Origin of the sequence: Brevibacterium sp. p3-SID960, from assembly GCF_025144725.1 — a bacterium.
Classification (GTDB): Bacteria; Actinomycetota; Actinomycetes; order Actinomycetales; family Brevibacteriaceae; genus Brevibacterium.
The window spans coordinates 1-56,761 of sequence record NZ_JALXKS010000015.1; the positions used below are offsets into that span (position 1 = coordinate 1).

Sequence of the window (56,761 nt, forward strand, 5' to 3'; positions counted from 1 at the left end):
CAGAACCGGCCTCGGCGCCCCCGTGGCGGCTCCGTCGGGGGGGGGGGGGGGGGGGGCCCCCCCCCCCCCCCCCCCCGCCGCTCCCTGTCCCACGACCCTCCCGGGAAGCCCGAAATGATCAGATATCTCATCCGTCGGTTCCTGTCAGCCGCTCTCGTCATGCTCGTCGTGACGTTCCTCATGTACGTGCTGATCGATCTCGCGATCGACCCGCTGGAAGATCTGCGGACCTCGACGTCACCGAACGCGGCCCAGCTGATGGAGAACCGCATCCGCAATCTCCAGCTCGACGTCCCCTCACCCATCCGCTACTTCTGGTGGCTCACCGGAGTCGGCGGCTGCCTCATCGGCCAGTGCGACCTCGGCTCATCCTGGCTGACCGGCCAGGCCGTGACGAGCATGCTGCAGGGCGCGATTCTGAACTCCGTCAAGCTCGTCTTCGTCGCCACCTTCGTCTCGATCATCCTCGGCGTCACTGTCGGCCTCGTCTCGGCCATCCGCCAGTACACCGGCTTCGACTACGCCATCACCTTCATCACCTTCCTGCTGTACTCGCTGCCCGTCTTCTGGGTGGCCGTGCTCCTCAAGCAGTACGGCGCGATCGAATTCAACAACTTCCTGCGCGACCCCGAGGTCAACTGGCTGGCGCTGGTCGTCATCTCGCTGATCGCAGGCGCCTTCTGGATGGGCGCGATGGGCGGCAGCGGACGGCGCCGCTACATCAACCTCGCCGCGGGCACGATCGTCACGTTCACGCTGCTTGCGTTCCTCTTCGGCTCCAACTGGCTGCTGCAGCCCGGCATCGGACTCATCGGCGTGACCGTGACGTCGCTTGCCGCTGCGGTGCTCGTGACCCACCTGTCGACCGGCCTGCACAACAAGCGCGCTTTCTACGCCGCCCTCACGACAGCCGTGCTCGGCGGAGTGTTCTACTACGCGATGCAGTGGTTCTTCTACTTCGTACCGGCGAACTGGTTCATCATCCTCGGCCTGTTCGTCGTCGCGATCCTCGTCGGCGTCGGTGTCGGCTTCGCCTTCGGCGGACCCGACAAGGGCGCTTCGGCCCGCACCGCAGCAATCGTCGCGATCATCGCCTCACTGCTCGTCTTCGTCGACCGCAATATGCAGGTGTGGTCGAACTACTCGAACCTGCCGCAGATCCGCGGCAGGCCGATCGCCACGATCGGTGCGTCCAGCCCTGGGCTGCAGGGCGACTTCTGGATCCAGACCGTCGACAGCTTCACACATTTGCTGCTGCCCTCGATCGCCCTCGTGCTCATCTCCTTCGCCACCTACACCCGCTACTCGCGCGGATCGATGCTCGAAGTGATGAACCAGGACTACATCCGCACCGCACGCGCCAAGGGCCTGACCGAGCGCACCGTCATCATGCGCCACGCACTGCGCAATGCGCTGCTGCCGTTGGCCTCAATCGTGCCGGTCGACATCATCACGCTCATCGGCGGTGCTGTGCTGACCGAGACGATCTTCGGCTGGGCCGGCATGGGCAGAATGTTCGTCGACTCGCTCGGCAAGGCCGATATCGATCCCGTGATGGCCTACATCCTCATCACCGGAATACTCGCAGTCGTGGCGAACATCGTCGCCGACTTCGTCTACGCCATCCTCGACCCAAGGATTCGGGTGAACGCATGACCACCTCACTTCCTGATCCCTCGAAGCACGAGGACACACACACCCTCGAAGGCGACAATGCCATCGAGGCCCAGGAGACCGCCGGCCTGTCGCAGGGCCAGATCGTCTGGCGCCGCTTCATCCGGCACAAAGGCGCGCTCAGCGGACTCGCCGTCGTGCTGCTCATCGCGATCCTGGCCTACTCGTCCGTTGGCTTCGGCCCGGTCCCGGGCTGGTGGAAGTTCAACCACTACAACACCAACGACGTCCTCAACGGCGGTACGCCGACCTGGCAGCTGTCGAACATCTTCTCCTTCGGAGAGCATCCGTTCGGACAGGACGACATCGGCCGCGACAACTTCGCCCGCGTCATGAAGGGCACCCAGATCTCGATCATGGTGATGCTCGTCATGGGTGCGATCTCGCTTGTCGTCGGTGTGGTCATCGGTTCGCTGGCCGGCTATTACCGCAAGCGCGTCGACGATGTGCTCATGCGTCTGACCGACCTGTTCATCACCCTGCCGGTCATCGTCGTCGGCGCTGTGCTCGGTGTGCTCGCCGGCAAGTACTCCTCGCCGCTGCTGCTGGCGATCTGCCTGGGTCTCATCCTGTGGCCGGGCCTGGCGCGTCTGGTCCGCGGTGACTTCCTGTCGCTGCGTGAACGCGAGTTCGTCGACTCGGCACGTGTGGCCGGGGCCAGCGACTTCCGCATCATCTTCAAGCACATGCTGCCCAATGCGATGGGTGTCATCATCGTCAACACGACGCTGCTCATGAGCCAGGCGATCGTGCTCGAAACCGCCCTGTCCTTCCTGGGCTTCGGCGTCAGCGCCCCGGACGTCTCCCTCGGCCAGCTCATCAACGAGTACCAGAGCTCCTTCTCCACCCGTCCTTGGCTGTTCTGGTGGCCGGGTCTGTTCATCATCATCATCGCGCTGTGCGTCAACTTCATCGGCGACGGCCTCCGCGATGCCTTCGACCCACGTCAGAAGCGCATCCCGTCGAAGAAGGAGATGCTCAAGGCGCAGATCCGCACGCCGGAGCGCACCGAAGAGGAGGCAGCAGCCGCTGTCACCACCGGTGCCGGCGCCACCGGCATGCCGTTCGCTGAAGGCACGCCAGCACAGGGACCGGACCATCCCGGGCCAGCAGGCACCGTCAACACCCATGACGACCCCGGTGAGACTGGGGACGAACACGACGGCAAGCCGCGGCGCTAGGAGGGCAGATATGACTGAGAACACCACGAACACCCCTGCCCAGCGGCGGCCGGGCGGCTCACACGCCGCCACCGGCGCTGGGCCCACCGCTGCGGACACGCAGAGCGCAGCCACCGCCTCGGGAACGGGGCGCGAACGCACCGGCGGCGAGCCGATCCTGTCCGTCACCGATCTGGGAGTGAACTTCTGGGTCGGCGGCGAATGGTTCACCGCCGCAGAGGGCCTGAACTACGAGCTCTACCCCGGTGAGGTGCTCGCCATCGTCGGCGAGTCCGGCTCAGGCAAATCGCAGTCCTCGATGTCGCTCATCGGACTGCTGCCTAAGAACGGACTGGCAACCGGCAGCGCCAAGCTCGACGGGCGTGAGCTCGTCGACATGCCGATGGCGCAGATGCAGCGCATCCGCGGCAAGGAGATCTCGGTGATCTTCCAGGAGCCGATGACCGCTCTCAACCCGGTCTACACCTGCGGCTTCCAGATCGTCGAGACTCTGCGCACTCATTTCGATATGGGGCCCTCGGCTGCCAAGGAACGGGCGCTCGAGCTCATGCGGCTCGTCGACATCCCCGAACCGGAGCGCCGGTTCGACTCCTTCCCGCACCAGCTCTCGGGTGGCCAGCGGCAGCGCATCATGATCGCCCAGGCTCTGGCCTGCGATCCGCGTCTGCTCATCGCCGATGAGCCGACGACCGCGCTCGATGTCACGGTGCAGGCGGAGATCCTCAAGCTCATGCGCGATCTGCGTGAGCGGATCGACTCCGGCATCATCCTCATCACGCACGACATGGGGGTCGTCGCCGATATGGCCGACCGCATCCTCGTGATGAAGAGCGGACGGGTCGTCGAAACCGGCACCGCCGATGAGATCTTCTACAACCCGCAGCACCCCTACACCAAGCAGCTGCTTGACTCGGTACCGCACCTGGGTGAGAAGGAAGAGCGTGTCTTCGGCGATTCCGTCGACGACGTCAAGGAGGCTGCCACGCCGGAGCTGGCCGATCGCAATTGGGTGCCGGCCGGCATCACGCTGGAATCGACTGAGACGATCGCGCACCCGGATGAGAGCTTCGATTCGACCGAAACGCCGGCGCTCAAGCTCACCGACGCTGCGATCGAGTACCCGAAGATCGGCCGCACGCCGGCCTTCCGGGCCGCCCACGACATCAACCTGTCAGTGGCTCCCGGCGAGGTCGTCGGCCTGGTCGGCGAATCAGGTTCGGGCAAGACGACGATCGGCCGTGCCGCACTCGGTCTGCTGCCGGTCGTCGAAGGCTCCCTGGAGATCAACGGCACCGACATCACGAACATGAGCAACCGGCAGCTGCGGCCCCTGCGCCGCGACGTCGGCATCGTGTTCCAGGACCCGGGGTCGTCGCTCAATCCGCGACTGCCGGTCGGCGAATCGATCGGTGAGCCGATCTTCCTGCACGAGAAGCTCAAGGGATCAGCGCTCAACAAGCGTGTGGAGGCACTGCTCGATTCGGTCGAGCTGCCGACCTCGATGCGCAACCGCTACCCGCATGAGCTCTCCGGCGGCCAGCGTCAGCGCATCGGCATCGCCCGTGCGCTGGCGCTGCAGCCCAAGCTGCTCATCGCCGATGAGCCGACCTCGGCTCTCGACGTCTCCGTACAGGCCAAGGTGCTGGAGCTGTTCCAGCAGCTGCAGCGTGAGCAGGGATTCGCCTGTCTGTTCATCTCCCACGACCTCGCCGTCGTCGAGATGCTGGCCCGCCGCGTGGCGGTCATGCGCCACGGCTACCTCGTCGAGGTCGGCAACTCCAGCGACATCGTCGCCGACCCGGTGCACCCGTATACGCAGCGCCTGCTCGCTGCCGTGCCGGTGCCCGATCCGAACGAGCAGCGCCGTCGCCGCGCAGCCCGCGATGCGATGATCTCCGCCACCCGCGAGGACTGAGCCGCACGCACCGCGCACGAAGCGGAGGGAGACCGGCACCGGTCTCCCTCCGCAGCACCCCGGCGCTCCAGGTGACCAGCGCCTCGGGCGCGGCGGGCGGGCGCACTGGGACCCTGCCACTCAGCGACCGGCGCGGCGACGGAGCAGGCAGGGCAACCGCGCTGCCCGCACACACAGACGACGCCGGGGCAAAGCTGCTGCTTCGCCCCGGCGCCGCGGGCTGTGAACCCTACCTTTGTGAGTATCCCTCGTGTGTCACCCCGCGAGGGAACGGGGGACCGTCAGATGAGAGACGACATTCTCATCACTTGTGGCCGTACTCCAGTTTGTAGTAGTCCAGCGCGTCGGGCACCGGCTGGAAGTACGAGGACCCGTCAACGTAGCCGCCGTTGAAGCCGCAGTCCTGTCCGGCAGGTCCGCCGGAGGTCATGCCCACGGCCTGGTTGCCGGCGGTGTAGGCGCCACCGGAGTCACCGCCAGCGGTGCAGACGGTCGACTCGCCGAGCCCGGAGACCTGGGCGATGTCGCGGCCCTGCGAATCGGAGTAGTTCACGGTGGCGTTGTAGCCGGTGACCTCACCGCAGGTGACACCGGAGGTCGCGCCGGTGCGGCACAGCTCGGTGCCGATCGGGGCCTGCCACGCGCCTTCTTCAGCGTTGGTGATGCCGTGGTCTGAGCCGTAGGTGTTGGCCTCGGTGCTGACCTCATTGCCGTCGCCCAGGACAACGTATCCGATGTCGCGGTCCGGCTGGCCGTCGTAGGACTTGAAGGCAGTCTCACCGTAGGAGCCGAAGTCCTGGCCCTCCACCGTGAAGCTGTCCTGATTCTCGATGCAGTGACCGGCCCACACCATGACGTGGTTGCCCTCACCGTCGGTGGCAGGGAATCCAGCCGAGCAGTAGCCGCCGCCCAGGCCGATCTTGTCGCCGCCCTTGGCAGTGGCGTGCAGCTCGTTGCGCTCACCCTTCTGGACGGTGACCGCGTCGCCGTATTCGGCGGCCTTGTCGAGCACGGCGGTGTCGGCCTTCGGGTCGGTGACGGTGACGACGACGGCGTCGTCAGCGATGCGCGGGGCGACGGAGACGACACCGGCGTCAGCGGTGGCGAGCTCCGCTAGCGCATCGGCGATGTCATTGAGCTTGCTCTCGCCGTTGGCGGCGTCGCGGACTTCGAAGCCGGCAGCTTCGGCGGCCTTGGCGGCCTGCGATCCGGCAGGGGCCTGCAGGACGAGCTTGTTCTCGTCGTTGAAGAACGCGCCGTCGTACGTGTTGCCGGCCTGCACGAGGTCGTAGTAGTCGTTGTTCTGCGTGAACTGCGCCTGCAGGTGGTCCGTCTGGGCTGCGACCGTGCGGCCCGAGGACTCGGCCATGATCTTCAGCTCCTTGTCGCTGAAGTCGGCCTCGACCTTCTTGACTGCCGGGGACTTCTGGATGGCCGTATCGGCCGCTCCTCCCGGTGCCGCGAGAGCCGGCATCGACGCTCCCATTCCTGCAAAGGCCAGCGAGCCGACGAGGGCCGCGTGGACGAACGTGCGTTTCACGAGTCTTCTCCTTGTGAGAGTCGTTCAGGTTGGTGCTCTCACTCTTCCGAGATCCCACCGGTGGCGATATTGCGCCTTGGTCAAAAGACGATGGACCAACGGCATAGCGTCCCGCTCCCGATGCGGCGGGCCAGGGATGCCCTCAGCCTCTTGTGACCGTGTGGTCAGACGGCATACAGGTTCGCCTACCCCGCTCCCAGGCGCCGGACAGCCGGCGTTCAGACTTCGCTAAGACATATGGCCACCTCACTCTCCGATCGTCGTAGGTGCGCGGCGGCGGCTGGCAGAAGTTTTTCTGCCGAAGGGATGTCAGGTGCGCTGTGGGCGCTGAGAAGCGCTGGGGCGAATCATGCGATTCGTCCCAGCATCCCGGGTCACCACGCCCGTGCCTTTGTGAGCAGCTGCCTCCGGTTCAGCCCTGCGGAGGCCCAGGGAGATCGATCCGCTGTGGTCGTAGCGCAGGTCGTAGTATTCCAGTGCATCCTGTACCGCTGTAAGCAGGAGGAGCCCCCATGTATCCGCCGTTGAAGCACCACCGGTTCGGCCAGCCGCCGGTGGTCATGCGGACTGCGTAACCGCCGGCGGAGTGGGCGCCGCCGGGAACACCGGGCGCGGTGTGCACCGGGGAGGCTGAGAGACCGGAGACCTGGGCGACCGCACGACCCTGGTCGGCGGTCGCCGCTGGGAAACCGGCTGAGCAGGCCGGCTGCTGGCTGGACGGCGAGTTCGCTGTGCTCATTGAAGAATGCGCCGCCGACGTCACTGGCCTTCTGCGAGAGCTGGTAGCGATTGCTGCTCTGCCCGGCCCGGTCTCCGACGCATTCGCGCTGTTCGCTGACCGTGCGGCCTGAGGTTTCGGCCATGACCTGCAGCGGTGCCGGTGCGTCAGCCGCACAGCGTGGGCGGGGGGGATCCGTGTGGTGGCCAGAATCGGCCTCAGGCACTCCTCTCGCCGCCGGCTTGTTCGGTCCATGAGCTACGACGAAAGTCGTATTGGCTCACGTCACAGCGGCAGGCATGATGGAGTCATGAAGAAATCACTCGGCCTGACGCTCGCGGCAGCTGTCATGCTGTCCTTTGGAACCGTTGCTCCTGCTGCGGCTGTGCAGGCAAAACCCGCCCCTGACTATCCCAGTATCTGCCTGGTGTGGAAAGTCGCCCAGCTCTGCTCGAATGTGAAGCCGCCCAAGGGCTGAGGCTTCCCAACCTTTGCGCCGCGCACTCGCTGCCTACGCAGCAGGTGCGCGGTCGTTTCAGTGTCCGATGCGGGCCTTGACGGTGTAGTACCATCAAGCAATGGCCGACGTACGGGAGAACAGGTCCTTGATTCGGCGAGTGAGTTCGCGCACCCAGCTCGGGCAGTACGGCGTCCCCATTCTCCTGACGCTCCTGCTTGTCGGCCTCGGGATCATGGATGCGACCCAGGTCGAGAGTGCTGATTTTCCGCTCATTCCGCTTACCTTGCTCGGCATCGGCATGGTTGCCATTCCCTTGTCGCCATGGGTCATGGTCGCAGCCGTCGCCTGCGCGGGCGCCTACCTCTTCATCACCAATACGACCTTTCTGGGTATCGCGAGCATGCTCCTGCCGGTCATCGTCGCCTACTTCGTCGCCCGCGGCTTCGTCAAGCCGGCATTCGCGCTCAGCGGCCTGTTCGTCATCTCCGCGATGGCACCAGGTCTTCACGGGTATGACGCCTCGATCATCGTATCCTCACTGGTCTTCTGGAGCGTCGTGTTTGCATTGGCGCTCGGTGCTGGAGGCGTCATCCGTTTTCTGCTTGCTCGCGAGGAAGCGGCTGTCGAACAGAACCGAAAGGCACTGGATGAGCTCAGCGATCAGCTTTCGCGCGATCTTCACGACTCTGTCGGTGGAGTGCTCACACGCGTATCCCTGCTCGCCCAGCAGGCTCGTGCGAGTGGCGGGGGCAAGGCAGCGGAGAATCTCGATCTCATCGTCGCCGAAACCCATGCCGCCAGCAGTGAAGTCCGGCTGCTGCTTCGCCGGCTCAGAGATGTCGACGACTTGATCCGCAGCGACGGAGGGGTAGAGTCGGGGTCCGACGTTCCGCGCTCGGCCAGGAAGGCGGCGACGGGCACACGCGCCAGCGACCCTGTTGTCGCGCACGGCCCGATGACGGTCCGGCAGCTGCTGCGATCCTATTCCGACCGGCTGCGCATCTACGGCTTCGCGGTCGAAAGCGCCGTCGAACCGCAGGCGGCCGAGGCCTTGGAGCAGTACATCCGGCTGCTCGGCAGACTGCTGGATGAGAGCATCCTCAACACCATCAAATACGCGTCACCTGATGAGCCCGTGCATGCGGTGTTCACGCGGTCCGAAACGCACGTCAAAGTCGTGCTGAGCAACACCGAATCTCCGGAGGGCAATCCCAACCCTGCCGACAGCTCAGGTCTGGGCTTGGCAAATCTCGCCCGCGATATCGAGGCCGCAGGGGGTATCCTGACTACTGGCCGGCTCACACCGCCGGTCGTCGAAGGCGCTGAGGCCCCGGGCTCGCAGTGGCAGCTCTGCGTCGAACTCCCCGCAGCACCAGCTGGGCAACCCACGCCCAACACGGAGGTAACGAGTGACAATCGTTGAACCCTACGACCGCATCAGGGTCATCATCACCGATGACGATGCCTTCACTCGAGACGCCATCGCCGAACTGCTCGGCAACGACGCCGCCATCAGCGTCGACTCCACATTCTCCGACGGAGCAGAGATGCTCGCCGCCGTCGAGCCACTCGGCCGCGAAGCCGTCAAGAGCATCGATGTCATCCTCTGCGACATCTCGATGCTCGAGGTCGGAGGCATCGAGGCGACCCGTCGCCTGCGCGCCGCCGGGGTGCGTGTGCCGATCATCCTGCTGACATCTTTCGACAGCGAAGAGAACCTCATCCAGGCACTTGCCGCAGGTGCCAACGGCTACCTCATCAAGACGGCCGATGTCGTGCAGATTCGCTCGGCGATCGACGCCGTGCTCAGCGGCACCGCCGTCATCTCACCGGACGCTGCAGGCTTCGGCGCCACCATCACCCACGAGCCAGCAGCCGCCGGCAGCCCGGCAGAGGAGATCGCCCGGCTCGGCCTGACCGATCGGGAGGAGGGCGTGCTCTACCTGCTCTGCCAGGGACTGTCGAACCACGAGATCGCCCGCAAGCTCGACATTCGCGAAGGCACTGTCAAAGTGCACGTCACCTCGATCATGCGCAAATTCAACGTCCGCTCGCGGCTTGAGCTCGTCGTCGAGGCATTCAACTCGAGAATCGTCTCACCCGAAGGCGTGCACTGAGCATCTTCGAGTGCAGGGCACTGCCTGCCGGGCCCCTATAATGGTGTGTTGGGTCAGAGCCCGTGAAAGGTGCGCGGAGACCTCACCCGCCTGTGCTCCCACCGGGGCGCGGGCCGCACACAATTCTTGAGGATGTTGATGACAGAACACACCGCACGCCGCCTCGATCGCCGCAATATCGCGATCGTCGCCCACGTCGACCACGGCAAGACGACCCTGGTCGATGCGATGCTCAAACAGACCGGAGCGTTCGGCGACCACGGCGAAGTGCAGGACCGCGTCATGGACTCCGGCGACCTCGAGCGCGAAAAGGGCATCACGATCCTGGCGAAGAACACCGCCGTGCGCTACGCAGGACCGTCCGCCGCCGACGGTCCGCTGACCATCAACGTCATCGACACCCCCGGCCACGCCGACTTCGGCGGTGAGGTCGAACGCGGCCTGTCCATGGTCGACGGTGTAGTGCTGCTCGTCGACGCCTCGGAAGGACCGCTGCCGCAGACCCGATTCGTGCTGCGCAAGGCGCTGGCGGCGAACCTGCCGGTCATCATCGTCATCAACAAGACAGACCGCGCCGATGCCCGCATCGCCGAAGTCGTCGACGAAGCCCAGGACCTCCTGCTCGGCCTGGCCAGCGACCTGGCAGAGGAGCAGCCCGACCTTGACGTCGATGCCGTGCTCGACGTGCCCGTCGTCTACGCCGCAGCCAAGGTCGCCCGCGCCTCTCTGCGCCGGCCCGCCGATGGCGATGTGCCCGACAACGACGACCTCGAACCGCTGTTCTCCACCATCCTGGAGCACATCCCGGCCCCGGCTTACAACGATGACGGAGTGCTCCAGGCACACGTCACCAACCTCGACGCCTCACCGTTCCTCGGCCGCCTGGCGCTGCTGCGCATCTACGGCGGCACCCTGAGGAAAGGCCAGCAGGTGGCCTGGGCTCGCGGCAGCGGAGACATCGGCCAGGCCAAGGTCACCGAGCTGCTCGAAACCAAGGGCCTCCAACGCGTCCCGGCAGAAGAAGCCTCAGCTGGCGACATCGTCGCCATCGCCGGCATCCCCGACATCATGATCGGCGACACCATCACCGATCTGGAGGATCCGCGCCCGATGCCGGCGATCGAGATCGACGAACCGGCGATCTCGATGACCATCGGCATCAACACCTCGCCGCTGGCCGGCCGCGAGAAGGGCACCAAGGTCACCGCCCGCATGGTCAAGGACCGTCTCGACTCCGAACTCGTCGGCAACGTCTCGCTGCGCGTGCTGCCCACCGAGCGCCCCGACACCTGGGAAGTCCAGGGCCGAGGCGAACTCGCCCTGGCCGTGCTCGTCGAGCAGATGCGCCGCGAGGGCTTCGAACTCACTGTCGGCAAGCCGCAGGTCGTGACCCAGGAGATCGACGGCGTCCTGCACGAACCGGTCGAGCAGATGACGATCGACGCACCCGAGGAATACCTCGGCGCGATCACCCAGCTCATGGCCTCCCGCAAGGGCCAGATGGAGTCGATCAGCAACCACGGCACCGGCTGGGTGCGCATGGAATTCCGGGTCCCGGCCCGCGGCCTCATCGGCTTCCGCACCCGGTTCCTCACCGAGACCCGCGGCACCGGCATCGCCAACTCCCTGTCAGCCGGCCTGATGCCGTGGGCAGGGGACATCGCCTTCCGCACGACCGGTTCGCTCGTCGCCGACCGGGCCGGTTCGGTCACCCCGTACGCGATGCTCAACCTGCAGGATCGCGGCAGCTTCTTCGTCGAGCCGACCTCTGAGGTCTACGAAGGTCAGGTCGTCGGTGAGAACTCTCGCAATGAGGACATGGACGTCAACGTCACGAAGGAGAAGAAGCTGACGAACATGCGCTCAGCTTCGGCGGACACCTTCGAGAACCTCACCCCGCCGCGGGCGCTGACCCTGGAGGAGAGCCTCGAGTTCGCCAACGACGACGAGTGCGTCGAAGTCACGCCCACGCATGTGCGCATCCGCAAGGTCGTACTCGACCAGAAGGAGCGTCACAAGATCTCGAGCCGCAAGAAGAACTGATCACTGCATGAGTGCCACCCAGACCCTTCCCGCAGCGCAGGCGCGCGTCCTCTTCGTCCACGCTCACCCCGATGACGAGTCGATCATGACCGGTGGGACGATGGCCGCACTTGCCGCCTCCGGTGCTCACGTCGCGCTCGTCACCGCCACCCGCGGTGAGGGCGGTGAGGTGATCGGCGAGCTGCAGGAACGACTGGAGGGCAACCGGGCCGAACTGGCAGCCCACCGGGAGCAGGAGCTCGCCCAGGCGCTTGAGATCCTCGGGGTCAACGACCATGCCTTCCTGGCCGACGGTGAGCGCGGGGGAGCAGACGAGCGCCTGCCTTCTCGCCGGTTCGAGGACTCCGGGATGGCCTGGGGCCCGGACGGGCACGCCGTGCCACCCGATGACATGGTGCCCGAGGCGCTGTGCGCCGCCCCGGTGAGCGAAGCAGCCGGATACCTTGTCAACGTCATCCGCCGGGTGCGTCCGCAGCTTGTCATCACCTACTCCAGCGGCGGCGGCTACGGCCACCCCGACCATGTGCGGATGCACGAGGCGACAGTCGCCGCCTGCCGGCGAGTGGAGGGCACCGCTGACGAGGTGGCCACACTGCTGTTCTTCGACACCCCCGCCGACGCCGCAGCCGACGCCTTCGACCCGCAGGCACCCGGCTTCGACCTCACCGGCTTCGCCTCGGCCGAATCGATCCCGACGATCGCCGCCGAAGCGCCGATCGCCGTCGCCCACGACGTCGACGCCGTCATCGGCGCAAAGAGCCTGGCGATGGCCGCTCACCGCACACAGATCACCGTGGCCGGGCAGTTCTTCGCCCTGTCCAACGGCATCGGTCAGAAGGTCATGGACGTCGAGTGCTACACCGACGCCGCCTATCCGGGCCCCGAACCGGCTCCCTACGCGCTGGTCGACAATGTCCTTGATGCCGTCACCGTCCCAGTCGAGACCCGCGCCTACCCGACTCCGGACGGCTCCGGCACTGACGATGCGACCGCCGCCACCGCCTCGGCAGCGCACGGAGCACCCGGTGCTGCGAGCACCGCCGGAACTGGAGCGGTGACAGCTGCCGGAGCCGGATCGGCGAGAGCTGGCACTGAGTCTCCGGGACGTCCGAAGACCGGTGCGGCAGCGATCATCCATGCGATCCTCGTCGGCCTGCTCATCGGCGTGCTCGGCTCCTTCCAGCACCTCAACGCGACCGCCTGGGAGCTCGGCGGCCAGCAGATCATCGCCCCGTGGGGCTTGGCGCTTGCGCTTGCGCTGAGCACGGCGGGCATGTGGCACATCGCCGGGCTGTACCGGTCGACATCGCTCATGGTGCTGTGCGCGGCGATCATCTGCATGGTGTCGTTCCTGTTCACACAGCAGGGTCTGCTGCCCGGCGCCGACCTCATCGTCGCAGCCTATCTGCGCTCGATCGTCTGGCTCGTCGCACCGATGGGCATCGCCGCCGTGCTCGCGTTCATGCTGCCCTCGCTCAAGGCTCCCAAGCGGTCGTGACACCGACGAAACGGTCGTGACACCGACTCAGCGGACGTGACACCGACGGCCGGGCCGGCAGCCGAGACCGAACTGTAGCAGGATTGTCACCCGGCAGCCGCAGGTCAGCGCAGCGCCACTGGCTATAGTTGCAACGAACGCCCACCCGCTCCGGGCTGCTGCCCGGCCGACATTCGCGAAGTGACTCCATGGCCTCTGACTCCACTTCGGCGCGCGGCCGCCGTACGACGATCATCGCCATCGTCGCCGCCGTCCTCGCCCTCGGCGCTGCTTACGTGGCAACGGCGTTCTTCGCCTCCAACGGCATGCCGCGTCACACGCAGGTCGCCGCGATCGACGTCGGCGGGATGTCCGAGACCGAGGCGAAGCGGACCCTCGACGAGCAGCTCGCACCGCGTGCCGAGGAGCCGATCGAGATCGCCGCAGAGGACAACACCGCGAAGATCGATCCGGCGGATGCCGGGATCGCGCTGGACACCCAGGCGACCGTCAATCGCGGCGCCGGCTTCACTCTCAACCCGGTGCGCATCTACCAGCGGCTGTTCGACGACAACGTCATCGATCCGGTCATCACCGTCGACGAGTCGAAGAAGTCCGTCATTGCGGAAGTCGGCTCGGAGATGTCGACCGAACCCGTCGACGCGACGCTGGACTACGACGAAGACGGCAAGCCGAAGGTCACCGACAGCAGCGACGGCACGGTTGTGACCGCCGATGCGATCCGGGAAGCGATCGAAACGGCATGGCTGCGCGAAGACGGACCGCTGACGGTGGCGGCGCAGGAGAGGGAAGCCGACATCACCACCGCCGAGGCCGAGCGGGCCCGCACGGAGATCGCCGAGCCGGCGATCAGCGATGATGTCACGGTCAGCGCCGACCCCGGTGACCATGAAGACGTGACGGGCGGGACGATCACGGTCTCGCCGGAGACCGTGTCGCAGACGCTGGAGTTCGAGACGAAGGACAGCGACCTGACACCGGTGTTCGACGACAAGCGGCTCAAGCGGCTGGCGCTGGCTGAGAGCCCGCAGGTTGGCCAGGAGATGAAGAACGCCAGCTACGAGATCGTCGACGGGAAACCGAAGGTGGTGCCGAGCGAGAAGGGCATCTCCGTCGACGAGAAGGAGTTCGCTGCCGCAGTGCTGCCGGCGCTGACCTCCGATGACCGCACCGCCGAGGTGACGCTGACCGAGACCGATCCGGAGTTCTCCACCGAGGAGGCCGAGAAGGCCGATGTCGACACCGTCATCTCCGAGTTCGCAACCCCGTACAACTCCGAGCCGAACCGCGACACCAACCTGCGGGTGGCCTCGAAGAAGGTCTCGGGCACTGTGCTGCTGCCTGGTGAGCAGTTCAGCCTCAACGAAACGCTGGGCAAGCGCACCGCAGCCAACGGCTACAAGCCGGCCGGTGTGATCTCCGAAGGTCAGATGAAGACCGACTTCGGCGGCGGTGTCTCCCAGGTGTCGACGACGCTGTTCAACGCGGCCTTCTTCGCCGGCCTCGACCTCGATGAGCATCGCGCGCACTCCCGGTACATCTCCCGCTACCCGGAGGGCCGGGAGACGACCCTGGACTGGACGTCGATCGATCTGAAGTTCACCAACAGCACCGACAAGCCGATGGTGCTCGACATGTATCTCAAGGACGGCGAAGTCCACGCCCGGGTCTTCGGCGTCAAGACCGTCGATGTCGAAGCCGATGCCTCCAGCCGGTTCGCATTCACCTCGCCGAGCACCGTGACCGAATCAGGTCCCTCCTGCTCACCGCAGTCACCGCGGGAAGGCTGGTCGATCACGATCTACCGCACGATCAAGGACCACTCGACCGGCAAGGTCGTGAAGAAGGACGACTTCACCACCGTCTACCGTCCGGTCAACCGCGTGCAGTGCAGGACGGGCGACTGAACGACCCCGAGCACAGCCGTGCCCGGCACCGGAATCACGGTGCCGGGCACGGGTATGCAGGAGCAGGTCAGTCTGCGAACGTGTAGCCGCTGGGATCCTCGCCCAAGTCGATGATCGCAGCGACCGGCCCGCCGCCGTCAGGACCCTGATGGGCAGCAGAGACAGAGACGAACACGGCCGGATCACCGGTCACTGCGGCGGTGACGCCGCCGACAGCGGCCTTGATCTGCCGGTGCCAGTGGACATCGGAGTCATCGAGCATCGCATTGCGGCGGCCGAGCACCGAGCCGTCCTGGCTGGCCTCGCACTTGAGGAACACATTCACGAGACGACCGCCGAGGTCGTCGCGGTGCGGCCGCTCCGGCAGGTCGAGACCGGCATCGGTGATCGCCTCCCAGATCCCGTCGGCATCGAGAGCATGATCCATCACCCCGTGGCCGATCCGGAACCGGCCCCCGATGCCGGGCGCATTGCCGACGACGACCACCTGCGCGCGGTCGAGCTCGACACCGGAGGAGCACGAAGCGACAGCGGAGTACTTCGATCGATCGCGCATGACGTCGTCATCGGTGACGTCGCTGACCTCGCCGAGCGCCTGGGCGATGCCGAGGGCGGTGGTGCCGTTGGAGACGTCCATCGACGTCAGCGTGTCCTCGGTGAAGACGTCGTGACCGCGGGAGCGGGCATCGCGGATCGTGTCGATCGTCAGCAGCGGGGTCTTCGTCTGCACATAGTGGACATCGGCGGTGTCGGTGATGCCGGCGCGCTCCATCGCCGCAGTCACGGCATCGGCGACCTTGTCGACCATGCCGGTGCGGCCGATCTCCTCGGGCAGGATCGGCTCGCTCATCGCGAACCCGACCGACAGCCGTTTGTCATCGACTCCCGGCGCGGCACCGCTGGCAGGGGTGTCCGCCGCCTCGGTGGTGGCGAAGATCGTAGCGTGCGGGCTGATGACGCCGTCGGTGCCGCCGGACCACACGATCGGGATCTCCTTGACCTGCTCCGGCGGGGCGCCCTTGTCGATGAGCGCCTCACGGAAGGCGCGGTCGGCGATGATGCGGGTGTAGTCGTTGACCCCTCCGTTGCCCTCGGTCTTGCCGATGATCGCGATGACGCGCGAGGCATCGAGGATACCGTCGTCGATGAGCTTCGACATCTCCGAAGCATCGGAGACGCTGTGCAGAGGGACTTTCCGGACTTCGATCGGCTGTGGCATGTGGCTGCTCCCAACAGAGTGTCGTTCCCACCCGGCGGGTGATGCCGGAGAGGCTGTCATCGACTGCGCACCGGCGCGCGGCGCCGTCACCGCAGTCCCTGAGTGCCACTCACTGTACTGATCGGAATATGGTGCAGAACACGTCAGATTGCGCCAAGCGGCACCGCATCCATTCGGCAGAAAGTGCTGTGTCAGCGCTGCGGCACGTGCACCTAGCGTGATGTGACACACAACACACCACGACGGCAGGCAGAGTCGCCGGCCGCCGCGCCCGAGGAGAGCCATGCCTGCCCCTGACCCAGAGATCACCCCGCGCTACCGGATCAACGAGATGCCGCCGCTGGGCGAGGCAGTGCTGCTGGGCATCCAGCATGTCCTCGTGATGATGGCGAGCAACGTCACGATCCCCGTCATCCTCGCCACCGCGATCGGCGCCACCACCGGTGAGACCGCCTTCCTCGTCCAGGTCGCGCTGCTCGTCGCCGGGCTCACGACGCTCATGCAGACGATCGGCATCGGCCCGGTCGGCTCTCGGCTGCCGATCGTGCAGGGCACGAGCTTCGGCTTCCTCGTCGTCGCGATCCCGCTCGCAGAGTCCTACGGCATCGCCGCCGTGTTCGGCGGGGCGATCTTCGCCGGTGTCGTGCAGGTGATCCTCGGGATGAGCCTGCGCTGGCTCAAAGCCCTGTTCCCACCGCTCGTCAGCGGCATCGTCGTCCTCGTCATCGGCATCGGACTGCTGCCCACCGGCATGGCACTCTACGCTGGCGGCAGCGGCTCACCGACCTTCGGTTCGTGGACAGACCTCGGCCTGGCCAGTCTGGTGCTCCTCGTCATGCTGCTGTTCTACCGCTTCGGCCGCGGGATCATCGGGGCGGCCTCAGTGCTCTTCGCCCTCATCGTCGGCTACCTGGCAGCGATTCCTCTGGGCCGGGTCGACTTCTCCGCCGTCGGCGACGCGGCCTGGTTCGCCATCCCGGTGCCGCTGAAGTTCGGTCTCGACTTCCCGGCTGCTGCCCTCATCGGCATGGGTGCGATGGCCATCGCCACCGCCGTGGAGACGATCGGGGACCTGTCGGCGATCACCAAGAGCGGTGCTGGACGAGACGTGACCGACAAGGAGCTCTCCGGCGGCGTGATGGCCGACGGCGTGGCGACCGCGTTCGCCTCACTGTTCTCCGCCCTGCCCAACACCTCGTTCGGCCAGAACGTCGGCCTCGTCGCCTTCACCGGCGTCATGAGCCGGCACGTCGTCTCGATCGGCGCCGGATTCCTCATCCTGCTCGGGCTGCTGCCGAAGTTCGCCGCCGCCATCGCCGTCATGCCCTCGGCTGTCATCGGAGGAGCAGCGGTCGTGATGTTCGGAATGCTCATCGGCGCTGGCATCAAACTGCTCGCCGAGACCGCCCTCGACCGCCACGACATGCTCGTCATCGCCGTGTCGATCGGTGTCGGACAGGGGTTTGCGGCCATTCCGGAATCGGTCGATCTGTTCCCGCACACCGCGAAGGTGCTGCTCACCTCGGGCATCGTACCGGCAGCGGCACTGGCGGTGCTCATGAACCTCACCCGCCCCACACCTGCCCGCGGCGGTCACCTCGACGTCGACGTGCCGATCACCGAGAAATCCGATCCGCTGTGGGACGAGGGCACTCGCAGGTCACCAGGCTGAGCGGACGGGCGCCACCCGGCTGATTAGAGGGCCGCCCGGCTGAGCGGACGGGCGCCACCCAGCTGAGCAGAGGGCCGCCCGGCTGAGCAGAGGGCCGCCCGCGTTCACCCTGCCTTGAGAGCGAACCAGTGGCGGTGATGCTCGCGAGCCCCGCGTGCCCGCATGAGTGCGACCGCGGCCTCATTCGATGCAGGCACATCGGCCAGCAGCGAGCGGATCCCCTGCTGGGATGCCGCGGCAGCCGCGGCCTGCACGAGTGCGGTGCCGACGCCGCGGCGCCGGGCAGACGGATGGACGATGAGATGGGACACCACCGCCCACCGGTGGGTGAGTGCGACCCGGATGGTGCCGATGAGAGTCGGCTGACCGGCAGACGGGGCGGCCGCATCCGGCTGCCTCGGCAGGGGACCGGTGATCGCTGAGAGGATGAACATCTGCTCAGCTGAGGTCATGAGAGCAGCGAAGGGTTCGTGGCGCTCCGAGCCCTTCGGGTGCCCCCATGCGTCATAGTGCAGGGCGTGCGGGGCATCCGAGCGCACGATCGACAGCCCAGCCGGGGCAGCGGCGGCGGGATCGGACAGCCCGGCAGCCGCCTCGGCGGTTGCAGCGGTGAGCGCGAGCTGAGGTTCGGACGGGGAGAAACCTGCATCCCGGAACAGGCCGGCGACCTCCCGGCACGGTGCGGCCAGCTCAGCCGCCTCAGCCTCCGAGTAGATCTGGACCATCGGCGACAGGCCGTGCTGGCCGTACCACTGGGAGACCATCTCGAGTGCCTCAGCAGTCTCGACGCCGGGCGGGTCGAGGGGCAGCGCGGCGTTCGCCGCCTCCCTCCCGACCCCGCCGGCAGCCCGCAGCAGCCAGCCGGACTGGACGAATGCCTCGGGACCGGCCGCATCGTCACCGGCGGCCTGCGCGGCATCGCGGTGCAGATTGTCGCGGTTGAGCCACGTGACCTCCGGCGGCAGCCAGGCGTGGGCGGCGACCCGGCGGACATCGGCAGCTGACACGACCTCATGCAGCCGCCCGGCACGCTGCGGGGCCGGGGGCACCTCGTGAGCGAGGATGATGTCCTCCCGCGGCACGCGGACCGGCCCGCGCTTCGTCTCGACGGTCACCGAGGCGTCGTCGACCGCGGTGACCTGACCGAGTGCATCGGAGGCGCCGGAGCCTGCGCGGAACCGCAGGACGACGCGCATGCCGGGACGGGGATCGAACATCTGTGACCTTTTCGACGGTGGTGTGCCAACCCTCCCAGCCTATAAGGGAGTACCCTGGAGAAAGGACTTTTCGCATCGAAGCTGACTCAAGGAGACTGACAGTGACGTATGTCATCGCACAACCGTGCGTCGATCTCAAGGACAAGGCGTGCATCGACGAATGCCCCGTCGACTGCATCTACGAAGGCGAACGGTCGCTCTACATCCACCCCGACGAATGCGTCGACTGCGGCGCCTGCGAACCCGTCTGCCCGGTCGAGGCGATCTACTACGAAGACGACGTCCCCGAGGAGTGGGCGGACTACTACACCGCCAATGTCGAGTTCTTCGACGAGATCGGCTCACCCGGCGGTGCTGCCAAGCTCGGCAACACCGGTCTCGACCATCCGATCATCAAGGCGCTGCCGCCGCAGAACCACGACGAGTAAGAATCCATGTACGGACTCCAGCTGCCGGATTACCCCTGGGACACCCTGACCCCGTACCGACAGCGTGCTGCCGCACATCCTGGTGGGGTGTGCGACCTGTCGATCGGCACGCCGGTCGACCCCACCCCCGAGGTGATCCGCCAGGCGCTGCGGGAGGCCGCCGACGCCCACGGCTATCCGACAACCGCCGGCACCGACGCGCTGCGCGAGGCGATCGCCTGGTGGTCTGCCCAGTGGCGCGGTGTGACCGTCGATCCCGCCACCGAGGTGCTGCCGACGGTCGGGTCGAAGGAGCTCGTCGCCTGGCTGCCGACGCTGCTCGGGCTGTCGGCTCGGGGAGCGTCTGGTCTGGAGCGGCCCGTGGCTGTCGCCTGCCCGTCGCAGGCCTACCCGACCTATGAGATGGGTGCCCGGCTGGCAGGCGTCGAGTGCGTCCGCCTCGATGCCGCTGACATCCTCGCCGGTGCCTCCTTGGAGGGGATCGGGCTGCTGTGGCTCAACTCGCCGGGCAACCCGACCGGCGAGGTGCTCGACACCGACACCCTTGCCGCCGTCGTCGCCCGCGCCCGCGAAGCCGGGGTCATCGTCGCCAGCGACGAATGCTACGCCCTGCTCAACTGGGCCGCCGACACCGCGGCGCCCTCGATCCTCGACCCGGCCGTCACCGGAGGGGAGCACACCGGGTTATTGGCGGTGTACTCGATGTCGAAGCAGTCGAACCTCGCCGGCTACCGGGCGGCATTCGTCACCGGCGATCCGAAGCTCATCCGCAACCTCACCAACTCCCGCAAGCATGCCGGGATGATCCTCCCTGCCCCGATCCAGGCGGCGATGATCGCAGGCCTGCGCGACACCGCCCATGTGCAGGAGCAGAAGGCCCGCTACGCCGCCCGGCGCACGGAGCTGCTGCCGGCAGCCGAGGCGTTCGGGCTGCGCATCGACCACTCGACAGCCGGGCTCTACCTGTGGGCCAGCCGCGATGAGGACTGCTGGGAGACCATCGCAGCGCTCGCCGACCTGGGCATCATCGCCGGGCCCGGCGCCTTCTACGGCGCCGCCGCCGGCCAGCATGTGCGCCTGGCGCTGACAGCGCCCGATGAGCGGATCCAGGCAGCCGCCGCACGCCTGCGCGAGGCCTGAGGCGCAGGCGGCCATCGGCTCCGGACAGGCGGCCACTGCCTCGGGGCTGGGCGCACCGCGCCGCCTGCCGCGCGGGGGAGCGAGGCAGGGTACCAAGCCCAGGTGACAGGCCACCCCGATTTACCCTTGGCCTACCAAAGCCGGTAGTCTCTGATGTGACTGTGAAACAACACTCAGGTCGCTGTGAGCACCCCACGCTCGAATCCCCGGCCGGAGATCAGACATTTCGAGGAGTACATATGGCAGAGGATGCAGTACTGCACATCGACGGCCAGGAGGTCTCCCTCCCTGAGGTGACTGCCACCGAAGGCACGGAAGCTGTGCGGATCGGCTCGTTGCTCAAGGACACCGGGAAGGTCACCTACGATCCCGGCTTCGCCAACACGGCCAACACCTCCTCGGCCATCACCTTCATCGACGGCGACGAGGGCATCCTGCGCTATCGCGGCTACCCGATCGAAGAGCTGACTGAGAAGTCGAACTTCATCGAGGTCTGCTACCTGCTCATCTACGGCGAGCTGCCCACTCAGGAGCAGTACGACGAATTCGACGCCCGTCTGCGTCGCCACACCCTCGTGCACGAGGACCTGCGCCGCTTCTTCACCGCCTTCCCCTACGACGCCCATCCGATGCCGATGGTGTCCTCGGCGATCTCGGCGCTGTCGACCTTCTACCAGGACAACCTCTCCGTCTTCGACGACGAGCAGATCGACCTGTCCACGATCCGCATGCTCGCCAAGATGCCGACGATCGCAGCGATGGCCCACCGCAAGTCCGAGGGCCTGCCGGTGGTCCACCCGGACAACTCGCTCAACCTCGTCGAGAACTTCCTGCGCGTGAACTTCGGCTACCCGTCCGAGCCGTACGAACTCGATCCGCTGGCAGTCAAGGCGATGGACCAGCTGTTCATCCTCCACGCCGACCACGAGCAGAACTGCTCGACCTCGACGGTGCGCCTGGTCGGTTCGGCACAGGCCAACATCTTCCAGTCGATCTCAGCCGGTGTCAACGCTCTGGCCGGCCCGCTGCACGGCGGTGCGAACTCCGCAGTGCTGGAGATGCTCGAGGAGATCCTCGCCTCAGATGACGGCGCGAAGTCGTACATGGAGCGGGTGAAGAACAAGGAGCAGGGCGTCCGCCTCATGGGCTTCGGCCACCGCGTGTACAAAAACTACGATCCGCGTGCAGCGATCATCAAGAAGACCGCCCACGAGATCCTCGAGCGCACCGGCGGCAACGACGAGATGCTCGAACTCGCCCTCAGGCTCGAGGAGATCGCACTGGCCGACGACTACTTCGTCGAGCGCAGCCTGTACCCGAACGTCGACTTCTACACCGGCCTCATCTACAAGGCCCTCGGCTTCCCGACCGACATGTTCACCGTGCTCTTCGCCGTCGGCCGTCTGCCGGGCTGGATCGCGCAGTGGCGTGAGATGATCAACGATCCCGAGACCCGCATCGGCCGCCCGCGCCAGATCTACATCGGCGAGCCGAAGCGCAGCTACACCGACATCAGCGAGCGCTGAGACGCGGTGCACTGACACCGGATACGCGAAAGGGGACAGACCATCTGGTCTGTCCCCTTTCCCGTGCCCGGCAGGTCAGTGTGCCGTGTCCGGCTGATCAGTGCAGGTCGGGGTTGAGTTCGATGCCCTGGGCGGTGCGGGCCCGGGCCTCGACGGCACCGGTCTCGGAGTTGCGGCGCAGCAGCACGTTGTCGCTGCCGGACAGCTCGGCGGCCTTGACGACCCTGCCGTCCTCCTCAGGCAGGACGACGCGGGTGCCGGCAGTGACGTAGAGGCCGGCTTCGACGATGCAGTTGTCGCCGAGTGAGATGCCCACGCCGGCATTGGCGCCGAGCAGCGTGCCCTCGCCGATCTCGATGCGGTGTGCGCCGCCGCCGGAGAGGGTGCCCATGATCGAGGCGCCGCCGCCGATGTCGGTTCCATTGCCGATGACGACGCCCTGGGAGATGCGCCCTTCGACCATCGCCTGGCCGAGGGTGCCGGCGTTGAAGTTGACGAAGCCCTCGTGCATGACGACGGTGCCCGGTGAGAGGTAGGCGCCCATCCGCACCCGGTCGGCATCAGCGATGCGCACACCCTCGGGTACGACGAAATCGGTCATGCGCGGGAACTTGTCGATGCCGTAGACCGAGAGCTGGCCGCGTGCTTTGAGCTTGGCGCGGGTGATCTCGAAGCCTTCGACAGCACACGGGCCGGCAGAGGTCCACACGACATTGCTGAGCTGGCCGAACAGGCCGTCGAGGTTGAGGTCATTGGGCTTGACGAGGCGGTGGGACAGGGCGTGCAGGCGCAGGTAGCCGTCTGCGGCGCTGTCCGGGGCGGCATCGAGGTCGATCGTGACGCTGACGAGCTCACCGCGGGTGCCGCGGGCCTCATCGGCGGCCGTGAGCGGGGTGAGGATGTCATCGTCGACAGCGTCGGCGGCGAGCTTGGCTGCCGAGGCCTCATCGCCGGTGAGGACGGGAGCGGGGTACCACACGCACAGGATCGTGTCGCCGTGGTACGTGGCGACACCCTTGGCTGAGACGAAACGTTGAGTCATGACACCAGCCTATCGGTCTGTGTGCCGGCGAGACACTAGGCTGGACGTGATCTGTGTCCGTCGAACGCCAGGAGTCTGCCGATGTTCACCTCAGGAATCTACAACCGCGGACCGCTGCGGCTGCGCCGCTCCCAGGTTCCAGAGAAGACCGCTGACGAACAGCTGCTCGAATGCCCGGATGAGGCCGCCTGGCAGCACGAGGACCCGTGGCGGGTGCTGCGCATCCAGTCGGAGTTCGTCGAGGGCTTCGGCGCGATGGCCGGGCTCAAATCGTGCTTCTCGGTCTTCGGCTCGGCCCGGGCTGCCGAGACCTCACCGGACTACGCGACCGCCCGGGATCTCGGCCGCCGCATCGCCGAGGCCGGCTACGGAGTCATCACCGGGGGAGGGCCGGGCATCATGGAAGCGGCCAACCGCGGGGCGCATGATGCCGGGGGACTCTCCGTGGGTCTGGGTATCGAGCTGCCCTTCGAACAGGGCATGAACGACTACGTCGACCTGGGTGTGAACTTCCGGTACTTCTTTGTGCGCAAGACGATGTTCCTCAAGTATTCGCAAGGCTACGTCGTGCTGCCCGGCGGGTTCGGCACGTTCGATGAGCTCTTCGAAGCGCTGACGCTGGCGCAGACGCACAAAGTGCGCAAATTCCCGATCGTGCTCATGGGCACCAGCTACTGGGGAGGTCTCGTCGACTGGCTGAAGTCCAAGCCGGTCGAATACGGCACCATCAGCCTCGACGACCCCGACCGGCTCAGCCTCACCGATGACCCGGACGAGGCCGTCTCGATCCTCACCTCCGTCTCCGAGGCCTGACAGAGCGTTCCAGCATGCCCGTCACAGTGCGCCGGTGGCCGACAGGGCTGTGAGACGATACCGCTATGTCGATCTACATCATCCTCGGTGTGTGCGCTGTCGTGTTCTTCGCCGTCGTCGCCATCTTCGGCGCCACCGGCGGCTTCAACAGCGCCATGGGACGCGACCAGGCCCAGGAGCCCCCGCGCGGACTTGGCAAGGGATGGTCGGCAGACGACATCAGCGCCGTGCGCTTCCAGCTCGCCGCCCGCGGCTACCGCACCGACGCCGTCGACCTGGTGCTCGAGCAGATGACCCAGCGGCTGCGCGAACAGGAGGCCGAGATCGCCCGCCTGCACGCCGAACGCGACCACCCGCACACCGGCCACCACCGCCTCGGCAACGGCTGCCCGGAGACCGTGGGCGACCCCCAGCTCGGTGACAGCGACCGGGGCATCGACACACCGCACGGCACGCTGGGCGACCCGCAGCCCTGATGGCAGCAGCGAAACCAGCAGCACCTCTGGCCGGGCCGATCGCCGTGCAGCCGACCACTCCGCGGATCGTCAGGCGGGCAGCGGACTGGCTGCTGGGCCTGCCGGTCTGGGCGCAGGCGCTCGTCGTCTACCTCGTCTCCCGGATCATCACCTTTGCGTTCCTCTCCCACGTGCTCGCAGAGCAGGGCAGCTCCCCGTGGACGAGCGGGGAGGCCACGACGCTGCGGGACTTCCTCAACTTCTGGGACGCCGGCTGGTACGAGCGCATCGCGACCGAAGGCTACCCCGAGGTGCTCCCGCGCGCAGAGACCGGGGATGTCAGCCAGAACGCGTGGGCGTTCTACCCGCTGCACCCCTGGATCGCCCGCGACGTCTCCGTGCTCACCGGGCTGGACTACCAGCTCGTCTCACCGCTGCTGTCGAACCTCTTCGCCGCAGCGGCTGCGATCGTCATCCTCGCGCTCTTCCGCCGCCATACGACCGCCGGGCGGGCGCTGGTGGGCCTGGCGGTCGTGCTCGTCTTCCCCGCCTCCCCGATTCTGAGCACCGGATACGCCGAGGCGCTCAACCTCCTGCTGCTCGCCTGCGCGCTCACTCTCGTCATCGATCGGGCCTACCTGTGGGCGATCCCGGTCGTCGTGGCGATGGACCTCTCTCGGCCGATCGGGGTGGCGTTCTCGTTCTTCATGCTCATCCACCTCATCAGCCGCTTCGCCCGCCGCAGCAGCGACCCCTACCCGGCAGGCGAGGCCATCCGCAGCTGGACGCTCGGGGTTCTGTCCTGCGTCGCTGCGCTGGCCCACCCCATCCACGCCTGGCTGCGCACCGGTGAGCCGCTGGCCTACCTTGAGACCGAGCACGCGTGGAGCGGTGGACACTCCCGATTCGTCATCCAGTGGTTCGACATGTCGCGCTGGCTGGCAGGCGACCTCATCGGACCCGTGCTGCTCGTGGCGCTCATCATCGGGTTCGCAGCTCTCATGGTCTCGGCTGCCGGCCGGCAGCTCGGCCGCGACCTGCAGCACTTCACTGTCGCCTATGCGGTCTACCTGTTCATCTTCTTCAACCCGCAGACGTCGACGTTCCGGCTGCTGCTCCCGCTGTTCCCGCTCGCCCTGGCGATGGCGTACTCCCGTTCGTGGGCGTACCGCGGACTGCTGCTCCTCGTGCTCATCGCCACCCAGTACCTGTGGATCAGCCAGCTGTGGCACTTCACCCCGCCATCGGACTGGCCGCCGTGATCAGCATGCAAGACAGGCGGATGCGTGCTTGACGCGCCCGTTACGTGATCCAGCTCAAATGGTGGATAATCAGAGATGCTGGAAATTTTCAACCGGAAGGACAGAGGTTCATGGCAGCACAGAAACCGCGCACTGGTGACGGCCCTCTTGAAGTGACCAAAGAAGGTCGCGGCATGGTTCTGCGTCTACCTGTCGAGGGCGGCGGGCGGCTGGTCATCGAGATCAGCCCGGAGGAAGCTGCGAACCTGTACGACACCCTCGCCGAGGCGCTGGGCAAGTAACGCAGTGCCGGTTCCGGTCCGCTGACTGGCAGCCGGAGAGCACCACCCCATCTGGGCGCCGGAGGCGCACACGCGCAACCGGCGCCCATACTCATGCCCGAAACAGAGAGGCACCGGACACGGACACGTATGAAATCGAAGCGAAGCGGCAGCTGGCCAAGGCGATCCTCGCCTCAGACGGCGCTGACCTGTCCGCTGCGCTCGATGATGCCGTGCACATGTCGATCCCCGACGCCGTCGAGCGCTGCAGCGGAAGGATCCGGATCTTCTGTTCGACCATTCTGAGCTCTGCGATGCTCTCATCCGTGCGTGGCTGGACCAGCTGCCTCCGCTTGAGCGGTTCGCCGCCGCAGTTGAGGTCAGCGGGCTGTACACCACGCGCATGGTGTGGCTGCCCCATGCTGAGGACCTCAGCGTCGAGCGCACCCTCCGGTTTGCCTCCGAGGCGGTGACCGAGGTGGGTGCGCGCATTGCAGGGGAGGGGATTCCGGCCGAAGGGCCGGAGACGCAGCGCAACCCTGATTCCGTCGTTCAGCCGTCCCGGCGACCGAACTCCTGCCCGAGCCTCACTGTCCCAGGCGCCGGAGCACGAGCAGGCCGGCATCGATGGGGATCATGAGCCGTTCGACGTCGGTGCGGGCTTCGATGTCGGAGAGCACGGTGCGCATCACCTGGGTGCGCGGGGCGCGGTTGGCCGGCTTGGCCACCGCATCGCCGAGCAGCGCCTGGTTGATGATGAGCAGTCCGTCGGCGCTGAGCCGTTCGATCGCCAGCGGCACGAGCCGTGGATAGGTCAGCGGCTCGGAGTCGAGGAACACGAGATCGTAGCCGCCGGGTGCGAGCCGGGCGAGGACGTCTTCGCCGCGGCCGTGGATCATGCGCACGCAGTGCGGGCGGATGCGAGCGGCACCGAGCAGCTCGCGGGCCACAGCCTGCCTGTCGGCGTCGACGTCGATGCTCGTGAGCACTCCGCCTGCGGGCATGCCGCGCATGATCGCCAGCGTGCCGGTCCCGGTTCCGGTGCCGACCTCCAGCGCGCTCGCCGGCTTCGCCAACTGGGTGAGCAGGCGCAGCAGGCCTGCGATGTTGACCGACAGCGGGGTGACCGCGTAATCAGCGGCGATGGTGCGGGCGGCGTCGAAGACGGCGTCGGCAGGGTTGTAGCGTTCGGCGTATTGCGCGTTGATCGCCCAGTCGCGGCTCATACGTTCCTTCCTGCTGACAGCGGATCGCGGACCGGCAGAAGACGTGGAAAGCACCGGCGATCCGTGCCCTCAGTGTAGCCCGGAGCAGCCGTGAGAGCCCTGAGCGCGCTGTTAGAATGAGGGCCATGTTCGGGATCAACGGCACGGAGATGCTCATCATCATCATCGTTGCCCTCCTCGTCATCGGCCCGCAGCGGTTGCCCGAATACGCCGAGCAGCTCAAGGAGTTCGTCAAGCTGCTCAAGCGCCGCGCCGACGAAGCCAAGGGCAGCCTGCGCCGTGACTTCGCCGAGGACCTGCCCGATGTCGACTGGAAGACCCTCGACCCGCGTCAGTACGATCCGCGTCGGATTGTGCGCGAGGCGCTGCAGGAGGAGTCCCAGGCACAGGCGTCTTCCGGTTCCCGGAGTTCCACAGGCAGCACGGCTGCCGGTTCCAGCTCAGACGACGCAGCGGCCGCGCAGCTGAGTCCCGTGCAGCGCTACCGCGCCCAGGTCGCTCTGCGAGACGCCGAGGCGGCCCCGCCCTTCGACCCGGAGGCCACCTGAGCCGGACCCGAGGCTGGAATCGGTCGGACAGGGGTCGATCAGGCAGGGGAGAGGCCGAGCGATCGGCCGGCGAGTCCGCGCGAGCGCGTCGCCAGCTGCTGAGCCACCGCCCGCAGTGCCGTTGAGGCTGGTGAGTCCGGGGCTGCCAATACGGCAGGAGTGCCTGCATCCCCGCCGGTGCGCACCGGCGGGTCGAGCGGGATCTGGCCGAGCAGCGGCACCTGACCACCGGTGATCTGGGTGAGGTTCTTCGCCACGGACTCTCCGCCTCCGGAGCCGAAGACGTCCATTCGGGTGCCGTCGGGCATCTCCATCCACGACATGTTCTCAATGACACCGGTGACCTGCTGTTGGGTCTGCGTCGAGACCGACCCGGCACGCTCAGCGACCTGTGCGGCTGCCTGCTGCGGGGTGGTGACGACGAGCAGTTCAGAGCGCGGCAACAGCTGGGCGACAGAGATCGCGATGTCGCCGGTGCCCGGCGGCAGATCGAGCAGCAGCACATCGAGATCGCCCCAGAACACGTCGGTGAGGAACTGCTGGAGAGCCCGGTGCAGCATCGGCCCGCGCCATACGACGGCCTGACCCGGCTGGACGAACATGCCGATCGAGATGACCTTCACCCCGTGGGCGACCTGCGGCAGGATCATCTCATCGACCTTCGTCGGCTTGCTGGAGAGCCCGAGCATGCCCGGAATCGAGAATCCGTAGATGTCGGCGTCGATGACCCCGACGCGCAGCCCTTCGGCAGCGAGTGCGACAGCGAGGTTGGCGGTGATCGAGGACTTCCCGACCCCGCCCTTGCCGGAGGCGACTGCATAGATGCGGGTGAGTGAGTTCGGCTTGTTGAACGGGATCTCGCGGTTGGCACCGGGCCCCTGCAGCTTCTCTCGCATCGCCTGCCGCTGCTCAGGGGTCATCGTGCCCAGGGTGACCGTCACGCCGGTGACGCCGTCGACCTGCGCAACTGCCGCCTCGGTGTCGCGTGTGATGGTGTCCTTGAGCGGGCAGCCGGCGATGGTCAGCAGCACGGTGACGGCGACATGCCCGTCATCGGCGACGGCGATGTCGTCGACCATGTCGAGTTCGACGATGCTGCGGCGGATCTCGGGATCGAGCACAGTGGCAAGGGCGGCGCGGACGGCATCGATGGTGGGGGCGGTCATATGCGCTCTGAGTGTCCTTCCAGCAGGCCGGAGATCGCGGGCGATTCCAGCGTACTCCATTCGCTGCCGCCTGCAGCTGTGCGATATCCGACTCTCTTCGGCGTCCCCGCCGTCATCCGGCACTGGCGCTGAGGAAGTGGCCCCGCTGCCTCGTGACCGGTGGCTGACAGCCCACAGCCGGCGACCCGGCACCGACGTGAGCCGGTGACTGGTCCATACTGGAGGTATGGCTTCCACACGACCGGTCACCCAGATCCCGCACGGCGAAGTGCTCGGCTCCTACCGCACGCATGAGGATGCGCAGAAGGCGGTCAGGTTCCTTGCTGAGAAGGACTTCGACGTCTCCTCACTGACGATCGTCGGCTCCAATCTCAAGATCGTCGAGCCGGTGACCGGGATGCTCACCTGGGCAGCCGCAGCCGGCCGTGGAGCGCTGTCCGGAGCCTGGATCGGCATGCTCTTCGGGCTGGTGTTCATGCTGCTCGGCGGCGGCACCGACGCGTCCCTGACCACCGGGGCGCTGCTGCCGGGCATCGTCATCGGCGTGGGCCTGGGCATGATCTGGGGGATTGCGATCAAGGCGATCAACCGCAAGCAGAGTGCCGTGATGTCCAGCCCGCAGGTGCTGGCGACGACCTACGACATCATCTGCCCGCCCGGCGTCGTGAACGAGGCGCAGGCGATCCTCGCCACCCGCTGAGACACGGAGCGGAACAGGACCGCAGGGGTTCGTCAGTCGAGTGCCTGCCAGGCAGCTGCGAGCTGCGGGCACACCCTGCGCAGCGGGGGAGGAGAAGCCGGCAGCGGCGCATCCTCGGCATAGTCGCCAGCGGAGATGACCGCATCGACGATCGCTGCCGAGAGCACATCCGCGGCCGCGATATTCAGCTGCGCGAGCACCATTGTGTCATCCGCCTCATCCGGCGCACCGGCTGACCGTGTCAGCGGTGCCGCACCCGTGGCCGCGGCGAAGACCGTATCGCCGTCGAAGAGCGTATGCGAGGGGTGGATCGCTCGCGCCAGCCCGGCATGAGCCGATTGCGCCAGCCGGTGCGCCTGGGCGGCATCGAGTCGGGCGTCGGTGACGACCGCGGCGATCGTCGTGTTCCGCGCCGGAGGCGGGCTGCCGGCAGTCTGCGCCGCCAGTGCTGCGAACCGCTCCCGCAGGGCGGCAGAGTCGTCTGCCGGGACGTCGATGCCGTAGCCGGCGAGCACCTCGGCGGCATGCAGCCGGCCAGTCGGTGCGATGACGGTGCCCATCGGATTGGCAACGGCGATCGCTGCCACCCGGTGGCCGGTATCGGTGTCGATGACAGCCGAACCGAGGCCGCCGCGCAGCAGCCCGCGACCGGTCCACGCACCGATGCCGCCGCCGACAGACCCGCGGACCACCGCCTCGGGCCCGGTGAGCCTGTTGGCATAGGCAGCCTGCCCGGTCTCGATCGTCGGCGGCAGGCAGGGTGCGCCGCCGCGGCCGAGGTCGAAGATCCCAGCCGCCGGCACGAGCGGGACCGTCACGCCGGCCAGGCCGGGAGCGGGGAACCCGCGCCCGTCAGCGGCGAGACCGGCCTGCACGCCGTGAGCGGCGGCCAGTCCATAGGCGCTGCCGCCGGTGAGCACGATGGCATCGCACCCGGCTGTCAGTGTGCCGGGAGCCAGCAGCTCGGTCTCGTGACTGGCCGGCCCTCCGCCGCGCACATCGACCCCGCCGGTCGTGCCCGGCGGCAGGATGAGCGCGGTCGTGCCGGTCAGAGCACCGGCAGCGGAGTCGATGCGGCCGGCGTGGCCGAGTCCGACGCTGTCGATCTCACAAACCCCTCCGCCGCGGCGCAGCACCGGCATGTTCAGCGGCCCTGCCGAACCCAGGCCTCGACTTCGGCGCGGGTGCGCGGGAAGCCAGCCGAGAGGTTCTCAACGCCGTCCTCGGTCACGAGCACGTCGTCTTCGATGCGCACACCGGTACCGCGGTACTCCTCGGGGATGAGTTGGTCCTCGGCCTTGAAATACAGGCCCGGCTCGATCGTGAAGACCATGCCCGGTTTGAGTTCGGCACCCAGGTACATCTCCGCGCGCGCCTGGGCGCAGTCATGCACATCGAGGCCGAGGTGGTGGCTGGTGCCGTGGACCATCCAGCGGCGGTGCTGCTGACCCTCAGGCGAGAGCGACTCCTCGGCACTGACCGGCAGCAGGCCCCACTCCTCGAGGCGGTGGGCGATGACGTTCATCGCCGCGTCGTGGACCTCGGCGAAGATGACCGGGCGCTGGGTGTGCTCGGCGGCCACAGCGAAGGCGGCGTCAGCGGCTTCGAGGACGGCGTCGTAGATCCTGCCCTGCACCTCGGAGAAGGTGCCGTTGATCGGCAGGGTGCGGGTGATGTCGGCGGTGTAGAGGGAGTCGGCCTCCGCACCGGCGTCGACGAGGATGAGATCACCGTCGCGGACCTCACCGGTGTTCTTGATCCAGTGCAGGGTGCAGGCATGGTTGCCGGCAGCGGCGATGGTGTCGTAGCCGACGCCGTTGCCGTCGGTGCGGGCAGCGGATTCGAAGGCCGTCTCGATGACGCGCTCGCCGCGGTGGTGGACGATCGCCTCCTTCAGCGAGGTGACGACGTTGTCGAAACCGGAGCGGGTGATGTCGACGGCGTGGCGGATCTGGCCGATCTCGTAGTCGTCCTTGATGAGGCGCAGCTCGGAGAGGAACTGGGCCATCTCGGAATCCCCTGCCTGCGAGATCTCCAGGTCGGCCTCGACCTCGGCGCGGGCGGCATCGACCTGCGCGTCGAGCGCCTCATCGGCACCGCGGACCAGGCGCAGCGACGTGGCGCCCAGGTCCCGGCAGATCGCCTCGGTCGCGTGGGTGATGTCAGCACACCGGATGCCGGTCTTGATCGCCATCGTCTCCAGGTCCTCGCGCGGGCCGACCCAGTATTCACCGTAGCGGGCATCGGAGAAGAACTCCTCGGTGTCGGCTCCGGCGCGCGGGCGGAAGTAGAAGGTCGACTCGTGGCCGTCATCGGTGGGCTCCATGACGAGGACCGAATCGGGTTCGAGGTCGGAGTGCAGGCCGGTGAGGTGGATGAACGCCGAGTGAGCGCGGAAGCGGTAGTCGGTGTCGTTCGAGCGGACCTTGAGGCCACCGGCGGGGATGACGAGGCGCTCGCCGGGGAACTGCTCAGACAGCGCGTGGCGGCGGGCACCGGTGTAGGCGGCCGAGGCGAAGGGCTCGACATCGTCCTCACTGGTGCGGTCCCAGCCGGAGGCGACGAATTCGCGGAAGGCCTTCGACTGGGGGCGGCGGGAACGGTTGTTCACTCGGTCTGACAGGGGCTGGGCAGGGGAGTCGGTGCCGGAGGGGGCACCGGATTCAGCGGCGGAGGGCCTGGTGGTCTGCGCGTTCGGGTCAGAATCCTGAGTCATCATGCGGCCATTCTAGCCGCCGCCCACCGGCAGGGGAGGAATCGTGGCGATCGTCCTATGATCGACTCATGATCATCGACCTGCACGCCCATTCGAACGTCTCAGACGGCACTCAGAGCCCACCAGAGCTCATGGCCGAGGCGGCGGCTTGCGGCGTCGACGTCATCGGCCTGACTGATCACGACACCACCGGCGGGTGGGCCGAGGCCGGCGAAGCGGTCACGCGGCTGGGCATCGGGCTGGTGCCGGGCATGGAGATCTCCTGCCGGTACGAGGGCATCAGCGTCCACCTGCTCAGCTACCTCCACGATCCCGGCAGTGCTGAACTGGCAGCCACCGTCGGGGCTGCGCGCAGCGACCGGGAGGATCGGGCGCGCGAGATCGTCGCCCGCCTGGCAGAGGACTTCCCGCTCAGTTGGGCTGATATCGAGGCCGTCTGCGAACCGGGAGCGACGATCGGCCGGCCGCACATCGCCGATGCGCTCGTGCACGCCGGAATCGTCACCGACCGCACCGCAGCCTTCGGCGAACTGCTCTCCACCCGGTCGAAGTACCACGTCACGCTGCCGACAGTCAGCCCGATCGATGCGATCCGCATGGTCCGCGAGGCCGGTGGAGTGTCGATCTACGCCCACCCCCGGGCGCGGATGCGCGGGCGGGTGGTGCCCGACGCCGGGATGCGCGAGATGATCGCCGCCGGCCTTGACGGGATCGAAGTCGACCACCGCGACAACCCGGTGGCCGAACGCGCCGAGCTGCGTCGCATCGCCGCATCCCACGACCTCATCGTCACCGGGTCCTCGGACTATCACGGTGCCGGCAAGCCGAATCTGCTGGCAGAGCACACGACGGCCCCGGAGATGCTTGCCCGCATTGTGCGTGCAGCCTCCGGGGCCAGTCCTGTCGGCGTCAGTATCTGAAAGTCAGCTCTGCCGGCTTCGGTATCTGAAGGTCAGCTCTGCGCAGCCGGCTGCTCGGCATTCGAGCGGCGGCGACGGCGGCGCCGCCGCGGGGCGGACTCACCTGAGCTCTGCTCCGGCTTCGAGGTGTTCGTGTTCGCACCGGTGTCACCGGTGTTCTCACCCGAGCGCCCGCCGCGGGTGCGGCGGCGCTGACGCCGCTCGCCCGTGCGGCCCTCCTGCCGGCTGCGGTCACCGGAACGGCTGCCATCACGGCCGCTGCGGCCACCGCCTCGGCGGCGGTCATGGCCCTCCTCGGCAGGCTTGGCACCGTTGATCCGGCCCTTCGTGCCCTTCGGGATGTTGAGGTCGGCGAAGAAGTGCGGGGACGTCGAATACGTCTCGACCGGCTCATCGAAGTCGAGGCCGAGCTGGCGGTTGATGAGCTTCCAGCGCGGCACATCGTCCCAGTCGACGAACGTCACCGCGATGCCGGACTCACCGGCGCGACCGGTGCGCCCGATCCGGTGGACGTAGGTCTTCTCGTCATCCGGGCACTGGTAGTTGATGACGTGGGTGACGTTCGAGATGTCGATGCCGCGGGCGGCGACATCGGTGGCGACCAGCACGTCGACGGTGCCGTCCCGGAAGGCCTTGAGGTAGCGTTCGCGCATCTGCTGGGGCAGATCGCCGTGCATCGGCTTGGCGTTCATGCCGCGGTCGCCGAGCTCCTCTGCCAGCCGGTCGGCGGTGCGCTTGGTGCGCGCAAAGATGATCGTGCGTCCCCGGCCTTCAGCCTGCAGCAGGCGAGCGACCATCTCGGTCTTGTCCATCGCATGGGCGCGGTAGATGTACTGGGTGGTGTTCTTCGCCGTCTGCGTCGTGTCATCCGGGTCCTGGGAGCGGATGTGGGTCGGCTGGATCATGTAGCGGCGGGCCATCGAGATGACCGCACCGGGCATCGTGGCCGAGAACAGCATCGTCTGCCGCTGCGCCGGCAGGTGCGAGATGATCTTCTCGACATCGGGCAGGAAACCGAGGTCGAGCATCTCGTCGGCCTCATCGAGCACGGCGGTGCGCACGCCGCCCAGGCGCAGGATGCGCCGGCCGACGAGGTCGAGGAGGCGTCCGGGGGTGCCGACGACCACCTCGGCGCCGGATTCGAGCGCCTTGATCTGGGGTTCGAAGTCCTTGCCGCCGTAGATGGTGACAACGGAGATGTTGCGTCGCGTCGACGCGGCCTCCAGGTCGCCGGCGACCTGCTGGGCGAGCTCCCGGGTCGGCACGACGACGAGCGCCTGCGGGATCCGGTCGGCCGGGGCGTCGTCCTCATCGGGGCCGACGACGCGCTCGAGCAGCGGAATCCCGAAGCCCAGCGTCTTGCCGGTTCCGGTCTTGGCCTGGCCGATGATGTCGGCGCCGGTCAGTGCGACCGGCAGGGTCATCGCCTGGATGGGGAAAGGGTGCACGATGCCCTTGTCGGCAAGCGCATCGGCGATCGGGGCTGACACACCGAGGTCAGCGAAAGTCTGTTCAGTTGTGGTCACGTTATTCTCCTCACAGTGCTCCTTCGAGGAGCACGCGTTTACGTCTGAGTGAGGCGGTAGGCTATGGGGCATGCCCCAATCCTCGTCAGCTGCCTCGACTCCGGTGACAACCCTTGCCGTCGTCGCCCACGGTCAGCTCACCGCATTCGAGCGGTCAGCCACCGATGCGCAGTACGCGCCCACCATGCAGGACAGAGTGGATCTTGCGACTGTCGCCGGACACTGTCTGGACAACTTCTCGCGTCTGGCCGCTCGCATCGGCGAGCTCGGCGAAGACACGACGGCGCAGATGCAGCATGTGCAGCAGGCCTACAGCGAACTGCGGGACCGCACCGCACCCCATGACTGGCACGAAAGCCTGATGAAGGGCTACGTGCTCGACGGGATCATGCACGACTTCTATCGCGCGGTGCTCACCGGCCTAGACGAGGAGAGCCGGCAGGTTGCCACCGCTGTCCTCGATGATACACGCCAGTCCGAGTATCTCCGCACCCGGCTGGCCGCAGCGATCGAGTCCGACCCCTCGCTGTCGTCTCGCCTGGCGCTGTGGGGACGCAAGCTGGTGGCCGATTCGATGGGCCGCGGCAGACGGCTCATCCGCCGCTACCACGCCGCTGAGACGCAGGAGGCGGAGGCGCAGATGGTGCAGCAGGCGATGACAGCCCACTCGAGGCGGATGAGCGCGCTCGGCCTGGTGGCCTGAACGCGCTCATCGACGGTGCCGGCATCTGCCGCCGGCGAGGCTGTCAGCTGACGTGCGGACTCAGGAGAGCCCGAAGCCGACTGGATGCTGCTGGGTGCTGCCGGTCTCGACATAGGCCAGAGCGGCTGCCGGGACGATCACCTTGCGACCCTTCTCGTCGGCGAGGACGAAGGTCGAACCCGAGGACAGCGCCTCGTCGACCTTCTGGGTGATCTCCTCGGCGGTGGCATCGGTATTGATGACGAGTTCGCGCGGGGCCTGGCGGACGCCGATCTTGACTTCCATACTCACTCCTTGTGATCCGGGTTCGGGTGGGGCAACCCTGGATAGTCTACGTCCCACGGACGCGCTTCGCCCGAACCGTCCGGCCCCGGTGGTGCAACCTCGTCGACGCGCGGCATCGACGTCAGCCCCCGGTAGGTCATGAAAGCCATGAGACGCGCACTCGAATGGGGATCGATCGACGCCGACTCGACCACCTGGCTGGCAGCCTTCTCAGCGATCCCGACGACGCCCTGCGCCAGCAGCAGCGCCTCATCGAGAGTCGCGTAGGTGTAGCGGGTGATGAGCTCGGCGATCTGACTGGCGATCCGGTGCCGGACCGCCTCGGCCCGGCGCACCGCCTCAGGCTCGTAGCTGTCGGCGTAGAAGAGCACGATGAACTCGTTGCGGTTCTCGCTGACGAACGTGAAGAAGGCGTTGAACGTGCTGTAGACGCGCTCCTCGTTGTCCTCCGTGGCCTGCAGCGCACTGCGGACGGAGGCGTCGAAACTGGCCGCCGCCGCATCGATGGCGGCCAGATACAGGTCCTTCTTGGAGGTGAAGTGCTGGTAGAGAACCGGCTTGGATACTCCAGCGGCCTCGGCTACATCGTCCATCGACGTCGTGTGGTAACCGGAGTCGGCGAACATGGCGGTCGCTACGCCGATGAGCTGTTGGCGGCGCTGTTCACGCGGCATGCGCTGTGTCGGAACCATGGCCATATCCTATCCGCGCAGCAGGTCGGGGCGTTCGGCATGCCCTCCGATCGATATAACAAGCGTTCGGCGGAGGAGGCGGCATAACAAGCGTTCGGTGGAGGAGGCGGCGGGGTCGGTGAGGACATTTCCGGTGCGGACCCGGCGATGTCCGTGGGCTGTGCTTCAATGAAGCCATGGTCGCAACGGAAGATGAGCTCAGACCGCACACCAGCAGGGAAGGCACCGGTTCCGCGCCTGATCTGGGCGACGTCATCGAGCGCTGCATCCGTGAGCTGCGCGACACACATTCTGGTTGCAACATCACAGTCATCGGAGCGCCGGGAACCGGGAAGACGACGCTTGTCTGCACGGTGTTCGAACAGCTCGCCGCGACACCGGGCATCGGTGCTGACGACATCCTCGTACTGACTCCAAACCGCGACCACGCCACCGCGCTGCGCGACCGCCTCGGGCCCGGCCGCAACGGAATCCGGTCGGCACCTGCCGCGCGCAGCATCCACTCATTCGCCTTCGGGCTCGTCAGCGCGCTCAGCGGAGCCACCGAGGGCCGGCAGATACGGTTCATCTCCGGGGCCGAACAGGACGCCTTCCTCGCCGACATGCTCGCTGGATACGAATCCGGGCTCATTCCCGCTCCCGCCTGGCCGGAGCACCTCAGCGCCGAGGTGCGGGCCACCCGAGGCTTCCGCGACCAGCTGCGCGAAGCCCTCAACGAAATCATGGCACGCACACTCGATGACAGCGACGTATTCGCAGCCGCCGCTGCCCACGGACGAGGGGAGTGGGAGGCGCTGGCCGTCATGATGCGAGAGTATCTGGAACTCAACTCGTTCCCCGGTTTCAGCGGCGTCGACACCGCCAGTGTACTCACCGAAGCGACGAGCATCCTCATCGACCAGAACGATCGCGGGGTACGGGCCGGCCGCCACTGGGACTTCTCGGTGCCCGACCGCCCTGCCAGCGAGCAGCCGGGCCAGCCGGTACCGCGCTATGTGCTCGTCGACGCCGCCCAGGACCTGCCCGATGGTGCGCTGTCGGTCCTGCAGTGCTTGGTCGCCCTCGGCTGCCGGATCCTGCTGACCGCCTCACCAGACACGACGACCCAGGCGTTCCGCGGGGCGACCGGCCTGCTGCTGCGCCACGCCGCACGCGAGGACGCCACCGGCGGGCCGCTCGCCGGGCCTGGCGGCAGCCGCGTGCTCACCCTCGACCCACTCGACCCGTCGTGCCGCGGCGCCGGAGCGCTGGCGCAGCTGTGGCACAGCTTTGCTTCAGCGATGTCGGCCGAACAGGCGTACGGCCACCTGCCGATTCCCGACCGCAGTGCCGAGGCAGTCGCAGAACCCGGTGAGGCGGGTGCAAGTGAACCGGCGGAATTCGCGGTGTTCCCCAGCGCCGCCGAACGCACCCGCGGGATCGCCCGGACGCTTCGGCGCTGGCATCATGACACGGGCCTGGACTGGTCGGACTGTGCGGTGCTGTGCCGCACCGCGGGCACCGCCGCGGCGCTGCGCCAGGAGCTCGAGCACCTGGGAATCCCGGTCGCCGGCAGCAGCATATCCCTGGCCGCCGACCCAGCAACCGCCCCGCTGCTGCGGCTGCTCGGCCTCAACCGCGATGACGACACCGCTGTCGAGGCCGTCGCCCGTGAGCTGCTCACCGGGGTCTATGGTGGCGTCGATGCGCTGGCTGTGCGCGGCCTCGAACGCGAGCTCGCCGTCCTCACCGGCAGTGCGGACGACACGCTGCTGACCGCCTTGCGCACCTATCCTGCCGAGCAGCTGCCCGGGGAGCTGGCGATGGTCCACCGGCTGCTGGGCACTGCCGCCGAGGTGCGCGGCACCGATCCGCACACGGCACTGTGGCAGCTGTGGGAGACCTCCGGTGCGGCGCGGCGCTGGGAGCCGGTCGCGGCATCCCAGCCGACGCACCCGCTCAACGACCGTCTCGATGCCGTCATCCGGCTCATGACGCTGGCCGAACGCTACAGCGGCCGCGACGCAATGCCCGCCCACAGCTTCGCGCTCAAGGTCCTCGACCAGGATTTCGCGCAGGACTCCCTGGCCCGCCAGCATCACGGTGACATGGTCGTCGTCGACTCACCGGCCGCTGTCGCCCACCTCGACTTCACCGCCGTCATCGTCGCCGATGTCAACGACGGCCAATGGCCGAACCCCAAGATCCGCGGCTCGATCTTCGACACCGCCGACCTCTGCGACGCACTCGACAAGCGCCTGCCGACGGCGGGCCCTGAGGCCGACAGCTCCGCTGCCCAGGCGGCCCGCTTCGCGCAGCAACGCCGCGGGGTCATCCGCGATGAGGCCCGGCTGCTGCTCGCCGCGCTGTCCCGGGCCCGCACCCACCTGGTCGTCACCGCTCTCGATGACGGCGAGTCGAGTCCCAGCGGCTTCTTCACCCTGCTGCGCCCCGACCCGGATGCGGAGGCAGACCGCGCCGATACGGCGGCAGGCGCTGATGCTTCCCGCGCCGGTCGTGCTGCTGAGCCTGCCGCCGGCCAGCTGAGCATTCGGTCCATCGCAGCACACGCCCGGCACCGTTTCGAAGCCGCTCGCACCGCCGAGGAACAGCAACAGTGGGCGCAGCTGCTCGCCGCGCTCACACGCGCTCATGTGAGCGAAGCCGACTCGGCGACATGGCAGCGTTGGTACGAACGCAGCTCACAGGATCCGGTTCGGGCAGCAGATGAGATCGTCACCCTCAGCCCGTCGACGATGGAGACCTTCGCGACGTGCCCGCTGAAATGGTTCCTCTCCCGGCACGCCGGGGACGCGGCGGCCACGCAGGCGCAGACGACCGGCACGCTCATCCATGAGCTGGCCGAGGAGTTCCCCGATGGGGACCTGCTGAGCATGCAGCAGGCGTTCGAAGAGAAGTTCGCCCGGCTCGAATTCGACGCCGCGTGGGAACGCGAACGCGAATACGAGACGATCGCAGGCATGGTCGACAACCTCAGCACCTACCTGCGCGCCCGCGGCAGCGAAGGCACCCTTCTCGGAGTCGAGGCCAGCGTCACTGCCGTTGAGCACGACCCCGAGCAGGGCGGCCCGTGGCAGATCCGCGGCCGTATCGACCGCATCGAGCAGCTCGCCGACGGACGCGGCCTGTACATCATCGACTTCAAGACCGGCAAGAACCCGACACCACGCAAGGAGATGCCCGAGCACCCGCAGCTCGGCACCTATCAGGCAGCACTCGCTCACCCGAGCGGGACGGTCGAACTGACCGACGGCAGCCAGGCGCACGGCGCGCCAGCCGGAGCGGAACTGGTGTTCCTGCGCAACAAGAAGCCCACGATCCGCGAGCAGCCTGCCCTGCAGACTGACGAGGACGGCCCTGACGGACACACCTGGGCTGGCCGGATGGTCGTCGAGACCGCCCGTCAGATGCGTTCGGCGTACTTCCCAGCCACCCCGTCGCCGGACGCCTGCCGATACTGCCCGGTGCGCAGTTCATGCCCGGCCGTGATGGACAGCGACAACGAGGAGGCACGCGCATGAGCGCGCAGTACAGCGCCGCCGCGCTCGCCGAGATCGTCGGAGTGCACCCCCCGACCGATGAGCAGGCGGCGATCATCGAAGCCGAGCTCGAACCGACCGTCATCATTGCCGGTGCGGGTTCAGGGAAGACGGAGACGCTCGCGCTTCGCGTGCTGTGGCTCATCGCCAACGGCTACGCCGACCCGCAGCGCATCCTCGGACTGACATTCACGCGCAAAGCCGTCGGTGAGCTGACTGAGCGGATCTGGGCGTTCGTGCGCACCTTTCGCCGTGTCCGTCCTGCCGCCAGCGGCACCGGAGGCGGGCAACGTGGCAGGCTTGCTGATCTCGAGATGCCGACGATCTCGACCTACAACTCCTATGCCGCCTCGCTCGTGAGCGACTACGGCCTGGCGATCGGCATCGAATCCGACTCCTCAGTCCTTGATGCAGCCGGGTCAATCCAGCTGGCCGAGCAGATCATCCTCGCCGCAGAGCCGCACGAGATCCCCGCCGACGTCGCGCGGACTGCTCTCATCGGGCGCGTCCGCGAGATGGCCGGGCAGATCAACGAGCACCTGCAGACCCCGCAGAGAGTCCTTGACTACCTTGACGACTGCATCGACCACCTTCTCGGCGAAGCCGGTCTGACGTGGTACGCCACGAAGATCCGGCGGGGACGATCTCTGCGGAAGGAGGAGAAGGACGGCGTCATCGCCGAGCTGCGGGCACTGGCCGACGAGGCTGGTGTCGGCCGAGCTGGGAAGGGCCACACAGACCGCAGGGCGCGCGATGAACTGGCGGAGAGGATCATCGAGCTGTGCGGCACGACCGCGCTGGAGAAGCTGCTGGACAAGCGGAAGATCACCGTGCTGGCTGAACGGTTCCTGGCAGCCAAGCGGCAGAGCTCGGCTATGGAGTTCTCCGACCAGGTGAAATACGCCTACGACATCATGAGCCGACCCGACGGACGGATCCTGTCGGTCGAGCGAAGCAGATGGGACGCCATCATGCTCGACGAATACCAGGACACCTCGGACTCGCAGTTCCAGCTGCTGCAGCGCCTGTTCAACGGCAAGAACGTCATGGCAGTCGGTGACCCCCGGCAGTCGATCTACGCCTGGCGCGGCGCCTCAGCCCGCAATATCAGCGATTTCCCAAAACAGTTCCAGCGCCAGCTGCCGACAACCGGCCCGGGCGAGCAGCCGAGAGTCGCCGACGCGCACGTCCGGACGCTGAGCATCGGCTGGCGCAACGACAAGAGCATCCTCGCCGTAGCCAACCGGATCTCCGAGGACCTGCCGGAATACGACGCAAAGGACGTGCTGCGGCCCCGGCCCGGCGCCGGCGACGGTCGGGCACTCGTGGTCTCCACCATCGGAGAGATCGACCAGGTGTACGGCACCGACCTCATGGCAGAACTCGTCGACTTCATGCACTCCGCCACCGAGACCTGGCACGCCAGCGGCAGGACTGACCCACCCCAGCGCGCAGTGCTGTGCCGCAAACGCTCGTTCCTGACCGAAACGGCCACCGCACTTGAGAATGCCGGCTTCGAGGTGCACGTCGCCGGTGCTGACGGACTGCTCGAAGACACCTACGTCGCTGATATACACGCAGCCCTGCACACGGTGACCGACCCGAACGCCGGCACCGAGCTCATGCGTCTCATCAGCGGTCGCAGCTGTTCTCTCGGTGCTGCCGACATCGCCGCACTGCACCGGTTCGCTAAGGCCCGCAATGACCGCGCCCAGCAGGTTTTCGAGGCCAGCCAGAGCGCAGCCGGTGCCGAGACCGGCAGCGCTGAGACCGGTGATTCCGTCGCAGGCGGCGCGGGGGTTGTCACCGTTGGGATCATCGAAGCTGTTGACGACCTCATCGCTGTCGCCTCTTTCCTCGACGGATCTGACAGACCCCAGCGCTCACCGGTCGTCGCTGACTGGCGCAGATCAAAGCTCAGCGAGACCGCCACGCGCCGGCTCATCCGCCTGGCTGAGAGCCTGCGTCGCCTCAGGCGCCTGGCTGTCACCGTGCCCGGCCTCGTGCGAGCAGCGATCGTCGAACTCGACATCGACACAGAGGTCGCATCGCTGCCCGAAGCTGCCCGGGCCAACCATGAGAAGTCCGTCGATGCGTTCATCTCACTGACAGGTGACTTCGTGTCGCAGAATCCGGTGGGATCACTCGATGACTTCCTCACCTGGCTTGCCGTGATGGACGCCGAACAGTCACTGAGCATTCCCGAGGAGCCGGCGGCCGAGGGTGCCATCACCATCATGACCGTTCACGGGTCGAAGGGGCTGGGGTTCGACATCGTCGCCATTCCGCACCTGACAGTAGGAGACATGCCCACCACACTGCGCAGCCACCAGGCGTGGCTCACCGGCGGAATGCTGCCGTATGCGCTGCGCGGCGACCGGCACCACATTCCACGCTTCGACCTCACCGACACCCGATTCGCCACCGAAGACGACATCGAGACGTACCGGGATACGGAGCTGAAGGACCAGCTCAACCTGCACCACGCCATCGAGGAACGCCGGATCGGCTATGTCGCAGTGACACGGGCGAAACAACAGCTGTGGCTCGGCGGCAGCCTTTTCACCACCCGACAGAAGGAGAACGAGTTCTCACCATTCCTACACGAGGCCGCCGAGGTCCTCGACCTCGACCCCGACGAGGTCCTCAACCCCGGAGACGACGACACCGAACGGCCCGAGGGCGAGGCGATCTCCGTCGAGTGGCCGAAACGAACCGACCCCGCAGAAGCCGCGAGACGAGCGGAGCTGACCGGGGTGTTCGCCTCCGCCCTGCGAGCGAAGCCCGAGCTTCAGCAGCTGGCTGATGCACAACCGGACATGCACGACGGTGCAGCTGCCGAGATCGCCGCACTTGCTCAGATGGCGCTGGCACTGCAGGCGGAGCGGGCCCAGCAGGCAGAGGAGTCCCCCCTGCCGAGCCGACTTTCTGCCACCGGGCTCGTTCAGCTGGCAGAGGATCCGCGGCGCTACCGCCGCGAACTCAGGCGCCCCATGCCGCAGGGCCCATCTCACGCCGCTGGGCTCGGCACCGCCTTCCACGCCTGGGTGGAGAACTTCTACGGACAGGCGGCACTGAGCGACCTCGACGACGATCCGAACACCGTGACTCTGCCGGCATACCTGCACGAGCAGCTCGACGAGCTGTGCAGGCGGTTCGAGCGCTCACGTTTTGCAGCACTGGAGCCGGCGGCGGTGGAACAGTCCTTCGAACTCACCCTCACCGGCGCTGACGGTCACACGGTGACGGTGCCGGGCAAGATCGATGCGATCTTCGCCATCGACGGCGGATACTACGTCGTCGACTGGAAGACCGGCAGGTCCCCGCGCAGTGAGGACGAGCTGGCAGACCGGGCGATTCAGTTGGCCATCTATCGGATGGCTGTGCAGAAGATGCCGGCGTTCGCCGCTGCGGAGCGCATCGAGTGCGGATTCTACTTCCTCGGTGATGATCAGGAGATTACGGTCCCGCACATCATGAGCGCATCCGAACTCGTCGCCCGCCTCGGGCTCTGACGCGCTCAGGACTTCTCGGGACGTTCGTCGGGCGTCTGCAGCTGCTCGTCGACATCCATGATGCGCTCCGTCGGCACATCAGCTGAGATGCCCTCATCAAACGGCGCGGGGGCAGCTGCCGGACGGAACGTTTCCGGGCCGCTGCTGCGCTGCACCTGCGGTTCGACTCGCGGCTGGCGATCAGGTGCGGGCACTCCAGGCGAGGCCGTGCCGGGCTCATCGTCTGCAGGAGTGTCCTCTGCAGGAGTGTCCGCTGCTGGCCCTGGCACAGGGGCGCTACCATCGTGGGTGGCTGAGTCATCTGCCAAGGCCTCGTGGCGATCGGTGAACTCGTACGGCTGGGCATGCCGCGGCTGCTCGGCATCAGCTGTCGCCACCTCGGCAAGCGAATTCAGCAGGGCCACCGCATCGGACTTCGCGGTTTCATCTTCGGTGTCGACTGCCAGCAGCAGCCAGTCGAGGACTGCCAGTTCGGCCAGCAGCTCGGCACGCGCCTGCAGACCGGCATCCTTGATGTCACGCTGCTGGCGGTAGCGGTCGAGGAAGTGCTCGTAGTGAGATCCCTCCACAAACGTCGACACCGCCGCTACGTCGGCTGCCGGGTCGCCGACTCGGAAGCGGAAGAAATCACTGACACTGGTGATGCGCTCATCTTCGACGCGGATCGCCTCCGGAGCCAGCGCTGCGTGGATCGGGCAGGGCAGGAACCGCCATGTCGAGACGTTCTCCAGGGCGTCCTCCCAGCGCTGCAGCAGCACCGCAGGCACAAGCCCGGTGTCCGCCGCGCGATCGAGATCAGCCAGCAGCTGTTCGCGCAACTCGGCTGAATCGTGGACGACGAGCCCGGCATCTGCGACCGCACCGGTGTCGCTGTTGTGCAGATCGGCGAGGAAGTCGGCCAGGGCGCTGACCAGCTGCTGCGAGTCTGCGAAGGCCTCCAGCGTTGCAGGGGTGCCGGCCAGAGGGTCGGAGACCTGCACTTCGTAGGTCCGGTCGTCCTCGGTCAGCTCATCCGGGGCCCGAACGGTCGCGAGGATCTGCGGGAACCCGATCTGCGTCTCGGGCAGCAGGCTGCGCAGCACAGCGCACGCTACTGCCTCGGTCTGGGCGGCCGGCACATCAGAGTCGGGGATGAGGCTGACGACCAGCGAGCGCTCCTCGTCGCTGAGCAGCACACGCGGGCCGCGCGAATCCGGCAGCTTCGTCCACAGCGACGGTTCGAAACCGGCGATCTGTCCGGCGGCGATTGCTGCAAGCCTCAGTCCCAAGGTGTCCACGTCATCCAATCTACCTGTCCGCACAGGGAGGTTGGTGGATCTACACTCCGATGCCGCCGCCCGGTGGCAGAAGTTCGCGTCCTCCACAGGCGCGGCCACCGCTCGAATCGATGTCCGCGCCCTTCGCTACAGTGGAACGCATGAAACCCCTCCCAATGCTCCAGGCGGCCAGCCTTGCCCGCAGCGCCGTCGACCGCAACGATGCGGCGCGCGGATCCGACGGCGATCTCTCCGAGCTGTGGCAGCGCTCGCGCGTACACGGGATCCTCGCCCACCGCGGCTACCTGCTCGTCGCCTCAGGCGGCCTGGTCCCGGTGACCGAAACCGAGGTGCCGCAGGACTCCACCCAGATCTACCTGGGCGTCGACGACACAGAAACCCACTGGATCGGCATCGACCTCACCGATGCAGGACGTGCGGCGATCGACTCCTCGTTGGCCGCGGAGCGCGACCGGGACGCCGTTGACTTCCTCGACGCACCTGCCAGCGGCATCGACGCAGCCGAACCGACCTGGCTGCCGCTGCGCGAGATCGCCGAGGCGCTCAGCGACCGCGACGCAGGACTGGCCTGTGAACTCGTCGCCGTGGGCAACTGGCACCGCACACATACGCACTCGCCGCGCAACGGCGCACCAACCGTGCCGATGCGCGGCGGCTGGGTGCGCAGGGATCCCGAGGCCGGCAGCGAGCACTTCCCGCGCACCGATCCGGCTGTCATCATGGCCGTTGTGCACACCGACGAGCGCGGCACCGAACGCCTCCTGCTCGGCAGCAACGCGGCCTGGCCCGAAGACCGCTTCTCAGTCCTGGCAGGTTTCGTCGAACCCGGAGAGACCCTGGAGAACGCCGTCGTGCGCGAGGTCTGGGAAGAAGCACGCGTGCCGTGCTGCAACCCCCGCTACCTCGGGTCGCAGCCGTGGCCGTTCCCGGCCTCGCTCATGCTCGGCTTCAGCGTCGAGGCGCAGACGCTGGACTTCCAGGCCGATCTCGTCGAGATCTCCGGCCTGCGCTGGTTCACGCGTGAGGAGCTGCGCGAACAGGTCGACATCGGTGCCGTCTCGGTGCCCGGCAGCGTCTCGATCGCAGGCCAGCTCATCTCCGCGTGGATGCACAACGCATGAGCCCACAGCCCACCCAGCCCCGCAGGCGGCGCCACACGGATACGCCCTCAGGCCCCTGCGCTGCGGGACCGGTCGCCGACAAGCTGCTGGCCGCCCTCGACCCCGAACAGCGGCAGGTCGCCGAGCACTTCGACGGCCCGCTCGTGGTCCTCGCCGGTGCAGGCACCGGCAAGACACGAGCGATGACACACCGCATCGCCTACGGCGTGCACACCGGGCAGTTCCGTCCCACCGAGGTGCTCGCCCTGACGTTCACGTCGAAGGCTGCCGGTGAGATGCGCTCCCGGCTGCGCGGCCTCGGCGTGCCCAGCGTGCAGGCCCGCACGTTCCACTCAGCAGCTCTGCGACAGCTGCGGTTCTTCTGGTCATCGATTGCCGAGGGCCCGTTTCCCGACCTGCTGACGCACAAAGCCGGAGTGCTCTCACAGGCGATGGCCGGCCTCGGCTTCGAACCAGAACGCGAAGTCGTCCGCGATGTCGCAGCCGAGATCGAGTACGCCGCGGCCTCCCTGCTCGGTGTCGAGGAGTACCTGCACGCTGCAGGTGACCGCGAGCTGCCCGACGGCATTGATGTCGCAAGCATGGAGCGGATCATGCTCGCCTACTCGGAGATGAAGTCCCGCCGCCGCCTCATCGACTTCGAAGACGTCCTCCTCGTCCTCAACGGCGTGCTCGGCACCCGCGAGGACATTGCTGCGAAAGTCCACTCCCAGTACAGCAGCTTCGTCGTCGACGAGTTCCAAGACGTCTCCCCGCTGCAGTACGACCTGCTGCGTCGCTGGCTGGGCAGGCGCGAGAGCCTGTGCGTCGTCGGCGACCCGGCCCAGACCATCTACACGTTCGCCGGTGCCACCGACTCATTCCTGCTCGGCCTGCGGCGGGACCTGCCCACCGCCTCGACCGTCAGACTGGTGCGCAACTACCGATCGAGTGCCGACATCGTCGACACCGCCAACCGGCTGTTGACCCACACCGGCCGCGGGGCACTCGTGCTCCAAGCCACCCATCCCCGCATGGGCCCGGTGCAGTACTTCGAATACGGCGACGACCCAGCCGAGGCGGCAGCCGTGGCAGACGCCATCGCCGATGAGCTGGCTGCCGGACGCGCCGCCCAGGACATCGCGGTGCTGTTCCGCACCAACGGCCAGAGCCAGGCATACGAAGAGGCCCTCGCCGCCCGCGGCATCACTTATGTGCTGCGCGGCGGGGAGCGGTTCTTCGCCCGTCCAGAGGTCAAGCAGGCCCTCGTCATGCTCAACGCCGCCACCCGCACCCACGGGGTGGGGCCGTTGCCTGAGGTGGTCCGCGAGGTGCTGGAGAACACCGGCTGGAGCGCCGCCGGCGAGTCGCGGGTGGGTGCCGCCCGCGAGAAGTGGGAATCGCTTGCCGCCATTGTCGACCTTGCCGAGGCCATGCAGGCCGACAAAGAGATACCGGTGCCTCTGGCGGACTTCGTCGCCGAACTCGCCGACCGGCAGGAGCACCAGTTCGCTCCGCCGATCAACGGCGTCACACTGGCCTCTGTGCACGCGGCCAAGGGCTTGGAATGGGACAGCGTTCACGTCGTGGGCCTCAGCGAGGGGCTGATGCCCATCAGCTATGCCAGCGAACCGGCCGAGATCGCCGAGGAGCGCCGACTGCTCTATGTCGCGGTGACCCGTGCACGCAAGCAGCTGCGGCTCAGCTGGTCGAAAGCCCGGCACGCCGGCCGCGCCGGCTCGCGGCGCCCCTCACGATTCCTCGCCGAACTGCGCGGCGACCAGCCCCGGCAGGCCCCGCAGGTACGGCGCAGCCGGGCCGCCGGCACAACCCGCGGAGGCGACACCGTGCACTGCCAGAAGTGCCAGAAGGTCCTCGTCAACATCGTCGAACGTCGCATCGGTCGCTGCGGCGACTGCCCAGGAGCCATCGACCCGCAGCTGCTCGAAGCGCTCAAGGACTGGCGCAAGCAGGCCGCGGAGGACCACCAGATCCCTGCCTACATGGTGCTGACGAACGCGACGCTGAATATGGTCGCCGAGGTTGCACCGCGAAACCGGGAGGAGCTCGCCCGGGTGCCCGGCATCGGCCCGGTCAAACAAGAGCAGTTCGGTGAGGCGATCATCGAGACCGTCCGTCAGCAGCGCAGTGACAACGCCTCCTGATCACACGTGGCTCAGATGCTGCAGCACAGACGCCCGGCAATCGCAGCTGGCATGGAACTCCGGCGTCTCGACGACGACCTTGCCGCTGGTGGAGACGACAAGGTCATCGGCGACACGGCCGGGGTGCAGAATGTGCTCGCGTACGCGCTCGGCCTGATGCGCATACGCCAGAGCGCACAGCACCGGATCGAGCAGCGACGCGGAGGGAGCCTGTTGCCACAGCGCCTGCCAGCTGCCGAACCAGTCGGCATCGTCATCGCAGCGGAAGCCGATCGCGCAGCGCGTGCAGGGGGTCTCCTGGGCCCGGATCACATGGGACAGGCGCACCTGCTCCTGCCCGACCGTTACGTGGCAGTGGTCGATCCCGTGCTCATGGAGGAATCCAGCACCCACCGCGTCATCGACCCAGGCGCCGGTCAGCACGACGAGCGGCTGGTCCGCCGTCAGCGCATCCTCGGCCCGGTCGATGATGTCAGCGCGCATGCCGGCGGAAACGAGCAGGGCCTGCAGTCCGCGTCGCAGCGGCCCGAGGACGAGCACGCTGGGACGTGTGAGCTGTCCGGTGATGGTGCTGGGCTCTGCCCGGATCCGGGCGGCATAGGCATCGACGTGCGTGGTGCTGCCGGCCCGAAACGCAGTGCGCTCGACAGGCATGAGCACACCGGCTTCTCTCAGAAGGGACAGCAGCGAAGCTGAGCGAGCCGGGCTGACCTCGAGATGGGCGGCGCGGGCGTCGAAGTCGCGGGCGCTGATGCCCATCCGGATCGCATTGATGAGTTCGGTGTCGGCCGCGGTGAGCCCGTCGATGAGCACGGGGGAATCGACGCCGAATTGGATGCATCTTGAGCTGCGCCAGACCACCGGTACCGATCGGTAAAGCTGATATCTCATGCCGTGAACCCCCTTGTACACCGGCATCGTAGGCTCACATGCACATGCACGGACAGGGGGATGAGGCGATTGTGGAAAACTCTGTGCAGAGATGGGCCCAGACGGAAATGAGATCGGACGAACGCACTCATGAATGAGACCGGGCGAACGCGCTCATGACATGAGGCGTGCAATGCACGCCGTCAGAGCTGTTCGCCCGGTCGAAGCCCTCAGCCGCTCGCGAGTTTCGTGAACCTTCCCCCAGCCCACGAATCTCGGGTTTTCCGAGGGTCTGACTCCTCAAACTATGCCGCTTGCCGCGCCCACGTCAACAGACTGTCGGGCACCCCCTGTGCATGGTGTGTGGAAAACGCCGGGGAACTGACGTCGTTTGTGTGGATAACGATGTGCATCGTGTATCGGATTCGGGTGCGCGCAGCTGCCGGGAAGTTCCGGTTGACGTGAGGAATCACCCCCTGAGTGGGGTGTGGACACAAAGAAATCTCGAGAAATTTTTAAGAGCTCCTGACTGCGGCGTTGCGGCTTGGATTTCCCTGCCGCCTGTGGCAGCCCGTTGATCATCGAGTGGTGGCCGTCACGCGGGAGGTGGAGTCGGTGGGTCCGGTGGTGTCGGTGGGTTCAGCGGAGGAGGTGGGTCCGGTGGGGGTGGTGTCCGTCGGGCGTGCGAAGATGTCTGCAGTGGCAGAGCCGTGTGAGAGGGCAGGGTGAGAGTACGTGGACGCCTCGGATGTGCGGGCAGGGATCGGTGACGGCACGATCACCCTCAAGCGCTCAACGCGACGCCGCAAGACGATCTCTGCGACGAAAACCCCCGTCGGCTATCAGCTGGCTGTGCCTGCCCGGTTCGACCTGGAGCGCAACATCTGCTCGATCGCGCGGCTCATCGAGCGCCTGGAGCGCCGGGCTGCGGTCCCTGCACCAGGTGATGAGGATCTGCAAGCCCGCGCGGCTGAGCTGAACGCACGTCTGTTCGACGATGGGATCGCCCCGACCTCGGTGCGCTGGGTGTCCAATCAGCGCACCCGATTCGGCTCGACGACTTCGGCCACCGGTCAGATCCGGATCTCCGACCGTCTGCGCGAGGTGCCGGCGTGGGTCCTCGATGCGGTGCTCGTCCATGAGCTCGCGCACCTGCGCGAGCCCAATCACTCGCCAGCCTTCCATGCGCTGGCGGGCCGCTACGAGCGCACCAAAGACGCCGACATCTTCCTGTCGGGGTTCAGCTACGGCGAGGGCGCAGCCCGGCACACCAGCTGACCCCCCGTAAGTCAGCGCTGCGCGAGCTGGTGAGCAGCATCCCACAGCTTCGGAAGCCGGTCGGTCAGATCCGGTATGAGCTGATCGGGCAGCGCATCGAGGCTGAACCACCCGAGCGCGTGGGACTCCGGCGAGACGCTCACCGATTCGCTCTCAGGAGCATCGGCAGCAAAGAGCACATCCCGGTGACGGGCGCACCGGCCGTGCTGGGCTGCGAGGGTGTACGACGTCACGGACACAGGAGTGGGGGAGAACCAGCGCCAGGAGCGCAGGCCCGTCTCCTCGGTCAGCTCGCGTGCGGCTGCGGCAGCGAATGAGCCATCAGCTGCCTCGACGTGGCCGCCGAACTGCATCCACTTGCCGGTCTTGCGGTGCCGCTGCAGAAGCACCCTCCGATCATCGGCTGCGAGGTCGAAGACGACGCAGCTGGCGGTGAAGTGATCCGGGTCGGCGGTCTTCGACAATGCGGCAGGCCCCGCAGCGAGCAGAAACTCTGCCTGCGGGGCCTGCCCGGCGCTGCGCAGCTCGGCAGCGAAGTCGTTCAGTACTCGATCAGCGCTCATCATCCGCATCGGCGTCACCGTTGCCGCTGTCACCGTCATCTGCTGCGCCTGCACTGCTGTCGGCATCCTCAGTGTTCGGCTTCTCAGCCGAACCTTCGCTCAGGATCTTCTCGAGCGCTTCATCGATCTCTGTCTCACTTGACCAGGCTTCCTGACGGCGCTCCCGGTAGCCGAGCGGATCATCAAGATCCTTGGCGCTCGGCAGCAGATCCGGGTGGGTGAAGATCTGGTCGCGTGCCGCAGCACCCTCGGACTGCTCCAGGTAGCCGAACAGTGCGACGGCATCGCGCAGCCGCGTGGGCACCAGTTCGAGGCCGACGAGTTCGGCGAACCGGCGATCAGCAGAGCTCTGGGTGGCCAGCCGGCGATGGAGCGCCTCGCGGATTGCATCGCGCTCGCTCAGCGCCTCGCAGGCGGAGTAGGTGACGACATCAGCCCAGCCGGCGATGACCGACAGCAGGTTCTGCACCTGTTCGAGGGCCTCAGCCTGCTGCGGAGTCTGCTGCGGGTTGAAGAGACCCTCGCGGACCTCCTGGCTGACCTGCTCCAGGTTGCTCGGGTCGATCTGCCCGGCCAGCCCCTCGATGCGGCCCATATCGACTTCGATGCCGGCAGCGTACTTCGCCAGCGCCGTCTCGACGTGGCCGGCCAGCCACGGGGCGCGTGTGAACAGCCACAGGTGGGCAAGCTCACGCACTGCCAGGTAGATCCGCAGCTCCTTCGGGTCGATGTCGAGCTCGGCTGCGGCACCGACGATGTTCGCGTGCACCAGCACCGGCTTGTCGCCGGCGACCAGCGGCAGGCCGATGTCCGTCGACGTCAGCACCTCACCGGAGAGTCCGCCGAGCGCCTCACCGAGCTGCACGCCGAACATCGAGCTGCTCATCGAGGCGAACATCTGCGAGGCGCCGGCGAGCATCGGCTTGAGCTCTTCGGGTGCCTGCTCGGCGATCGTGCTCGTCAGCGCCTGGGTCATGTTCGTCTGCACCGGGGCGAGGAACTTCTCCCAGCCCGGCAGCGACTGGCGCACCCATTCTCTGCGGGTCAGGGTCTGCGCATCTCCGACCCCGGCCGGCTGGTCGGTGACCTTCGCCAGCCACAGCTCAGCGACACGGAACGCATCCCGGCTGGCGGCGACGGTCTCGTCGCTGATGTCCGGATCGGGAGTCGGCACCTTGTCCTCGGCAGCCTTGAGCGCTGCCTTCTGCGCACCGGCTCCGCTCATCATCTCCTGCAGCTGCTGCATGATCCCGCCGAGCATCGCCGGGTCGAAGGGGAACCCGCCGGGCATGCCCTGCTGGCCGCCGGAGCCGCCGCCGGGGCCGCCGAAACCTGCACCGCCGCCGGGCCCGAAGAACATGCCGAACATGTTGCCGAAGGGATTGTTCTCGTCAGGCTGCTGTTCGTCGTCGTTCTTATCGGTCATGCGGACCCCCTGGTTCGGTGCGGGCGGTGGTAGTCATGTCAGGCTAACCGGAGAAGCTGGTCAAATGTTCCGAACCGCCGGTCCTGAGGCGGTGGTTTCGTCCTCGGCGAAATGCGCGCATGCCGCCGCACACACAGCCTGCGGACAGGGGATTCCTGAGTGGTTCCCATCCGGTGCCTCGTCTAGACTGGAGCAGGTCTGTTCACTGGTGCGTATCGAAAGGGTTGAACCACGTGACGAACAACGCCGGAGCCGGTTCGGGTCACGCGCCTGAGCCCGCCCCCGTCGGCGCGCCGCAGACCCTCACAACCAGCGCTGACAGCGCTGCAGCCCCGGCAGAGAAGCCGGCTGGCAGGCCTCGGGCCCGCTCCGGTGGGATCCTGTCCGGAATCATCACCTACGGCCTCGTGCTCGCCTGCGCGCTGATCCCGGTGCCCTACCTGCTGCAGCTGCCCGGCCCGGTGGTCAACACCCTCGAGCCGGTCGACGGTAAAGATCTCATCACGATCAGCGGCGCCGAAACGTATGAGGCCGAGGGCCAGCTCGACATGCTCACCGTCGCCGTCGCCGGCGGCCCGGGCAACACCGTCTACGCCTCCGAGGCGCTGCGATCGGTCTTCAAAGGCACCGACACCGTCGTACCCAACGAGTCCTACTACCCGCTGACGACCACCCGCGAGGATGTCACCGGCCAGAACACCGCCCAGATGGCCTCCTCGCAGGACACCGCCACCGCTGCTGCGCTCGGCGAGCTCGGCATCGACTACTCCTCTGTCACCGCCGTCGCCGAGGTGGTGGCCGGTTCGCCAGCAGACGGGCAGGTCCAGCCCGGAGACGAGATCACCTCGATCAACGGCACCGGACTCGGAGGTGACCCCGACGCTGCGACGGCAGTCGCGGCGGCCGTCACCGAATCCGAGGGCAGCGTGCAGCTCGGCCTCAAGCGCGGGGACGAAGAGCTGTCGGTCGACCTGGAGCCCGAGCCGGTGCACGGCAAGAAGATGATCGGCATCTCGATGCAGCAGCGCTTCGACTTCCCGTTCGAAGTCACCTACAACGTCAAGGACATCGGTGGGCCGTCGGCAGGCATGATCTTCGCTCTGACGATCATCGACGAGCTCACTCCGGGCAACCTCACCGGCGGCAGGCCGATCGCCGGCACCGGTGCGATCGATTCCGCCGGGACCGTCTCGCCGATCGGCGGGGCCCGGCAGAAGGTCAGCGCCGCCTCGGACGCGGGTGCCGAGTACTTCCTGTCACCGGCGAAGAACTGCCCCGAGGTGGTCGACGCCGCCGCCTCCACAGACCTGAATGTGGTCCGTATCGACACGCTGTCCGATGCCCACGCTGCGGTCGAGGACATCGCCGCAGGAAACACCGACAGCCTTCCGCAGTGCGACGCCCAGCAGGGCGCACGATGACACCGCTTCGACGAAAGGGAACGAGTGACGTTTTCCGCCGGTCCACCCCGTAAGCCCGGTTCGCCCGGTCGGCCGCAAGGCCGGTCGACGAAGGTCTCGCCGCTGGTCCTCACGCTCATCGGCGTGGCCGTCGTGCTGGGCCTGTTCGTCGTGTTCGCGCAGGTCTACACGGACATCCTGTGGTTCGATCAGCTCGGCTTCCTGCAGGTGTTCACCACCGAATGGGTCACCAAGATCGTCCTGTTCGTCATCGGTGTGCTGCTCATGGCCGCACCGCTGTGGCTGTGCCTTAACCTAGCCCACCGCAAGCGGCCGGTCTATGCGCCCACGACGCCACAGCAGGAGAACCTCGACCGCTACCGCGAGGCCATCGAACCGCTGCGTGCCGTCGTTACCATCGTCGCCTCGCTCGTCGTCGGAGTGCTCGGCGGCGTCGCCCTGTCAGCCTCCTGGCAGCAGGTGCAGATGTTTCTGCACTCCACCCCGTTCGGGATCAAGGATCCCGAGTTCGGCTGGGACGTGTCCTTCTTCGTCTTCCAGCTGCCGGTCATCCGGCTCGTCGTCGACTACCTCGGCATGGTCGCGCTGCTGGCCTTCATCGGCTCGCTCGTCGCCCACTACCTGTTCGGCGGGCTGCGCCCCGGTGAGCAGCGCGGTCTCGACATGACCCGTGCGGCTCAGGTGCAGATCGCCATCACGGCCGGCGTGCTCATCCTGCTGCAGGCTGCCCGCCTGTTCGTGCTGCGCTACGAGTCGCTGACCAACACCAGCGGCATCGTCACCGGTGCCACCTACACCACCAGCAACATCACGCTGCCGGCGATGCTCATCATCGCTCTGGCCGCGCTCGTCGTCGCGCTGCTGTTCCTTGCCAACGCCTTCCGCAGCATGTGGAAGCTCTCGATCGTCTCGGTCATCATGCTGCTCGTCCTCGGTGCTGTCTCAGTCATCGGCCTGCCGGCTGCCGTGCAGCAGTTCCAGGTCTCGCCCTCCGAGCAGTCCCTGGAGCGCGAGTTCATCCAGCGCAACCTCGACGCCACCCGCTACGCCTACGGCATCCAGGACGTCGATGTGATTCCGTACTCGCCGACCACCGAAGGTGAGCCCGGCGCGCTGCGCGCCGATGCCGAGACCGCCGCCTCGGTGCGTCTGCTCGACCCGAACCTGGTGTCCGATACGTTCCGCCAGCTGCAGCAGCAGCGCCCGTTCTACAGCTTCCCCGAACAGCTCGACGTCGACCGCTACCGCATCGACGGTGAGATGCAGGACACAGTCATCGCGCTGCGTGAGCTCAACCCGGAATCGCAGGCGGATTCCTCGTGGCTCAACCAGGCCGTCGTCTACACCCACGGTTTCGGTGTCGTCGCCGCGTACGGCAACCGTCAGGGCAATGACGGACAGCCGTCCTTCCTCGAAGCCAACATCCCGCCGACCGGTGAGCTCGGCGAGTACGAACCGCGCATCTACTTCGGAGAGCGCTCACCGCTGTACTCGATCGTCGGCGCACCCGATGGCGCCGACCCGCGGGAGATCGACTACCCCGCCGATGGCGACGACGGCGAGGCACAGGTGTACAACACGTTCTCCGGTGAGGGCGGGCCGTCGGTTGGCAACTTCTTCAACCGTCTCGTCTACGCCGTGAAGTTCCAGGACGAGCAGATCGTCCTCTCCGATGCGGTCAACGAGGACTCCCAGATCCTGTACGAGCGCACCCCGCGTGAGCGCATCAAGCGCGTCGCCCCGTTCCTCGAAGTCGACGGTGACCCCTACCCGGCGGTCATCGACGGGCGGATCAAGTGGATCGTCGATGCCTACACGACGAGCCCGCACTACCCGTACTCGACCCCGCAGGTGCTGCAGGATGCCACCCAGGACTCGAACACCGAGCGCAGCGGCAGCCAGCAGGCGCTGCCGCCGCAGCAGGTGAACTACATCCGCAACTCGGTCAAGGTCACCGTCGACGCCTATGACGGCGACGTCGACCTCTACGAATGGGAAGATGACGACCCGGTGCTCAAGACCTGGATGAAGATCTTCCCGGGTCTGTTCAAGTCCACCGATGAGATGAGCGCCGACCTCATAGCGCATGTGCGCTACCCCGAGGACCTATTCAAGGTTCAGCGTCAGCTGCTCACCCGCTACCACGTCGACGACGCGAACTCCTTCTACACCGGCCAGGACTTCTGGACGCTGCCGACGGACCCGACGGTCAACCAGGAGCGCAACCTCCTGCAGCCGCCGTTCTACCTGACGCTGCGCATGCCCGGCCAGGAGAAGCCGTCGTTCTCGCTGACCTCGTCGTTCATCCCGCGCCAGGCGCAGGGCCAGACACGCAACAACCTCACCGGGTTCCTGGCGGCTAGCGCCGATGCCGGTGAGGAGGCTGGCACGAAGAGTGAGGACTACGGCCGGCTGCGTCTGCTGCAGCTGCCGCGCAACACGACGTTCCCCGGCCCGGGCCAGGCGCAGAACAACTTCAACACCGAGCCTGAGATCCAGTCGAGCCTCAACCTGCTGCGCCAGGGTGAGTCGCAGGTGCAGAACGGCAACCTGCTGACCCTGCCGGTAGCCGGCGGTCTGCTGTACATCCAGCCGGTCTACGTCCGCTCGGCCGGTGAGACCTCCTACCCGGTGCTGCAGCGCGTGCTCGTGGCCTTCGGTGAGCAGATCGGCTTCGCCCCGACCCTCGATGCCGCCCTCGACCAGGTGTTCGGCGGTGACTCGGGCGTCCAGGCCGGTGACGCCGGCCAGGCACCTGAGGAGGACGAGGAAGGCGCCACCGGCGGCACCCAGCCGGGGGAGACTGCTGACCAGGCTCTCGCCAACGCCCTCGACAAGGCCAAGCGGGCCATGGAGGACTCCGACAAGGCCCTGCAGGACGGAGACTTCGCCGCCTACGGTGAGGCACAGACTCGCCTGCGTGAGGCCCTCGACGAGGCGATGAAGGCGGAGAACGAGGCCTCGCCGGCTGACAGCGAAACCGAACCCGGTGACGCTGCCACCGACGGCGGCAACTGAACCTGCCAGCCCCGCGCCCG

The 56,761-nt window shown here is 67.1% G+C and carries 43 protein-coding genes; 28 read left to right on the forward strand and 15 right to left on the reverse strand.

The genetic code is table 11. The features are described 5' to 3' along the window. Positions 1-114 precede the first annotated feature (114 nt). From M3B11_RS06270 to M3B11_RS06280, 3 genes are read left to right on the forward strand one after another with little or no spacing between them, the layout of a single operon-like run. Positions 115-1,656, forward strand: coding sequence for an ABC transporter permease (locus tag M3B11_RS06270; protein WP_259875882.1), 1,542 nt, complete (start codon positions 115-117; stop codon positions 1,654-1,656). Continuing rightward, positions 1,653-2,855 carry an ABC transporter permease gene (locus M3B11_RS06275; protein WP_259875884.1) on the forward strand — a complete coding sequence of 401 codons (1,203 nt, stop codon included), beginning with the start codon at positions 1,653-1,655 and terminating at the stop codon, positions 2,853-2,855. Before M3B11_RS06270 ends, M3B11_RS06275 begins: the two co-directional genes overlap by 4 nt. A gap of 10 nt (positions 2,856-2,865) precedes the next feature. Next, positions 2,866-4,770, forward strand: a complete 1,905-nt coding sequence (locus tag M3B11_RS06280) for an ABC transporter ATP-binding protein (protein ID WP_259875885.1) — start codon at positions 2,866-2,868, stop codon at positions 4,768-4,770. Positions 4,771-5,074: 304 nt separating this feature from the next. Here M3B11_RS06280 and M3B11_RS06285 read toward each other — a convergent pair whose 3' ends face one another. Next, complete coding sequence (locus M3B11_RS06285) at positions 5,075-6,310, reverse strand: S1 family peptidase (RefSeq protein ID WP_259875886.1); 1,236 nt, start codon at positions 6,308-6,310, stop codon at positions 5,075-5,077. 1,028 nt (positions 6,311-7,338) lie between these two features. Here M3B11_RS06285 and M3B11_RS06290 point away from each other — a divergent pair. The 6 genes from M3B11_RS06290 to M3B11_RS06315 all read left to right on the forward strand — a co-directional run bounded on the left by M3B11_RS06290 (position 7,339) and on the right by M3B11_RS06315 (position 15,053). Continuing rightward, positions 7,339-7,506 carry a hypothetical protein gene (locus M3B11_RS06290; protein ID WP_175294494.1) on the forward strand — a complete coding sequence of 56 codons (168 nt, stop codon included), beginning with the start codon at positions 7,339-7,341 and terminating at the stop codon, positions 7,504-7,506. Between the two features lie 100 nt (positions 7,507-7,606). Next, entirely contained in the window at positions 7,607-8,911 is a 1,305-nt protein-coding gene (locus M3B11_RS06295) for a histidine kinase (protein WP_259875887.1), read from the forward strand. Continuing rightward, entirely contained in the window at positions 8,898-9,605 is a 708-nt protein-coding gene (locus M3B11_RS06300; protein ID WP_259875888.1) for a response regulator transcription factor, read from the forward strand. Before M3B11_RS06295 ends, M3B11_RS06300 begins: the two co-directional genes overlap by 14 nt. Positions 9,606-9,743: 138 nt before the next feature. Next, entirely contained in the window at positions 9,744-11,648 is a 1,905-nt protein-coding gene (gene typA / locus M3B11_RS06305; RefSeq protein ID WP_259875890.1) for a translational GTPase TypA, read from the forward strand. A 7-nt stretch (positions 11,649-11,655) separates the two neighbouring features. Next, on the forward strand, positions 11,656-13,146 hold the full coding sequence (locus M3B11_RS06310; protein ID WP_259875891.1) for a PIG-L family deacetylase: 1,491 nt from the start codon (positions 11,656-11,658) through the stop codon (positions 13,144-13,146). Between the two features lie 188 nt (positions 13,147-13,334). After that, the gene (locus M3B11_RS06315; protein ID WP_259875892.1) at positions 13,335-15,053 is read left to right on the forward strand and encodes a VanW family protein; all 1,719 of its coding nucleotides are present in this window, start codon (positions 13,335-13,337) and stop codon (positions 15,051-15,053) included. A 67-nt stretch (positions 15,054-15,120) separates the two neighbouring features. Here M3B11_RS06315 and M3B11_RS06320 read toward each other — a convergent pair whose 3' ends face one another. Next, positions 15,121-16,272, reverse strand: a complete 1,152-nt coding sequence (locus M3B11_RS06320) for a ring-opening amidohydrolase (RefSeq protein WP_259875893.1) — start codon at positions 16,270-16,272, stop codon at positions 15,121-15,123. A gap of 283 nt (positions 16,273-16,555) precedes the next feature. Between M3B11_RS06320 and M3B11_RS06325 the strand changes: the two genes are divergently transcribed. Next, positions 16,556-17,944: a uracil-xanthine permease family protein gene (locus M3B11_RS06325; protein WP_259875895.1), complete on the forward strand. Its 1,389-nt coding sequence runs from the start codon at positions 16,556-16,558 to the stop codon at positions 17,942-17,944. A 104-nt stretch (positions 17,945-18,048) separates the two neighbouring features. Here the strand turns inward: M3B11_RS06325 and M3B11_RS06330 are convergent, their stop codons facing one another. Further along, positions 18,049-19,161, reverse strand: coding sequence for an N-acetyltransferase (locus M3B11_RS06330; RefSeq protein ID WP_259875897.1), 1,113 nt, complete (start codon positions 19,159-19,161; stop codon positions 18,049-18,051). Positions 19,162-19,262: 101 nt separating this feature from the next. On the opposite strand from M3B11_RS06330, the gene fdxA reads away from it, so the two are divergent. The 3 genes from fdxA to M3B11_RS06345 all read left to right on the forward strand — a co-directional run bounded on the left by fdxA (position 19,263) and on the right by M3B11_RS06345 (position 22,255). Then, positions 19,263-19,589, forward strand: coding sequence for a ferredoxin (gene fdxA / locus M3B11_RS06335; protein ID WP_170273914.1), 327 nt, complete (start codon positions 19,263-19,265; stop codon positions 19,587-19,589). 6 nt (positions 19,590-19,595) lie between these two features. After that, positions 19,596-20,729, forward strand: coding sequence for a succinyldiaminopimelate transaminase (gene dapC, locus M3B11_RS06340; RefSeq protein WP_259875898.1), 1,134 nt, complete (start codon positions 19,596-19,598; stop codon positions 20,727-20,729). Positions 20,730-20,968: 239 nt separating this feature from the next. Continuing rightward, a complete protein-coding gene (locus M3B11_RS06345) occupies positions 20,969-22,255 on the forward strand; it encodes a citrate synthase (protein WP_259875899.1) in 1,287 nt (428 codons plus the stop codon). 97 nt (positions 22,256-22,352) lie between these two features. Here the strand turns inward: M3B11_RS06345 and dapD are convergent, their stop codons facing one another. Continuing rightward, positions 22,353-23,297, reverse strand: coding sequence for a 2,3,4,5-tetrahydropyridine-2,6-dicarboxylate N-succinyltransferase (gene dapD / locus M3B11_RS06350; RefSeq protein WP_259875900.1), 945 nt, complete (start codon positions 23,295-23,297; stop codon positions 22,353-22,355). Positions 23,298-23,378: 81 nt separating this feature from the next. Here dapD and M3B11_RS06355 point away from each other — a divergent pair, with 81 nt between their 5' ends. From M3B11_RS06355 to M3B11_RS06370, 4 genes are all read left to right on the forward strand, one after another. Next, positions 23,379-24,110 (forward strand): TIGR00730 family Rossman fold protein, encoded by a 732-nt coding sequence (locus tag M3B11_RS06355; RefSeq protein WP_259875901.1) that lies wholly within the window; start codon positions 23,379-23,381, stop codon positions 24,108-24,110. Positions 24,111-24,175: 65 nt separating this feature from the next. Further along, entirely contained in the window at positions 24,176-24,586 is a 411-nt protein-coding gene (locus tag M3B11_RS06360) for a DivIVA domain-containing protein (protein ID WP_259875902.1), read from the forward strand. Next, positions 24,586-25,827, forward strand: a complete 1,242-nt coding sequence (locus M3B11_RS06365) for a hypothetical protein (protein WP_259875903.1) — start codon at positions 24,586-24,588, stop codon at positions 25,825-25,827. The genes M3B11_RS06360 and M3B11_RS06365 overlap by 1 nt, the downstream gene beginning before the upstream one ends. Before the next feature lie 110 nt (positions 25,828-25,937). Further along, positions 25,938-26,108, forward strand: coding sequence for a DUF3117 domain-containing protein (locus M3B11_RS06370; RefSeq protein WP_102162712.1), 171 nt, complete (start codon positions 25,938-25,940; stop codon positions 26,106-26,108). A 566-nt stretch (positions 26,109-26,674) separates the two neighbouring features. On the opposite strand, the gene M3B11_RS06375 is transcribed toward M3B11_RS06370, so the two are convergent. Beyond that, positions 26,675-27,313, reverse strand: a complete 639-nt coding sequence (locus tag M3B11_RS06375; RefSeq protein ID WP_259875904.1) for an O-methyltransferase — start codon at positions 27,311-27,313, stop codon at positions 26,675-26,677. Positions 27,314-27,438: 125 nt separating this feature from the next. On the opposite strand from M3B11_RS06375, the gene M3B11_RS06380 reads away from it, so the two are divergent. Then, on the forward strand, positions 27,439-27,861 hold the full coding sequence (locus tag M3B11_RS06380) for a twin-arginine translocase TatA/TatE family subunit (protein ID WP_259875905.1): 423 nt from the start codon (positions 27,439-27,441) through the stop codon (positions 27,859-27,861). 38 nt (positions 27,862-27,899) lie between these two features. Here the strand turns inward: M3B11_RS06380 and M3B11_RS06385 are convergent, their stop codons facing one another. Continuing rightward, the gene (locus M3B11_RS06385) at positions 27,900-29,027 is read right to left on the reverse strand and encodes an Mrp/NBP35 family ATP-binding protein (RefSeq protein ID WP_259875907.1); all 1,128 of its coding nucleotides are present in this window, start codon (positions 29,025-29,027) and stop codon (positions 27,900-27,902) included. Positions 29,028-29,253: 226 nt separating this feature from the next. Here M3B11_RS06385 and M3B11_RS06390 point away from each other — a divergent pair, with 226 nt between their 5' ends. After that, positions 29,254-29,727: a general stress protein gene (locus M3B11_RS06390; protein WP_259875908.1), complete on the forward strand. Its 474-nt coding sequence runs from the start codon at positions 29,254-29,256 to the stop codon at positions 29,725-29,727. A gap of 32 nt (positions 29,728-29,759) precedes the next feature. Here M3B11_RS06390 and M3B11_RS06395 read toward each other — a convergent pair whose 3' ends face one another. Further along, positions 29,760-30,869 (reverse strand): P1 family peptidase, encoded by a 1,110-nt coding sequence (locus M3B11_RS06395; RefSeq protein WP_259875909.1) that lies wholly within the window; start codon positions 30,867-30,869, stop codon positions 29,760-29,762. Positions 30,870-30,871: 2 nt separating this feature from the next. Next, a complete protein-coding gene (locus M3B11_RS06400) occupies positions 30,872-32,443 on the reverse strand; it encodes an aminopeptidase P family protein (protein WP_259875927.1) in 1,572 nt (523 codons plus the stop codon). A gap of 68 nt (positions 32,444-32,511) precedes the next feature. Between M3B11_RS06400 and M3B11_RS06405 the strand changes: the two genes are divergently transcribed. Next, the gene (locus tag M3B11_RS06405; RefSeq protein WP_259875911.1) at positions 32,512-33,363 is read left to right on the forward strand and encodes a PHP domain-containing protein; all 852 of its coding nucleotides are present in this window, start codon (positions 32,512-32,514) and stop codon (positions 33,361-33,363) included. Between the two features lie 32 nt (positions 33,364-33,395). On the opposite strand, the gene M3B11_RS06410 is transcribed toward M3B11_RS06405, so the two are convergent. Beyond that, entirely contained in the window at positions 33,396-34,889 is a 1,494-nt protein-coding gene (locus M3B11_RS06410) for a DEAD/DEAH box helicase (RefSeq protein WP_259875912.1), read from the reverse strand. A 70-nt stretch (positions 34,890-34,959) separates the two neighbouring features. Between M3B11_RS06410 and M3B11_RS06415 the strand changes: the two genes are divergently transcribed. Continuing rightward, positions 34,960-35,592, forward strand: a complete 633-nt coding sequence (locus tag M3B11_RS06415) for a ferritin-like domain-containing protein (protein ID WP_259875913.1) — start codon at positions 34,960-34,962, stop codon at positions 35,590-35,592. Between the two features lie 60 nt (positions 35,593-35,652). Here M3B11_RS06415 and M3B11_RS06420 read toward each other — a convergent pair whose 3' ends face one another. Both M3B11_RS06420 and M3B11_RS06425 read right to left on the reverse strand, forming a co-directional pair. Then, complete coding sequence (locus M3B11_RS06420) at positions 35,653-35,877, reverse strand: DUF3107 domain-containing protein (RefSeq protein WP_259875914.1); 225 nt, start codon at positions 35,875-35,877, stop codon at positions 35,653-35,655. A gap of 2 nt (positions 35,878-35,879) precedes the next feature. Next, positions 35,880-36,569 carry a TetR/AcrR family transcriptional regulator gene (locus M3B11_RS06425; protein ID WP_259875915.1) on the reverse strand — a complete coding sequence of 230 codons (690 nt, stop codon included), beginning with the start codon at positions 36,567-36,569 and terminating at the stop codon, positions 35,880-35,882. A gap of 176 nt (positions 36,570-36,745) precedes the next feature. Between M3B11_RS06425 and M3B11_RS06430 the strand changes: the two genes are divergently transcribed. Next, positions 36,746-40,090: a PD-(D/E)XK nuclease family protein gene (locus M3B11_RS06430; RefSeq protein WP_259875916.1), complete on the forward strand. Its 3,345-nt coding sequence runs from the start codon at positions 36,746-36,748 to the stop codon at positions 40,088-40,090. After that, entirely contained in the window at positions 40,087-43,623 is a 3,537-nt protein-coding gene (locus tag M3B11_RS06435) for an ATP-dependent DNA helicase (RefSeq protein WP_259875917.1), read from the forward strand. The genes M3B11_RS06430 and M3B11_RS06435 overlap by 4 nt, the downstream gene beginning before the upstream one ends. Before the next feature lie 5 nt (positions 43,624-43,628). Here M3B11_RS06435 and M3B11_RS06440 read toward each other — a convergent pair whose 3' ends face one another. Continuing rightward, on the reverse strand, positions 43,629-44,900 hold the full coding sequence (locus M3B11_RS06440; RefSeq protein WP_259875918.1) for a phosphotransferase: 1,272 nt from the start codon (positions 44,898-44,900) through the stop codon (positions 43,629-43,631). 140 nt (positions 44,901-45,040) lie between these two features. On the opposite strand from M3B11_RS06440, the gene nudC reads away from it, so the two are divergent. Then, positions 45,041-46,021, forward strand: coding sequence for an NAD(+) diphosphatase (gene nudC, locus M3B11_RS06445; protein WP_259875919.1), 981 nt, complete (start codon positions 45,041-45,043; stop codon positions 46,019-46,021). Next, entirely contained in the window at positions 46,018-48,165 is a 2,148-nt protein-coding gene (locus M3B11_RS06450) for an ATP-dependent DNA helicase UvrD2 (RefSeq protein ID WP_259875920.1), read from the forward strand. The genes nudC and M3B11_RS06450 overlap by 4 nt, the downstream gene beginning before the upstream one ends. Here M3B11_RS06450 and M3B11_RS06455 read toward each other — a convergent pair whose 3' ends face one another. Next, complete coding sequence (locus M3B11_RS06455; protein WP_259875921.1) at positions 48,166-49,056, reverse strand: hypothetical protein; 891 nt, start codon at positions 49,054-49,056, stop codon at positions 48,166-48,168. A 714-nt stretch (positions 49,057-49,770) separates the two neighbouring features. On the opposite strand from M3B11_RS06455, the gene M3B11_RS06460 reads away from it, so the two are divergent. Then, positions 49,771-50,313: a M48 family metallopeptidase gene (locus M3B11_RS06460; protein ID WP_259875922.1), complete on the forward strand. Its 543-nt coding sequence runs from the start codon at positions 49,771-49,773 to the stop codon at positions 50,311-50,313. A gap of 11 nt (positions 50,314-50,324) precedes the next feature. Here the strand turns inward: M3B11_RS06460 and M3B11_RS06465 are convergent, their stop codons facing one another. Both M3B11_RS06465 and M3B11_RS06470 read right to left on the reverse strand, forming a co-directional pair. Continuing rightward, on the reverse strand, positions 50,325-50,885 hold the full coding sequence (locus M3B11_RS06465; RefSeq protein ID WP_259875923.1) for an NUDIX domain-containing protein: 561 nt from the start codon (positions 50,883-50,885) through the stop codon (positions 50,325-50,327). Continuing rightward, positions 50,866-52,302, reverse strand: a complete 1,437-nt coding sequence (locus M3B11_RS06470; protein WP_259875924.1) for a zinc-dependent metalloprotease — start codon at positions 52,300-52,302, stop codon at positions 50,866-50,868. The genes M3B11_RS06465 and M3B11_RS06470 overlap by 20 nt, the downstream gene beginning before the upstream one ends. A gap of 233 nt (positions 52,303-52,535) precedes the next feature. Here M3B11_RS06470 and M3B11_RS06475 point away from each other — a divergent pair, with 233 nt between their 5' ends. Beyond that, on the forward strand, positions 52,536-53,723 hold the full coding sequence (locus M3B11_RS06475) for a PDZ domain-containing protein (protein ID WP_259875925.1): 1,188 nt from the start codon (positions 52,536-52,538) through the stop codon (positions 53,721-53,723). Positions 53,724-53,747: 24 nt separating this feature from the next. After that, on the forward strand, positions 53,748-56,741 hold the full coding sequence (locus M3B11_RS06480) for a UPF0182 family protein (protein WP_259875926.1): 2,994 nt from the start codon (positions 53,748-53,750) through the stop codon (positions 56,739-56,741). Positions 56,742-56,761 lie beyond the last annotated feature (20 nt).

Bases quoted from the DNA above. Each gene is read 5' to 3' on its own strand.
- M3B11_RS06270 (WP_259875882.1), top strand. From the start codon at position 115: ATGATCAGATATCTCATCCGTCGGTTCCTGTCAGCCGCTCTCGTCATG.
- M3B11_RS06275 (WP_259875884.1), top strand. From the start codon at position 1,653: ATGACCACCTCACTTCCTGATCCCTCGAAGCACGAGGACACACACACC.
- M3B11_RS06280 (WP_259875885.1), top strand. From the start codon at position 2,866: ATGACTGAGAACACCACGAACACCCCTGCCCAGCGGCGGCCGGGCGGC.
- M3B11_RS06290 (WP_175294494.1), top strand. From the start codon at position 7,339: ATGAAGAAATCACTCGGCCTGACGCTCGCGGCAGCTGTCATGCTGTCC.
- M3B11_RS06295 (WP_259875887.1), top strand. From the start codon at position 7,607: ATGGCCGACGTACGGGAGAACAGGTCCTTGATTCGGCGAGTGAGTTCG.
- typA (WP_259875890.1), top strand. From the start codon at position 9,744: ATGACAGAACACACCGCACGCCGCCTCGATCGCCGCAATATCGCGATC.
- M3B11_RS06310 (WP_259875891.1), top strand. From the start codon at position 11,656: ATGAGTGCCACCCAGACCCTTCCCGCAGCGCAGGCGCGCGTCCTCTTC.
- M3B11_RS06315 (WP_259875892.1), top strand. From the start codon at position 13,335: ATGGCCTCTGACTCCACTTCGGCGCGCGGCCGCCGTACGACGATCATC.
- M3B11_RS06320 (WP_259875893.1), bottom strand. From the start codon at position 16,272: ATGCCACAGCCGATCGAAGTCCGGAAAGTCCCTCTGCACAGCGTCTCC.
- M3B11_RS06325 (WP_259875895.1), top strand. From the start codon at position 16,556: ATGCCTGCCCCTGACCCAGAGATCACCCCGCGCTACCGGATCAACGAG.
- M3B11_RS06330 (WP_259875897.1), bottom strand. From the start codon at position 19,161: ATGTTCGATCCCCGTCCCGGCATGCGCGTCGTCCTGCGGTTCCGCGCA.
- dapC (WP_259875898.1), top strand. From the start codon at position 19,596: ATGTACGGACTCCAGCTGCCGGATTACCCCTGGGACACCCTGACCCCG.
- M3B11_RS06345 (WP_259875899.1), top strand. From the start codon at position 20,969: ATGGCAGAGGATGCAGTACTGCACATCGACGGCCAGGAGGTCTCCCTC.
- dapD (WP_259875900.1), bottom strand. From the start codon at position 23,297: ATGACTCAACGTTTCGTCTCAGCCAAGGGTGTCGCCACGTACCACGGC.
- M3B11_RS06355 (WP_259875901.1), top strand. From the start codon at position 23,379: ATGTTCACCTCAGGAATCTACAACCGCGGACCGCTGCGGCTGCGCCGC.
- M3B11_RS06360 (WP_259875902.1), top strand. From the start codon at position 24,176: ATGTCGATCTACATCATCCTCGGTGTGTGCGCTGTCGTGTTCTTCGCC.
- M3B11_RS06365 (WP_259875903.1), top strand. From the start codon at position 24,586: ATGGCAGCAGCGAAACCAGCAGCACCTCTGGCCGGGCCGATCGCCGTG.
- M3B11_RS06370 (WP_102162712.1), top strand. From the start codon at position 25,938: ATGGCAGCACAGAAACCGCGCACTGGTGACGGCCCTCTTGAAGTGACC.
- M3B11_RS06375 (WP_259875904.1), bottom strand. From the start codon at position 27,313: ATGAGCCGCGACTGGGCGATCAACGCGCAATACGCCGAACGCTACAAC.
- M3B11_RS06380 (WP_259875905.1), top strand. From the start codon at position 27,439: ATGTTCGGGATCAACGGCACGGAGATGCTCATCATCATCATCGTTGCC.
- M3B11_RS06385 (WP_259875907.1), bottom strand. From the start codon at position 29,027: ATGACCGCCCCCACCATCGATGCCGTCCGCGCCGCCCTTGCCACTGTG.
- M3B11_RS06390 (WP_259875908.1), top strand. From the start codon at position 29,254: ATGGCTTCCACACGACCGGTCACCCAGATCCCGCACGGCGAAGTGCTC.
- M3B11_RS06395 (WP_259875909.1), bottom strand. From the start codon at position 30,869: ATGCCGGTGCTGCGCCGCGGCGGAGGGGTTTGTGAGATCGACAGCGTC.
- M3B11_RS06400 (WP_259875927.1), bottom strand. From the start codon at position 32,443: ATGACTCAGGATTCTGACCCGAACGCGCAGACCACCAGGCCCTCCGCC.
- M3B11_RS06405 (WP_259875911.1), top strand. From the start codon at position 32,512: ATGATCATCGACCTGCACGCCCATTCGAACGTCTCAGACGGCACTCAG.
- M3B11_RS06415 (WP_259875913.1), top strand. From the start codon at position 34,960: ATGCCCCAATCCTCGTCAGCTGCCTCGACTCCGGTGACAACCCTTGCC.
- M3B11_RS06420 (WP_259875914.1), bottom strand. From the start codon at position 35,877: ATGGAAGTCAAGATCGGCGTCCGCCAGGCCCCGCGCGAACTCGTCATC.
- M3B11_RS06425 (WP_259875915.1), bottom strand. From the start codon at position 36,569: ATGGTTCCGACACAGCGCATGCCGCGTGAACAGCGCCGCCAACAGCTC.
- M3B11_RS06430 (WP_259875916.1), top strand. From the start codon at position 36,746: ATGGTCGCAACGGAAGATGAGCTCAGACCGCACACCAGCAGGGAAGGC.
- M3B11_RS06435 (WP_259875917.1), top strand. From the start codon at position 40,087: ATGAGCGCGCAGTACAGCGCCGCCGCGCTCGCCGAGATCGTCGGAGTG.
- nudC (WP_259875919.1), top strand. From the start codon at position 45,041: ATGAAACCCCTCCCAATGCTCCAGGCGGCCAGCCTTGCCCGCAGCGCC.
- M3B11_RS06450 (WP_259875920.1), top strand. From the start codon at position 46,018: ATGAGCCCACAGCCCACCCAGCCCCGCAGGCGGCGCCACACGGATACG.
- M3B11_RS06455 (WP_259875921.1), bottom strand. From the start codon at position 49,056: ATGAGATATCAGCTTTACCGATCGGTACCGGTGGTCTGGCGCAGCTCA.
- M3B11_RS06465 (WP_259875923.1), bottom strand. From the start codon at position 50,885: ATGCGGATGATGAGCGCTGATCGAGTACTGAACGACTTCGCTGCCGAG.
- M3B11_RS06470 (WP_259875924.1), bottom strand. From the start codon at position 52,302: ATGACCGATAAGAACGACGACGAACAGCAGCCTGACGAGAACAATCCC.